At 64.0% G+C, this 53661-nt stretch carries 64 protein-coding genes and 3 pseudogenes (1 of these 67 only partly in view); 28 read left to right on the top strand and 39 right to left on the bottom strand.

From position 1 onward, the window contains the following. The 8 genes from YU9_RS45510 to YU9_RS47495 form a co-directional block, all read right to left on the bottom strand. Nucleotides 1-34, bottom strand: the start of a protein-coding gene (locus YU9_RS45510) for a hypothetical protein (protein ID WP_084298917.1). The gene continues 248 nt to the left of window position 1, outside the view; 34 of the gene's 282 nt are visible here — the first part of the coding sequence; its start codon is at nt 32-34; the stop codon falls past the left edge of the window. A gap of 209 nt (nt 35-243) precedes the next feature. Then, on the bottom strand, nt 244-780 hold the full coding sequence (locus YU9_RS0107350) for a helix-turn-helix domain-containing protein (protein ID WP_027572215.1): 537 nt from the start codon (nt 778-780) through the stop codon (nt 244-246). Nucleotides 781-938: 158 nt separating this feature from the next. Continuing rightward, the gene (locus YU9_RS0107345) at nt 939-1556 is read right to left on the bottom strand and encodes a hypothetical protein (protein ID WP_027572214.1); all 618 of its coding nucleotides are present in this window, start codon (nt 1554-1556) and stop codon (nt 939-941) included. A 47-nt stretch (nt 1557-1603) separates the two neighbouring features. After that, nucleotides 1604-2008: a VOC family protein gene (locus YU9_RS0107340; RefSeq protein WP_027572213.1), complete on the bottom strand. Its 405-nt coding sequence runs from the start codon at nt 2006-2008 to the stop codon at nt 1604-1606. A 100-nt stretch (nt 2009-2108) separates the two neighbouring features. Then, nucleotides 2109-2363: a hypothetical protein gene (locus tag YU9_RS0107335; RefSeq protein WP_027572212.1), complete on the bottom strand. Its 255-nt coding sequence runs from the start codon at nt 2361-2363 to the stop codon at nt 2109-2111. Nucleotides 2364-2533: 170 nt separating this feature from the next. Then, complete coding sequence (locus YU9_RS0107330) at nt 2534-2737, bottom strand: hypothetical protein (RefSeq protein WP_027572211.1); 204 nt, start codon at nt 2735-2737, stop codon at nt 2534-2536. A gap of 171 nt (nt 2738-2908) precedes the next feature. Further along, entirely contained in the window at nt 2909-3073 is a 165-nt protein-coding gene (locus tag YU9_RS0107325; RefSeq protein ID WP_027572210.1) for a Flp family type IVb pilin, read from the bottom strand. A gap of 61 nt (nt 3074-3134) precedes the next feature. Next, complete coding sequence (locus tag YU9_RS47495) at nt 3135-3293, bottom strand: hypothetical protein (protein WP_156951741.1); 159 nt, start codon at nt 3291-3293, stop codon at nt 3135-3137. A 132-nt stretch (nt 3294-3425) separates the two neighbouring features. On the opposite strand from YU9_RS47495, the gene YU9_RS0107315 reads away from it, so the two are divergent. Next, entirely contained in the window at nt 3426-4727 is a 1302-nt protein-coding gene (locus YU9_RS0107315; RefSeq protein WP_027572209.1) for a hypothetical protein, read from the top strand. Nucleotides 4728-4731: 4 nt separating this feature from the next. On the opposite strand, the gene pdxY is transcribed toward YU9_RS0107315, so the two are convergent. Further along, nucleotides 4732-5550 carry a pyridoxal kinase gene (gene pdxY, locus YU9_RS0107310; protein ID WP_027572208.1) on the bottom strand — a complete coding sequence of 273 codons (819 nt, stop codon included), beginning with the start codon at nt 5548-5550 and terminating at the stop codon, nt 4732-4734. A gap of 138 nt (nt 5551-5688) precedes the next feature. Continuing rightward, the gene (locus YU9_RS0107305) at nt 5689-6321 is read right to left on the bottom strand and encodes a TetR family transcriptional regulator (RefSeq protein ID WP_027572207.1); all 633 of its coding nucleotides are present in this window, start codon (nt 6319-6321) and stop codon (nt 5689-5691) included. 97 nt (nt 6322-6418) lie between these two features. Here YU9_RS0107305 and YU9_RS0107300 point away from each other — a divergent pair, with 97 nt between their 5' ends. Beyond that, complete coding sequence (locus YU9_RS0107300; protein ID WP_027572206.1) at nt 6419-7084, top strand: O-methyltransferase; 666 nt, start codon at nt 6419-6421, stop codon at nt 7082-7084. Nucleotides 7085-7273: 189 nt separating this feature from the next. Then, entirely contained in the window at nt 7274-7618 is a 345-nt protein-coding gene (locus YU9_RS0107295) for a multidrug efflux SMR transporter (protein WP_027572205.1), read from the top strand. A 23-nt stretch (nt 7619-7641) separates the two neighbouring features. Here the strand turns inward: YU9_RS0107295 and YU9_RS0107290 are convergent, their stop codons facing one another. From YU9_RS0107290 to YU9_RS0107270, 5 genes and pseudogenes are all read right to left on the bottom strand, one after another. Beyond that, nucleotides 7642-7947 carry a hypothetical protein gene (locus YU9_RS0107290; protein ID WP_036017156.1) on the bottom strand — a complete coding sequence of 102 codons (306 nt, stop codon included), beginning with the start codon at nt 7945-7947 and terminating at the stop codon, nt 7642-7644. Nucleotides 7948-8020: 73 nt separating this feature from the next. After that, nucleotides 8021-8227 (bottom strand): hypothetical protein, encoded by a 207-nt coding sequence (locus YU9_RS0107285; protein ID WP_027572203.1) that lies wholly within the window; start codon nt 8225-8227, stop codon nt 8021-8023. A 266-nt stretch (nt 8228-8493) separates the two neighbouring features. After that, a complete protein-coding gene (locus YU9_RS0107280; RefSeq protein WP_027572202.1) occupies nt 8494-8775 on the bottom strand; it encodes a hypothetical protein in 282 nt (93 codons plus the stop codon). 172 nt (nt 8776-8947) lie between these two features. Next, nucleotides 8948-9964 (bottom strand): annotated as a pseudogene (locus YU9_RS41100) (SH3 domain-containing protein). Nucleotides 9965-10116: 152 nt separating this feature from the next. Further along, complete coding sequence (locus YU9_RS0107270) at nt 10117-12039, bottom strand: FAD-binding monooxygenase (protein ID WP_027572201.1); 1923 nt, start codon at nt 12037-12039, stop codon at nt 10117-10119. A gap of 94 nt (nt 12040-12133) precedes the next feature. Between YU9_RS0107270 and YU9_RS0107265 the strand changes: the two genes are divergently transcribed. Then, the gene (locus YU9_RS0107265) at nt 12134-12598 is read left to right on the top strand and encodes a MarR family winged helix-turn-helix transcriptional regulator (RefSeq protein WP_027572200.1); all 465 of its coding nucleotides are present in this window, start codon (nt 12134-12136) and stop codon (nt 12596-12598) included. 117 nt (nt 12599-12715) lie between these two features. Continuing rightward, complete coding sequence (locus YU9_RS0107260; protein ID WP_027572199.1) at nt 12716-13147, top strand: hypothetical protein; 432 nt, start codon at nt 12716-12718, stop codon at nt 13145-13147. A gap of 45 nt (nt 13148-13192) precedes the next feature. Here YU9_RS0107260 and YU9_RS0107255 read toward each other — a convergent pair whose 3' ends face one another. Continuing rightward, a complete protein-coding gene (locus YU9_RS0107255; protein ID WP_371259123.1) occupies nt 13193-13789 on the bottom strand; it encodes a L,D-transpeptidase in 597 nt (198 codons plus the stop codon). A 357-nt stretch (nt 13790-14146) separates the two neighbouring features. Between YU9_RS0107255 and YU9_RS0107250 the strand changes: the two genes are divergently transcribed. Together YU9_RS0107250 and YU9_RS0107245 are read left to right on the top strand one after the other, a co-directional pair. Further along, nucleotides 14147-15208: a hypothetical protein gene (locus YU9_RS0107250; RefSeq protein WP_027572197.1), complete on the top strand. Its 1062-nt coding sequence runs from the start codon at nt 14147-14149 to the stop codon at nt 15206-15208. 380 nt (nt 15209-15588) lie between these two features. Then, the gene (locus YU9_RS0107245) at nt 15589-15819 is read left to right on the top strand and encodes a hypothetical protein (protein ID WP_025035960.1); all 231 of its coding nucleotides are present in this window, start codon (nt 15589-15591) and stop codon (nt 15817-15819) included. Nucleotides 15820-16032: 213 nt separating this feature from the next. Here the strand turns inward: YU9_RS0107245 and YU9_RS0107240 are convergent, their stop codons facing one another. Next, the gene (locus YU9_RS0107240) at nt 16033-16815 is read right to left on the bottom strand and encodes an SDR family NAD(P)-dependent oxidoreductase (RefSeq protein ID WP_027572196.1); all 783 of its coding nucleotides are present in this window, start codon (nt 16813-16815) and stop codon (nt 16033-16035) included. Between the two features lie 128 nt (nt 16816-16943). Between YU9_RS0107240 and YU9_RS0107235 the strand changes: the two genes are divergently transcribed. Beyond that, nucleotides 16944-17336: a hypothetical protein gene (locus YU9_RS0107235; RefSeq protein WP_027572195.1), complete on the top strand. Its 393-nt coding sequence runs from the start codon at nt 16944-16946 to the stop codon at nt 17334-17336. Between the two features lie 111 nt (nt 17337-17447). After that, the gene (locus YU9_RS0107230) at nt 17448-17696 is read left to right on the top strand and encodes a hypothetical protein (protein ID WP_027572194.1); all 249 of its coding nucleotides are present in this window, start codon (nt 17448-17450) and stop codon (nt 17694-17696) included. 21 nt (nt 17697-17717) lie between these two features. Here YU9_RS0107230 and YU9_RS0107225 read toward each other — a convergent pair whose 3' ends face one another. From YU9_RS0107225 to YU9_RS0107205, 5 genes are all read right to left on the bottom strand, one after another. Beyond that, the gene (locus YU9_RS0107225; RefSeq protein WP_027572193.1) at nt 17718-17903 is read right to left on the bottom strand and encodes a hypothetical protein; all 186 of its coding nucleotides are present in this window, start codon (nt 17901-17903) and stop codon (nt 17718-17720) included. Between the two features lie 190 nt (nt 17904-18093). Next, nucleotides 18094-18375 (bottom strand): cell division topological specificity factor MinE, encoded by a 282-nt coding sequence (minE, locus tag YU9_RS0107220; protein ID WP_027572192.1) that lies wholly within the window; start codon nt 18373-18375, stop codon nt 18094-18096. Continuing rightward, nucleotides 18372-19187 carry a septum site-determining protein MinD gene (minD, locus tag YU9_RS0107215; RefSeq protein ID WP_027572191.1) on the bottom strand — a complete coding sequence of 272 codons (816 nt, stop codon included), beginning with the start codon at nt 19185-19187 and terminating at the stop codon, nt 18372-18374. The genes minE and minD overlap by 4 nt, the downstream gene beginning before the upstream one ends. A 21-nt stretch (nt 19188-19208) precedes the next feature. Continuing rightward, entirely contained in the window at nt 19209-19907 is a 699-nt protein-coding gene (gene minC / locus YU9_RS0107210) for a septum site-determining protein MinC (RefSeq protein ID WP_027572190.1), read from the bottom strand. A 296-nt stretch (nt 19908-20203) separates the two neighbouring features. Further along, nucleotides 20204-21220 carry an ABC transporter substrate-binding protein gene (locus YU9_RS0107205; RefSeq protein ID WP_027572189.1) on the bottom strand — a complete coding sequence of 339 codons (1017 nt, stop codon included), beginning with the start codon at nt 21218-21220 and terminating at the stop codon, nt 20204-20206. Nucleotides 21221-21320: 100 nt separating this feature from the next. On the opposite strand from YU9_RS0107205, the gene YU9_RS0107200 reads away from it, so the two are divergent. From YU9_RS0107200 to YU9_RS0107175, 6 genes are all read left to right on the top strand, one after another. Continuing rightward, on the top strand, nt 21321-21968 hold the full coding sequence (locus YU9_RS0107200; RefSeq protein ID WP_027572188.1) for a TetR/AcrR family transcriptional regulator: 648 nt from the start codon (nt 21321-21323) through the stop codon (nt 21966-21968). An 84-nt stretch (nt 21969-22052) separates the two neighbouring features. After that, nucleotides 22053-22823, top strand: coding sequence for an ABC transporter permease (locus YU9_RS0107195; protein WP_027572187.1), 771 nt, complete (start codon nt 22053-22055; stop codon nt 22821-22823). A 26-nt stretch (nt 22824-22849) separates the two neighbouring features. Continuing rightward, nucleotides 22850-23887 carry an NAD(P)-dependent oxidoreductase gene (locus tag YU9_RS0107190; RefSeq protein ID WP_027572186.1) on the top strand — a complete coding sequence of 346 codons (1038 nt, stop codon included), beginning with the start codon at nt 22850-22852 and terminating at the stop codon, nt 23885-23887. Next, complete coding sequence (locus YU9_RS0107185) at nt 23874-24695, top strand: GNAT family N-acetyltransferase (RefSeq protein WP_027572185.1); 822 nt, start codon at nt 23874-23876, stop codon at nt 24693-24695. The genes YU9_RS0107190 and YU9_RS0107185 overlap by 14 nt, the downstream gene beginning before the upstream one ends. Before the next feature lie 6 nt (nt 24696-24701). Further along, on the top strand, nt 24702-25757 hold the full coding sequence (locus YU9_RS0107180; protein ID WP_027572184.1) for a dihydrodipicolinate synthase family protein: 1056 nt from the start codon (nt 24702-24704) through the stop codon (nt 25755-25757). After that, nucleotides 25745-26527 (top strand): ABC transporter ATP-binding protein, encoded by a 783-nt coding sequence (locus YU9_RS0107175; RefSeq protein WP_027572183.1) that lies wholly within the window; start codon nt 25745-25747, stop codon nt 26525-26527. Before YU9_RS0107180 ends, YU9_RS0107175 begins: the two co-directional genes overlap by 13 nt. A 136-nt stretch (nt 26528-26663) precedes the next feature. Here the strand turns inward: YU9_RS0107175 and YU9_RS0107170 are convergent, their stop codons facing one another. The 4 genes from YU9_RS0107170 to YU9_RS0107155 form a co-directional block, all read right to left on the bottom strand. Continuing rightward, nucleotides 26664-27755 carry a TRAP transporter substrate-binding protein gene (locus YU9_RS0107170; RefSeq protein ID WP_027572182.1) on the bottom strand — a complete coding sequence of 364 codons (1092 nt, stop codon included), beginning with the start codon at nt 27753-27755 and terminating at the stop codon, nt 26664-26666. 162 nt (nt 27756-27917) lie between these two features. After that, the gene (locus tag YU9_RS0107165) at nt 27918-28421 is read right to left on the bottom strand and encodes an SMI1/KNR4 family protein (RefSeq protein ID WP_027572181.1); all 504 of its coding nucleotides are present in this window, start codon (nt 28419-28421) and stop codon (nt 27918-27920) included. Nucleotides 28422-28517: 96 nt separating this feature from the next. Next, on the bottom strand, nt 28518-28775 hold the full coding sequence (locus YU9_RS0107160) for a hypothetical protein (RefSeq protein WP_027572180.1): 258 nt from the start codon (nt 28773-28775) through the stop codon (nt 28518-28520). Nucleotides 28776-28844: 69 nt separating this feature from the next. Then, complete coding sequence (locus YU9_RS0107155) at nt 28845-29801, bottom strand: DUF2778 domain-containing protein (RefSeq protein WP_027572179.1); 957 nt, start codon at nt 29799-29801, stop codon at nt 28845-28847. Nucleotides 29802-29987: 186 nt separating this feature from the next. Here YU9_RS0107155 and YU9_RS0107150 point away from each other — a divergent pair, with 186 nt between their 5' ends. Together YU9_RS0107150 and YU9_RS0107145 are read left to right on the top strand one after the other, a co-directional pair. Continuing rightward, nucleotides 29988-30428 (top strand): DUF1810 domain-containing protein, encoded by a 441-nt coding sequence (locus YU9_RS0107150; RefSeq protein WP_027572178.1) that lies wholly within the window; start codon nt 29988-29990, stop codon nt 30426-30428. Between the two features lie 89 nt (nt 30429-30517). Further along, a complete protein-coding gene (locus YU9_RS0107145; RefSeq protein WP_027572177.1) occupies nt 30518-32599 on the top strand; it encodes a methyl-accepting chemotaxis protein in 2082 nt (693 codons plus the stop codon). Nucleotides 32600-32724: 125 nt separating this feature from the next. Here the strand turns inward: YU9_RS0107145 and YU9_RS0107140 are convergent, their stop codons facing one another. Further along, on the bottom strand, nt 32725-33315 hold the full coding sequence (locus YU9_RS0107140) for an NADPH-dependent FMN reductase (RefSeq protein WP_027572176.1): 591 nt from the start codon (nt 33313-33315) through the stop codon (nt 32725-32727). A gap of 50 nt (nt 33316-33365) precedes the next feature. Next, a complete protein-coding gene (locus YU9_RS0107135) occupies nt 33366-34313 on the bottom strand; it encodes an AraC family transcriptional regulator (protein ID WP_027572175.1) in 948 nt (315 codons plus the stop codon). 285 nt (nt 34314-34598) lie between these two features. Between YU9_RS0107135 and YU9_RS0107130 the strand changes: the two genes are divergently transcribed. From YU9_RS0107130 to YU9_RS0107120, 3 genes are read left to right on the top strand one after another with little or no spacing between them, the layout of a single operon-like run. Then, on the top strand, nt 34599-35708 hold the full coding sequence (locus tag YU9_RS0107130; RefSeq protein ID WP_027572174.1) for a DUF2336 domain-containing protein: 1110 nt from the start codon (nt 34599-34601) through the stop codon (nt 35706-35708). Next, nucleotides 35705-36034, top strand: coding sequence for a PilZ domain-containing protein (locus YU9_RS0107125; protein ID WP_027572173.1), 330 nt, complete (start codon nt 35705-35707; stop codon nt 36032-36034). Before YU9_RS0107130 ends, YU9_RS0107125 begins: the two co-directional genes overlap by 4 nt. Before the next feature lie 35 nt (nt 36035-36069). Further along, complete coding sequence (locus YU9_RS0107120) at nt 36070-37191, top strand: HD-GYP domain-containing protein (protein WP_027572172.1); 1122 nt, start codon at nt 36070-36072, stop codon at nt 37189-37191. Between the two features lie 27 nt (nt 37192-37218). On the opposite strand, the gene YU9_RS0107115 is transcribed toward YU9_RS0107120, so the two are convergent. Both YU9_RS0107115 and YU9_RS45495 read right to left on the bottom strand, forming a co-directional pair. Beyond that, nucleotides 37219-37422 (bottom strand): hypothetical protein, encoded by a 204-nt coding sequence (locus tag YU9_RS0107115; RefSeq protein WP_027572171.1) that lies wholly within the window; start codon nt 37420-37422, stop codon nt 37219-37221. A 132-nt stretch (nt 37423-37554) separates the two neighbouring features. Continuing rightward, entirely contained in the window at nt 37555-37719 is a 165-nt protein-coding gene (locus YU9_RS45495) for a hypothetical protein (RefSeq protein ID WP_245266319.1), read from the bottom strand. A gap of 181 nt (nt 37720-37900) precedes the next feature. Between YU9_RS45495 and YU9_RS0107105 the strand changes: the two genes are divergently transcribed. After that, on the top strand, nt 37901-38863 hold the full coding sequence (locus YU9_RS0107105; RefSeq protein WP_027572170.1) for an alpha/beta hydrolase: 963 nt from the start codon (nt 37901-37903) through the stop codon (nt 38861-38863). Between the two features lie 3 nt (nt 38864-38866). Here YU9_RS0107105 and YU9_RS0107100 read toward each other — a convergent pair whose 3' ends face one another. Then, complete coding sequence (locus YU9_RS0107100; RefSeq protein WP_027572169.1) at nt 38867-39331, bottom strand: cupin domain-containing protein; 465 nt, start codon at nt 39329-39331, stop codon at nt 38867-38869. Continuing rightward, entirely contained in the window at nt 39331-39483 is a 153-nt protein-coding gene (locus tag YU9_RS47490; protein WP_156951735.1) for a hypothetical protein, read from the bottom strand. Before YU9_RS47490 ends, YU9_RS0107100 begins: the two co-directional genes overlap by 1 nt. Before the next feature lie 49 nt (nt 39484-39532). Here YU9_RS47490 and YU9_RS0107090 point away from each other — a divergent pair, with 49 nt between their 5' ends. Continuing rightward, on the top strand, nt 39533-39781 hold the full coding sequence (locus YU9_RS0107090; protein WP_036017136.1) for a hypothetical protein: 249 nt from the start codon (nt 39533-39535) through the stop codon (nt 39779-39781). Nucleotides 39782-39960: 179 nt separating this feature from the next. Here the strand turns inward: YU9_RS0107090 and YU9_RS45490 are convergent. Beyond that, nucleotides 39961-40128: pseudogene (locus YU9_RS45490) on the bottom strand (MBL fold metallo-hydrolase); the annotation flags it as partial. 78 nt (nt 40129-40206) lie between these two features. Between YU9_RS45490 and YU9_RS0107085 the strand changes: the two are divergent. After that, complete coding sequence (locus YU9_RS0107085) at nt 40207-40740, top strand: transposase (RefSeq protein WP_027572167.1); 534 nt, start codon at nt 40207-40209, stop codon at nt 40738-40740. 167 nt (nt 40741-40907) lie between these two features. Here the strand turns inward: YU9_RS0107085 and YU9_RS0107080 are convergent, their stop codons facing one another. After that, the gene (locus YU9_RS0107080) at nt 40908-42530 is read right to left on the bottom strand and encodes an ABC-F family ATP-binding cassette domain-containing protein (protein WP_027572166.1); all 1623 of its coding nucleotides are present in this window, start codon (nt 42528-42530) and stop codon (nt 40908-40910) included. A gap of 105 nt (nt 42531-42635) precedes the next feature. Next, a complete protein-coding gene (locus tag YU9_RS0107075; RefSeq protein WP_027572165.1) occupies nt 42636-44213 on the bottom strand; it encodes a winged helix-turn-helix domain-containing protein in 1578 nt (525 codons plus the stop codon). A 165-nt stretch (nt 44214-44378) separates the two neighbouring features. Here YU9_RS0107075 and YU9_RS0107070 point away from each other — a divergent pair, with 165 nt between their 5' ends. Together YU9_RS0107070 and YU9_RS0107065 are read left to right on the top strand one after the other, a co-directional pair. Beyond that, nucleotides 44379-45350: a tripartite tricarboxylate transporter substrate binding protein gene (locus YU9_RS0107070; RefSeq protein WP_051380360.1), complete on the top strand. Its 972-nt coding sequence runs from the start codon at nt 44379-44381 to the stop codon at nt 45348-45350. 13 nt (nt 45351-45363) lie between these two features. After that, nucleotides 45364-46368, top strand: coding sequence for a methyltransferase (locus YU9_RS0107065; RefSeq protein ID WP_027572163.1), 1005 nt, complete (start codon nt 45364-45366; stop codon nt 46366-46368). Nucleotides 46369-46478: 110 nt separating this feature from the next. On the opposite strand, the gene YU9_RS0107060 is transcribed toward YU9_RS0107065, so the two are convergent. Beyond that, nucleotides 46479-47132, bottom strand: a complete 654-nt coding sequence (locus YU9_RS0107060) for a hydrolase (protein ID WP_027572162.1) — start codon at nt 47130-47132, stop codon at nt 46479-46481. 128 nt (nt 47133-47260) lie between these two features. Between YU9_RS0107060 and YU9_RS41090 the strand changes: the two are divergent. Further along, nucleotides 47261-48132 (top strand): annotated as a pseudogene (locus tag YU9_RS41090) (LysR family transcriptional regulator). A gap of 77 nt (nt 48133-48209) precedes the next feature. On the opposite strand, the gene YU9_RS0107050 reads toward YU9_RS41090, so the two are convergent. Then, entirely contained in the window at nt 48210-49130 is a 921-nt protein-coding gene (locus YU9_RS0107050; protein WP_027572161.1) for a DUF1127 domain-containing protein, read from the bottom strand. 157 nt (nt 49131-49287) lie between these two features. On the opposite strand from YU9_RS0107050, the gene YU9_RS0107045 reads away from it, so the two are divergent. Next, nucleotides 49288-50865, top strand: a complete 1578-nt coding sequence (locus YU9_RS0107045) for a winged helix-turn-helix domain-containing protein (RefSeq protein WP_027572160.1) — start codon at nt 49288-49290, stop codon at nt 50863-50865. A gap of 319 nt (nt 50866-51184) precedes the next feature. Beyond that, nucleotides 51185-51430 carry a hypothetical protein gene (locus YU9_RS51010; RefSeq protein ID WP_156951734.1) on the top strand — a complete coding sequence of 82 codons (246 nt, stop codon included), beginning with the start codon at nt 51185-51187 and terminating at the stop codon, nt 51428-51430. 157 nt (nt 51431-51587) lie between these two features. Here YU9_RS51010 and YU9_RS0107035 read toward each other — a convergent pair whose 3' ends face one another. Further along, nucleotides 51588-51839: a DUF3551 domain-containing protein gene (locus YU9_RS0107035; RefSeq protein ID WP_027572159.1), complete on the bottom strand. Its 252-nt coding sequence runs from the start codon at nt 51837-51839 to the stop codon at nt 51588-51590. 703 nt (nt 51840-52542) lie between these two features. Further along, nucleotides 52543-53574: an IS110 family transposase gene (locus YU9_RS0107030; protein ID WP_036017133.1), complete on the bottom strand. Its 1032-nt coding sequence runs from the start codon at nt 53572-53574 to the stop codon at nt 52543-52545. Nucleotides 53575-53661: the final 87 nt, after the last annotated feature.

The following is a 53661-nucleotide window of genomic DNA, read 5'->3' as shown; positions in this document are numbered from 1 at the left end:
TTCCGAGCGCACACGCGATGGTCTTTTTCTTCATGCGTTGGTCTCCTTCTCGAAGAGAGTGCAAAACGACGCAAAGCAAGGCAAGCGAATTCGCGCGAGGCGTTACTGCAGTTTCGCTGCCTCGCCACCGTCATTGCGAGGAGCTCTTGCGACGAAGCAATCCAGAAACTTTCCGCGGAGAGATTCTGGATTGCTTCGCTTCGCTCGCAATGACGGAGAGTGTGACAGCGAGCGTGAGAGGACTCACACCGCACCGACCTCCTCGGGCGCCGCGCCAGCCACGAGCCCATCGAGACCGACCATCAACAAATCCGCGATGTGCATCAGCTGGTAGAGCGGAATGTCCGCCTGGCCCTGCTCGGCCTGCGCCAGGAAGCCGGGCGCAACGCCGATGTGCTCGGCGAGCTGCGCCTCGGTGTAGCCGCGGGTCTCGCGCGCAGCCTTGACGCGCGCGCCGATGCCGAGGCGGTGCCGGGCCTGCTCCTCCGCGGTCATCATCACCGCCTGCTCGTCGGCGCTCGCATAACCATCCACGAACGCGCTGCCGGTCAGCCGGCCCTTGCGCCAGGCGACCCGGCAATCCTTGCGCAGGCCGCTCGAAAAAATCAGCGTGAACTGCCCGGCGACCCACAGCGACGAGTTGAGCTCGAGGCGCGCGCCGGTGCCGGAGACATCGCGGATCGTGCAGGGCACGCTGACGGTGCTACCGCTGCCATTGTCGAATTCGACGATGCCGGTCCTCAGCGTGTGATGCCTGACTGCGGCGCGATGATCGCTCATGACAGCTCCCAGAAGCTTGCGGCGGCGTCGAACGACGTGTCCGGCGCGGGCATAATCGGGGCGAAGATACCGCAGAATTTTCCTGCAACTCCTAAACGTCGAGCGGCCCGGCCGAGACTGCGCGGCATGGTAAAGAAACCCCTCCCCGCGCGCGAAAGCTACTCGCGCGCGCGGCGCAGGGCCTCTTCCAGCTTCTTCCTCTGCTTGTCCCAGCGGGCCTGCTCGGCCTCGGCGCGCTCGTCGAGGGCAGCCCGTTCGGCTTCGATCTCCTCCGCCCGCGCCTCGTGCTCCCGCCTCGCCTTGTCGAGCGCTGCCTCGGCTGCGGCGACGGCCTTCTCCCGCAGCGCGCGCTCCCTGGCGCGGGCGGCGTCCTCCTTGCGACGCTCGGCCTCGCGCCGCCGCTCCTCCTTCTCGAATGAAGCGGCGGCCTTGCGCGCGGCCTGATCGTCGATCTTGCGGGATGTTTTCTTTGCGGTCTTGGCCGGACGCTTCTTGGGTTTACGTCTGGGCTTGGTCTCGCCCTCGCCGAGATCGGCCGGCAGCTCCGCGCTCTCGGTGAACGGACCGTCCGAGCCGACCGGGCGCCTGAGCACGATGCCCGGCTTCGCCATGGTCGCTGCCACGATATCAGGATCATCGGTCTCCTTCGCGACGCCCTGATGGAAGAGATTGGAGCTGGCGCCCCAAGCGTGAAGCGCCGCCTTCATCGAGGGGGCGGCGATCGCCTGATCGTAGAAGCCGAGCGAGGTCTGGTAGGTCTTCAGTTTCTTTGGCATGTCGCTCCGATTGTAGCTTCGCTGTCCGCCAGCGATCGTAGCCCGGATTACGAGCTTCCAAGCAGCGCATCATATCCCTGCGCGCTGAAGGCCAGCAGACAGAAGCCATGCCCGAACGGATCGGCCAGCATCGCGATCCGCCCATAGGGTGCATCGCGCGCGGGCACCTCCAGGATCGCGCCCGCGCCGAGCGCACGCGCGACGGCCGCATCGACATCGTCGACGACGACATCGATATGCACAGGCGTCCAGTGCCGCTCGTAGCGGCGGCGGTCGCCGCCGGCGCCGATCGTGCCGGCCTGCTTGCTCAAGAGATACACCGGCGCCGGCCAGCCGAGCAGCTCGACGAAGTCGGCGCCGAAGCGGCGGCCGACCGTCAGGCCGAAGGCCTCGGTGTAGAAGCTCGTGGCTTTCCCGACGTCCGGGACATCGATGTTGAGGAGGAAGGTCATCGCGGGCTCGTCGCAAGTTGCGGAGCGAGCGTAGCCCGGATCGAGCGGCAGCGTCATGCGGTCGATGGCCGGGGCTATGCCCGGCCAGGACGCAGCAGGCTTAGCGGGCGGCGCCCGTGGTGACGTCGGCGGTCTTCGCCTTGCCCGCGCTGAGCACCTTTGCCTGGTGGATCGGAGCGACCGGGCTGGGCGCTGCGACCTGCTGCTCGACATGCGCAGCACCGAGCACGCGCACCTGCAGCGGAGAGACCGGGAAGCCGTTGGCCTCATAGGTCGGCAGCTCGGCGGCGACGGCGGCGGTGCCGCCCGCGATCGTCAGGATGGCGGCGGCGATCGACAGAGTCTTCTTGTTCATTGGTGATGCTCCAGAGGTGAGTGTCGGAGCATATTTAGGCGAACCTTGCTGCAATGCGACATGCGTTGTTGCATCGCAACATCGCGCCCGATGCATGACGATATGCTTAATGCGTACAAGGCGTTGGACGAATCAGGCCGGCTGCGACATGGCGCTTCCATGGGCGGTGCTCAGCCACCGAGCACATTGCCCCAGCCGTCGAAGAGATAGGTCTTCCAGGCCACTGTTCCATCCGCGCCGGGCCGGCTGGCACGCCGGTAGTCATCGGCCTGATCGGCGGTCCAGGTGATGATCGTATCCGAAAGACGGTCGTGCAGGATGGCGGGCTCGGTGGGATCGAAGTCGTCCATGGGACGAAGCGAAGAATGTGTCATGGCGCCTCCAACGCTCGAGCCGCCGCAAAGTTGCGGCAGGGCGTCGGGCAAAACATCGCGTCAGGGAAAAGGCGAATTGAGCGATGCAACAGAACGCATTCCTGTCATTGCAAGCGCAGCGACGCAAAGCGACGCTGCGCGTCCGTGACGCGAGGCGGATGATGCAGCAGCCTATTTCAACGCCGTCGCCAGCGATTGCAGCTTTGCGACGAGATTGGTGCCGAGAGCGTAGATGATCTCGATGATGGCGAGCGCGATCCCGGCTGCGATCAGGCCGTATTCGATCGCGGTGGCGCCAGATTCATCGGCAACGAATTCGGCCGCTATGCATTTCAAATTCACAGGCGATGTCCTTCCCACTTCTACCGGAGATTGCCGGCACGGGAGAAATGCAGGGTCACAATCCAAGATTGCGTAAATGCAATCGCTGCAAGTTGACGACAATGCTGCATTTGCCGTCGATTTCGCGCCGATGCGTGCCGGGACCGCGATGGAACCGGCGTTGCACCTCGGCAACACTCGCCTCGAAAAGCCCGCATTCGCCGATTTGCGCCATTGCGCTGCCACACCGTCCCCCGAACAATCGACCGCTGCGTGCCTTTCAGTGCAAGACTGGTTTCGTCAAGACTGTTTGCATCATGACTGTTCGAACAGATGGTCCGAACAGAACCGTTTGGAGGCAGGGATCATGAACGATCGGCGGTCTCTTCTGGTGGCGGTGTCGTGTCCCTCGGCCGTTCTCGCCGGCTGGCTGGCGTTGTCTCTCTCCGCCTATGCGCCTGCCTTGATCGAGAGCAGCGGCGCCAATGCGGCTGCCGTCTCGCCCGCCAAGGATCTTGGCCGCCTCGATCTCGCCGACGTGCCGCGCGCTGCGACCATCGAGGATGGCCTCGCCTTGACCGCCGACATCGCCGCCGCCGTCGCTGCGGCGCCTGCCCCGGCAGCGACAGCGCAGGCAACGCCCGAGGAGCCCGCCTCCGCCGTCAAGCTCGCTTCGGCCGACCCGGCGCTGATCCTGCCGAAGGAGGCCGCGCCTGCGCCGCAGATTTCGCCTGAACCCAAGTCCACCGTCGGCGAGGCTGCTCCCGTCCCTGCGCAAGAGCCCGTCAAGCTCGCATCCGCCGATCCCACCGAGATCGTGACGACGGACGCACTGTCCCCCGCGGCGATCGCGAGTGGTCCCGTCGTGCCTGCGAGCAACGCGTCGCCGCCTGCCGACACCGTCGCCGTGCTCGACGAATGCTTCGTCATCGACGCCTGCATCGACCGCTACCTCTGGGCGCTCTATCAGCGCACCGCGAAAGAGGACACGATCAAGGTTCAGGAGCGGCGCGCCGTCACCATCAAGCGCAAGGGCAAGACCGTCACGGTGATGCGCAGCTTCACGAAGCTGGTCGATCAGGACTTCGGCTGGAAGGATCCGAAGGCGGCCGAGCGCGCCGGCATGTCGATGATGGACTACGTCATCGGCGGCATGGACAAGAGCTTCAAGCGAAAGCTGTTCCGCACGCTGCTCGCGGCCGAAGCCGCCGGCCTGTCGCCGGGCATCACCAGCGCATTCCGCGACGATTACCGCCAGTCGATCGCGAGCGGCCTGAAGGCCGCCTCCGACCGCTCCTATCACGGCGGCAGCAGCCGTGGCGGCTACGGCCACGGCATGGCGGCCGACATTGTCAGCACTCAGGGCAATAACCGCGCGCAGCGCTGGGTCTCGACCGAGATCCTGTGGAAGTGGGTCGATGCCAACGGCAAGGCGTTCGGCATCGGCCGCCCCTATCTCGACCGCGATCCGCCGCATGTCGGCCCGATCGACGGCCAGGAATACATCTCGAAGCGCGGCACCTCCGATCGCAAGGAAGTTGCCAGCGCCAAGCCGAAGAAGCCGCGGGCTGTCGCCAGCGCCAGGCCCAAGGCGCACGCCGCGCGCGAGCAGAAGAGTCCGGCCAAGCCGCAGAAATCGGCGCAGTCGGCCGCCAAGCGCGCGACCTGAGCCGTCAGGCGTTGCGCCCCGCCGTCGGCAACGGCACGAGCCGCATCTCGGCGGAGCCGGCTTCCTGCGTGCGCACCAGCACAGCAAAGATCGTGTCGACCGCAAGCCGTACCGCCGACTCCATCACTTCGCCTTTGGCCAGCTGCGCCGCGATCAGCCCGGTGAGGAGGTCGCCGGTGCCGTAGGCGCGGATCGGCAGGCGCGGTGTCGCAAAGCGCGACAATCGCCCGTCGGCGCACAGGATCGTCTCCACCTGCCCCGCCGCCGTGTCAGCGAGGGTGCAGCCGGTGGCGACGACGTCGGTGCGTCCCGGCCCTGCCAGCACGGCGCACGCCGCGCTCAGGCCCTTCGCATCAGCGATCGTGACTCCCGAGAGCAGCTCGAGCTCGAACTGGTTCGGCGTCGTGAGGTTCGCCGCCGGCAGCAGCCGGTGCCGGACGACGTCCAAAATGCCGTCCGCGACATAGACGCGGCCGTCGTCGCCGATCACGGGATCGCAGAGATAGACGAGCTTCGCATTCCGCGTGCGCGCCCGCTCGACGAAATCAGCGATCACGACGGCATTGCCGGGCGAGCCGAGATAGCCGGTCACGAGCACGGCCGCCTCGTCGACGAGACCGCGCTCCTCCACGCCCTTCAGCAGATCGGCGACCAGCTCGGTTTCCAGCACCCGCCCGCGCAGGCTTGGATAGCGCGGATGGTTGGACAGCAGCGTCGTCGGCACCGCCGCAACGTTCACGCCCTCCGCCTGCATGGCGTAGGCAGCTGCGCTGTTGCCGACATGGCCGTGGACCACCTGGCTCTGGATGGAGATGACGAGCATGAGAGAGGTCCGTAGAGTCAAACACACAACGTGGCAAGAGTAGCCCGGATGGAGCGCACGCGTAATCCGGGACTCTTCGCGACACAGAACCCCGGATTTCGCATTCGCTCCATCCGGGCTACAGGCCGGTTTCGCGCTTCAGCGTCGTGCAAGCTCACCGAGATAGGCGCAGAACATGTCGGCCAGGCCGTCGGCATGACGCGCGATCTCGGCCTCGCTGCGCGGCGTCTCCGAAAATCGCTTGCCGACCTCGCTGAGTGTCGTCGTGATCAGCTCGCCCGCGAGGGCGCGCGTCGCATCGGATGCTCTCGGCAGCGCCTCCCCCATGAAGGCATCGACGATGCCCTTGCTGGCCGCTCGGGCGTCGTGCGCTTCGGGCGCGTCGCGATAGAGCGGCGCGGCGTCACTGAGGGCCGTGCGGATCGCAGCCTCCTCGCACTCGGAGCGGATGAAGGCATGGACCAGCGCGCGCAACCGCGCCGGTGGCGGCTTGGCCTGATCCGCGAGGATACTGCGCAGCAGCTCGCTCGTATGACGCCACTCGTCGCTCTGGAGACGAAACAGGATCGCAGCCTTGTTTGGAAAATATTGATAGAGCGACCCGACGCTCACCCCGGCCCGCTCCGCCACCCGCGCCGTGGTGAAACGCTGCGCGCCCTCCTTCGCCAGAACCTGAACAGCCGCATCGAGAATGGCCGCTACCAGCTCCGTCGAGCGGGCCTGTTGCGGCTGTTTTCGTGAGGAAATTGAACGGCTTCTACGATCGGCCATGGCTCACCGAGGCAACGCGAATAGGAAATGCGACGAATTAGTCGTATTTCAATCGGCGCGCAAGCACACGCTTCGTCGCCAACTTTGGAGACCTAAAATGACCACCCCGACCATCACAGCGCTTGCACCGCTGCTGGAGCGCCTGTTCGACGAGGCCGAGGCCGCAAGCGGCGCAACCGAAACGGCCGTTGCGGATCTGTCCGACTCAGACCGGGCGCGGATGATGCGGAGCAAGACCGATCATCGCGACCTCTATGGACGCCTGAAGGACGCCCCGCTCGCGGTCTCGCGCGAGACGGGAGCGCTGCTCTACATGCTGGCGCGCAGCTCCCGCGCCTGGTCCATCGTAGAGTTCGGCACGTCGTTCGGCATCTCGACGCTGCACCTCGCCGCAGGCCTACGCGACAACGGCGGCGGGCGGCTCATCACCAGCGAGTTCGAGCCGTCCAAGGCGGCGCGGGCGCGCGCAAACCTCTCGGCCGGCGGCTTGATCGATCTCGTCGAAATCCGCGAAGGCGACGCGCTGAAGACGCTCAGCACCGACCTGCCTGATACGATCGATCTCGTGCTGCTCGACGGTGCCAAGGCGCTCTATCCGGATATCCTTGATCTGCTGGAAGGCCATCTCGGGCCGGGCGCGATCATCGTCGCCGACAATGCCGACGACAGCCCCGACTATCTGGCACGCGTTCGCTCGCCCGGAAGCGGCTACATGTCCACAGCCTTCGCCGACGACGTCGAGCTGTCCGTGCGAATCAGCTAGCGCCGCATCGAAGCATCTCGATGCCGCCGCACGATTCATCGCGCGGCGGCATCGTGTTGCCTCGACCCCAGGTCAACGCGGGTCAACGGGTCCCGTCCGCATGATGTCGCAGGTTCGTCACTGACACATGATATCGGCTCGCGGCAAAAAGCCCGTCCCGCGCGGTCTCTTCCTTACGCCGAGAGGCTCATGACCTCCGCCTTCAATGCCTACGCAGCCCTCGCCCTCGCCATCGTGTTCGAGGTCACAGCGTCGGCGTTGCTGCAGCAGTCCGCTCAGTTCACCCGTCCCTGGCCGACGCTGGCGATGGTGCTGTTCTACGTCGCCTCGTTCTACGCGCTGTCGGTGGCGATCCGGGTCATCCCGTTGAGCATCGCCTATGCGATCTGGGGCGGGGTCGGCATCATCCTGACCGCCACCGTCTCGTTTGTGTTGTTCCGCCAGATACTGGACGCCGCAGCCTTCGTCGGCATCGCACTGATCGTATCCGGGGTCGTGATCATCAACCTGTTCTCGGAGACCACGGTGCGTTGATGCCGGATGGCTCCGGCGCGTGGTTATTGGCTCTGCACCGGCTTGGGCGGACGCGGCGCCTTTGCACCGGGCCTGGCAGCAGCCCGAGGCGTCGGACCGTCGACCGACTCCAGATAGGCGGCGAGTGCCTTGGCCGAGTCGGAGCTGGTCGCGTAGTGGTCCTTCAGGAACCAGGACAGCGTCAAGCTGAAGCGGCCCTTGGCAAGACCGCGTGGGCTGCGGTGGCAGGTCGCGCAGCCCTCAGCGAAGAGCTTCGCGGGCGATTTGCCGGCGTCGAGATTTTGCGCGACGGCGGCCGTCGCCGTCAGCACTGCGGCTGCTAGAATCATCAAGGGCGCGGTCAGCTCGCGCCCCGGTCGAAACAGCCAAGTCAAATGTCGTCCCCCTCGCCCCGTCTTACGATCAAGCTGCGGACAGCTGATCGAGTTCGGGCGGCGTGTAGGCCTTGCCGTCCTGGTCGGTGATGACGACCCGCCAGCCCTCGCTCGCCCACACTTTCGCCTTCGCCACGATGAGCAGCCGGCTCTCGCGGGCAACACTGTACTTCTCGTTGTCGCGTTCTGCGACCATCTTGTAGGCCAATTCGCATCCCCTTGCGTCGCCCTGCACCCGGCCTCCTCGTGGCAGCGGGCTTTGGCGGCAATTCGCCGAGAGCGTGGCAATTTGGTGCCATCCGCAGGCGGTATGGCCGGCCCCGTGCCATCGGCAACGGAGCCGATCCTGCTGCGTCGGATCGGCGCCAAAGTATGATCCGGACCCGAAGGGCCGCGTCAGCGCAAAGTGCGGAGCGGTTTTCCTTCGCGACAAACGCGAACGCGCTTGCGCGAGATCATGCGTCAAGAACAACCTAAAGCGCGATGACGATTTATCGCGCTTTAGTGCACGCGGATAATATGGGGGCGGCCGAGATTGATCAGGCCCTGCACCGCCGAGAGGCGATCGTCGAGGGCTGCAATGGTGAGCAGCAGATTATTGCGGCGCTCGTCGAGCAAACCCATCTCGGCGCCGGTGAGCTTTGTGCTGGCCCGTTCCTTGTGGATCGCTTCGAGGGATTTGCGCAGTCCAGCAATCAGGTTGGCCAGCTGCTTGGCCTCCTTGGTCATCGACCGCTTCGCGACATTTTGCTGACGGCGCGTCTCCGCTTGGCTCTGTCTCATCATCATCCTCCGGTGCCCCGCTGCCCCGAGTGGATGCTTACAGCTTTGGGTACACATATTACGATCGATGAAATCTGCCCGCGAAGAACTTTCTTAAATTGTACGTGCACGGAACTTAAGGCCGGCCGAAGCAGAAAGCCCGGCACGAGGGCCGGGCTTTCCTCAGGCAACGCTAGTGCTTCTCGTGACCCCCGCCCGGGCCACCAGCCGGGCCACCGCCGCCACGTGGCGCAGCATTGATGTGCGGAGCGCCGCCGCCACCGCCGTGCGGCATTGCAGGCGCGGCCGCGCGCGGTGCCGGCATCTGCGCGCGCGCATTCATCGGCGCACCGTGACTCACGTTCGGCTGCGCCACATGCGGCGTCGCGGGCCGGGCGGCCGGCGCGGCCGACACGCGCGGCGCTTCGTGCGCACGCGTCATCGGCTGCATGCGGTCGGCGGCGCGGCTTGCAGCTCGTTCGTGCATCATGCGTGCCTGAGCATCGCGCGGGCCACGGCTCTGCACGGCTGTCCGCTCTTGGGCGATGCGCTCGCTTCGTCCGGCACGCGTCCGGTCAGCCGTCACCGCAGCATCGCGCTTGGCGATGCCAGCGTCGCGCTTGGCGATTGCCGCGTCTCGCGGCGCAATCGACGCATCGTGCCGTGAGCTTGTGGCGTCACGTCCCGAGATCGCGGCGGCACCCTTGCCACGCACGCCTTGGCGTTCCAGCGCGATTGCCGCGTCACGCGTCGCTGCACGCCCGATACGGGCTGCGCCTGGGTCGATCGTCATCCGCGTTGCGAAGTGCTGATGCGAGGTCCAGTAATTATTCCAGTAAGCGTGGCGGTGATACCAGGGACGTCCCGCATAATAGCTCGACCAGTACGAGGTCAGCACGAACGGGACGACAGGCACATCGATCACGTCGACATAGTCGGGGAGATAGACGTAGCGATTGCGGTAGAGATATTCGAGATATTGTGAGGACACCCAGCCGCGATCGTCGGAGAAGCTGACGTCGCACTAGGCATTGCCGCGCAAGCAGCCATGGATGTTGACGCGGGCTCCGCCGGGGATGCGATCGACCAGGGGAAAGCCCGTGCCCGGCCCGGCACGCAGGCCGGTCGAGACGGTGACGATGCCCGGTGCGGCCAGCGTGGCCGTCGGGGCGAGCAACAATGCGGCAACCAAAATGCTTCTTAGTCTCATGGCGTGTTCCTCCTCTGCGAGACGGAACGCGCAGGCGGAATGAGCGTTCCGCCTGTCATCACTGCATCCGCCGAAAGATTGAGAACGCGCCGCGCGCGGAGTTCAATATTCATCCGCCGTTCATCGACACGGCGAGCGTAGCAATTCCAGCGTCAGTTCATCGGCAGCATGAAGGCGTCGAAGTACGAGGTGAGCCCGGCAAAGTCGTCGAGCGGCAGCACGCTCGCGACATACTGGTCGGGCCGCACGACCACGATGCAACCGGCCTTGCGATCGATGCCGCGCATGGCGAAGACGTCCTGACCGTTCTTGAAATCCGGACAGAACATCTTTTCGTAGTCATACAAACCGTAGCGGCCTTTGCTCGGGAGCAACAGCGGCGGCATCGCCTCGACGGCGAGTTCGCGATGATCCTGCTGAAACACCCCGCGCAGATCGATCACGTTGTCGATGTCGGCGCTACTGGGCGTATACCGCCGGATTGGAGATTTCCGGGAGTCAGCGAGGAAATTGCACAGCGCGCGAATGGCCGAGCCGGCGGCCGCAGGATCCTCCACGGGCGAGAACGCGTAGATGCGGAAACGGCCGTCGGCCTGCGCAGCGTGGCCGAGATGCACCGGCTTGGCGTCCGCCAGCCGGATCACCGGCGCGGAATGGAAGCGCTTGCCGACGACGAGGCCTTCCGCGAGATGCTGGTGCGTGGCCGTGCCGGTGAGAACCGATGGACGGTAATGCGTCGCGGTCCCTGCCGTGTAGCGTCCGTGCTGGACGAAATAATCCTGCGTCTTCGCCGCATCGGTACCGCCGGCCTTCGCGGCGGAGGCGAGAATTCCCGCCCATTCGCGGTCGAAATCGATCAGCTCCTTCGCGACCGCCTGGCGCTCCGCCGAATAGGAGTGCAAGAGGCTTGGGGCGCACTGCTTGCGCAGGACGGCGGCGAGCTTCCAGCCGAGATTGAAGGCGTCCTGCATCGAGACGTTCATGCCCTGCCCGGCCTTCGGGCTGTGAGTATGGCAGGCATCGCCGGCGATGAAGATGCGCGGCAGGCGCGTATCGATCTCCGCCTCCGGCACATCGTCGAACTTGTCGGTCAGGCGCTGGCCGATCTCGTAGACCGACCACCAGGCGATTTCCTTCACCTCGAGCGTATGCGGCTTCAGGATCCGCTGCGCTTTCGCGATCACGTCGTCGGCAGCGATGTTGCGATTGGCGACGCGCTCGCCGACATCGAGCTTGGCGAGCTCGACATAGATGCGGACCATATAGCCGCCTTCGCGCGGAATGATCAGCAGGCTGCCGTCCTTGGCCGACTGAATCAGGGATTTGAAACGGATGTCGGGAAAATCCGTCACCGCCAGCACGTCCATCACGCCCCAGGCGTGGTTGGCGGAATCGCCATGCAGCCCGCGTCCGATCGATTTGCGCACCGTGCTGCGTGCGCCGTCGCAGCCGACGACGTAGCGCGCCCTGATCATCTCGATCTTGCCCGCGTTCGCGGCATCGACGCGCTCGAGTCGCACGGTCACGGCATGATCGGTGGCATCAGCGGCCGGATCGACATGGAGATCAAGCACACGCCGGCTGTAATACGGCTCGAGCTTCGCCGGCGATTTGCGCATGACGTCGAGAAAGCAGTCATGGATTCGCGCCTGGTTCAGGATGACGTGCGGAAATTCCGACAGCCCGTCCTCGACGTCCTGCACCCGGCCGCTGCGGGTGATCTTCTCCGGCGTCCGCTCATCCGGCTTCCAGAACGTGGTCTCGTTGACCCAATACGCCTCCTTCAGCACACGTTCGCTGAAGCCATAGGCGTAAAACATCTCCATGGTGCGGCAGGCGATACCATCGGCCTGCCCGACCAGCAGGCGGTCCGGCTTCTGCTCGACGATGCAGGTCTTGATCTCAGGGAATTGCGCAAGCTGGGCGGCGAGCGTCAGGCCGGCGGGCCCGCAGCCGACGATGAGAACATCGACCTCCTCAGGCAAGACGCCTGTTGCGCCCGATACCTGAACGCGCGCGGCGGGATCGGCAATGTCAGGGTCGCCCGGCTGAAATCCATTGAGATGGAATTGCATGAGCACCTCTCCCGCGAGCGTTCTGTTTGATATTGATCAGTATGCTGACTATCAGTATACTTGTCAACGAGCGCGGGCCTAGGAGCCGAACTTAGTGAAAGACAACAACGACATGCCCGGGCATCTGGCGCGCCGCTTCCAGCAGATCGCGGTCGCGGTGTTCCTGGCCGAGGTCGAAGACGCCGGCTTCGATCTCACGCCGGTGCAATACGCTGCGCTTGCGACCATCAAGGCCAATCCGGGGCTGGACCAGGTGACGCTCGCGGGATTGATCGCCTACGATCGCACCACCATCACCGGCGTGATCGATCGTCTCGTCCAGAAGGGCCTCATAGAGCGCCGCCCCTCCAGCCGCGACCGCCGCGCGCGGGAGCTCGAGATCACCGACGAAGGCCGGCGCACGCTGCGCAAGATCACGCCCGCCGTCGAATCTGCGCAGCGCATCATGCTGCGTGGGCTCAGCGCGAAGGAGGGCGAGGAGCTGATGCGGCTGCTGCGCAAAGCCATCGCCGCGGGCAATCAGCTCAGCCGCGCCCCGCTGCGCGATGCGCAGGTCTGATCCCGCACCACGTCCGTATTTGTCGCAGCGCACGAAACCAGGAACTAACCTTCGACTGCTAACGTCGGCCGCATTGGGCGTCTAACGCGCGATTAACCTTGCGGGGCGGAGTTTCGGATGTTCAGGTTCCTCGTTATGGCCGCGGCCATCGCGCTCTCGACCGGTCACGCGCTCGCCAACGGCCATGGCGGCGGCGACGCCCCGCCCCCGCCGAAACCCGAGGCGACGACAGCACCGGCGAAGGTAGTCCTCACCAAGCAGGGTCCCAAGCTCGTCGATCTCAAGGGCATGACGCTCTACTATTACGAGCGCGACACCACCGGAAAGACCTCGAACTGCAACGGCAAGTGCACCGAGAGCTGGGTGCCGCTGGCGGCGACCGCCGACGCCAAGGCCGTCGGCGATTTCACCGTGATCAGCCGCAACGACGGCAGCAAGATGTGGGCGTACCGCTATCGTCCGCTCTACACCTCGCCGGCCGACAAGGCGCCGGGCGATGCCAACGGCAATGCCACGACACTGCAATGGCGCATCGCTCGGCCTGAGTAGCAGCGCATAACAACGCACCAAAACTCGAACTGACCGGTCGCTCGCTCACCCGCGCCAGCGCCCGCCCGTTTCGGCCTGCGCGCTCTGCCCTGGCGGCAGTACCACGACGGTCGAGCCCAGCTTCACCCGGTCGTAGAGATCGATGACGTCCTCGTTGCGCATCCGGATGCAGCCGGACGAGATCGCCTGCCCGATATATTCGGGCTGGTTGGTGCCGTGGATGCGGTAGAGCGTGTCCTTGTTGCCGACATAGAGATAGATGCCCCGCGCGCCCAGCGGATTGGCGGGACCGCCGGGAACGCGCGCCGGATACGGACCGAGCCGCGCCTGAATATCCGCTGTCGGAACCCAGTCCGGCCATTCCGCCAAGCGGCCGACCCGCGCGACGCCGGAGAACGCCATGGCTTCCTCACCGACCGCAACGCCGTAGCGGATCGCCTTGCCCTCGGGCAGCACGTAATAGAGATAGCGCGCATCGGTATCGACCAGGATCGTGCCCGGTTGCTCCTTGCGGTGGTAGTCCACGATATGGCGGAGATATTGCTCAGGCACGTTCGCCTGCGCGTAAGGCGTGTGCGCGAGCAACTGACGGTCGCGCGGCGTCATGCTCGCATTCGTCGATGGCGAAAGTGTCGTCTGCATGCAGCCGCCCAACGGCAGCAAGGTCGCGACGAACAAAACGAGTAGAGATCTTGACACCACCGGCCCCCCGATAGCGGATAGCAGCACTCCCAGCGTCGCCACATGCTGCCCAAATCGTGCTGAAAACAAGGCAGGACGGAACAATTGCGCGTGTTCGACAAACCGGGTTCCATCACCACAAACGGCGGAAGACTGTCGCATCATCTCCACCCCCTCGCCTTGCTTTGGTCAAACCCGGCTGGACTCGTGCGCCATGGAGGCCGACTTGGGGTTCGAGATGGGCTCACCTCAACAGATCGGTGCCGCGCCAATGCGGACGACCTAGACGTCAAACAACTGGGCTTCAAAGGAGCTGCGATGCTCGCGACGCTGAACGCCAAGCAAATCGTCGATGAGATCGTGAAGGACACGATCAAGGACAACGATCCGCACGACGCGCTTCAGATCTCTCCGGAGATCGTGCTGGCCTCACGGCCAGCGAGCGTGTCGCCTGCGCTGGCGCCGGAGATCGCGCCGCGTCCGGAGCCCAAATTTACTCCGGAGGCAAAGTTTACTCCGGAGCCGAAGTTCACTCTGGAGCCGCCGCGCGCGCCCGAGCCCACCATCAACGTCGTCTACGGAAAGGCCGCCGCGGCACCGTCGGTCGACACGGCTGTCCGCGTCACGTCTAGCGATGGTCCTGTCAGGCAGAAGCGATCCGCGATCGGCAAGTGGCTGCGCGGCGCGTTCGCCACGTTCCTGTTTGCAGGCGCCGGCGTGGCCGCCACCATCGCCTGGGAGAAGCACGGCGACACAGCAAAGCAAATGCTCGCCGAATGGACGCCGGTGTTGACGTCGCTGATGCCTTCCATGTCGCTGATGTCTTCGACATCGCAGACGACGCCCGTCGCGGCGGTAGAAGCTGCCCCGCCCGCAGCACCGGCGGCAACCGAACAAGCGGCCGATCAAGCTGCGACGCCGCCTGCGACCCAGCTTGCCGCCGCGCCCGCAACGGCGCAGCCCGACACCGCGCAGTCGTTGCAGTCAATGACGAACGATCTCGCCGCGATGGCGCAGCAGATCGAGCAGCTCAAGGCCAACATCGCCGAGTTGAAGGCAGGACAGGAGCAGATGGCGCGTGAGATGGCGAAGCTGCCTGCGCCAAAGCCCGTGGCGGCTGAGACGAGGCCGGCCGATCCGCGCCCGCGCGCTGCTGCGCTCCCGCCGCAGCCTGCCGCGCCGCCGGTTCACAAGCCCAAGCCGCCTGTCAAACCGGCTGTGACGCGGACCTACATGCCGGCCTACTCGCCCGCGCCGCTCGCGCCTCCGCCGCCATCGCAGGCAACCGCAGCCCCGCCGCCAGCACCGCCCGTTGCGACGACGCAAGCCGTTGCCGATGACGACGGGCCTGTCGTGCGTCCGCCAATGCCGCTGCGCTAGCGCAGCGGCAGGCGACACCACCATGCCACAACATCGCGCACGCTGTCCGAGTCGGCGTGACGCGTTGAGTCCGGGCGATTACGGGAAGCGATGCCTTGGGTCGTCTTCCGTTCAAGAGAAAAGGCCGTCGGGATCTATGCCGCCGGCCTTCTCTTGCAGCTGCCGGTTCCCGGAGCCCGGTTCTGCTGCAATTCCATGCCTTATGATCGCGCAGACATATTTAATAAACTCTTAACGAGCCCGCACGCTGCACATCATTTCTGCGCCATAAGCCCAGAGATTGCGCGGCCTGTTCATTCGGTAGATATCGACTCAGTGGTACTATCCGACATGTGTTGAGACTTGCACTGAAGCTCAGATCGTCACACCGGGGAATTCGGATGCCCTACTACTATTTCGATCTCGTGGTTGGTGAAGAGTTCAAGAACCAGGGTGGAATCATCCTCGAAGACATCGAGGTTGCCTCCGATCGCGCCGATCAATTGGCCTGCGAGCTGTCACAGGTGAAGCCGGAGCTGCAGCAGAAGGGCTGCGCCGTGCGCGTCACCGATCGCGATCACAACGAGCTCTATCGCACGCCGCTCGATCCGGTGCCGGCCTGGCAGCGCTAGAGCGCGATGAAATGAAGCTCGATTGCTGCGACTGAGGTGCGCTCCCTCTCCCGCTTGCGGGAGAGGGTTGGGGAGAGGGTGCTTCCGCAATGGGACAATCTCCAAGAGGAGAAAGCCCTCACCCGGCGCTTCGCGCCGACCTCTCCCGCAAGCAAGCGGGAGAGGTGAAGGAACCGCGGCCATCGATTCAACCTAAAGCCATTCCGCTTTAGGCTAATCCAGCGCCGGCGGCTCGAACCAGTTCGTCAGCGACAATCCGCCGTCGACGACGAACGCTGCGCCGGTGACGTAAGCGGAAAGCTCGTTCGACAGCACCGTGAGCGCCATCGGCACGAGGTCCTTGGCCTCGCCGAGACGCCCGAGCGGAATGTGCCGGGCCAGCGCGGGATCCGCGACAAAGCCACCGGCTGCGATCGCGCCGGGCACCAGCGCGTTGACGCGGATATCATGGCGGCCAAACGTCTTGGCGAGCTCCTTCACCAGCATCCCCAGCCCCGCCTTCGCCGTCGAATAATGCGGCAGGTTGCGCGGGGTGTCCGCATGCAGCGAGGTGAGAAACAAGAACGAGCCTGGCCGCTTCGCCGCGATCAGCCGTTTCGCAAGCTCGCGCGCCAGGTGAAAGCCGGCATCGAGATTGACGGCGTGCATCTCCTGCCAGGTCCTGCGATCGACCGCGAGCGCATGATCGGCCTCCCGCCGCGGCGGTGAGGCGCTGTGGACGAAATGCGTGACCTCGCCCAGCGCGGCATGTGCGGCGGCCAGCAGCTCGTCGCAGGCCTCCAGCCTGGCGAGATCGCCGACCCAAGGCACCGCCAGGCCCGGCTTCTCGCTCGCGCTGATCGCGGCACGCACCCGCTCCGCGCTCACATCCGCGAACATGGTGCGGACGCCCTCGCCGACCAAGCCTAGCGCGATGGCGCGGCCGATGCCGTTGCCCGCGCCGGTGACGAGCGCGGTGTCGCGTGCGGGATCGAACGGCGTGCTGAACAGGCTCATGTTGCGCTCCGAGGCTGGGGAGGCGCCAGGTTAGCCCACCGTCCGGACGGACGACAATCGCGCTCCGGCCCCATTGCCGAGCGGCGCGCCGGACGCTAGCCTCTCAAAAAACGGAGGAGGTTCCAAGGATGCGCACCGGTCTTCTGATGACGGGCCTGTTGCTGCTGGCTGCGCCGGCCCTGGCGGGCGACGCGCCGCCGCGGTCGACCTATGTGACGATGGTCTTGCAGGCCTTCGCCGCCAAGGTCGAGTGCCCCAACACGGACCTCGTCTATCAGGACCTCGTGCAGCGGGCGCAGCAGATGCACCTGCCCGACGGCACCACCGAGAAGGTGCGCAAGGCGATCGCCTGGATGCACACCGGCGGCAAGATGGGCGAGAAGCAGGACGACGATCTGATGGCCGAGGTCGCGGTCGCGACCCAGGCGACCGACATGGACCAGCGCCGCCTCGGCATGCCCGGCTGGTGCGAGGCGCAAAAGACCAATCTCGCCGGCCTGATCCGCAGCAAGGGCGGCTAGCACGCCGGCTTCGCCGCGTTAAGCGCGCCAGGACGGAACCTCTGCTGCGGCCCAAAATCGTCACAATCCTCGAAAGCATGCGGCCTCCTCGAATTCGAACAGGAGGTCCTCATGCGGAGTATCCATTTCGCTTTCGCCGGCGCGATTGCAGCCGCCGCGGTGCTGACTGCGCCCGCACTGGCGAGAAATTCCGACGCCCAGAAGGGCGAGGAAAAATCCACCTCGTCGTCCTGCAGCGCCTATCAGCAGGCGCCGGACGGCACGTGGGAACCGCTCCCCTGCAAGGAGTCGGGCGAGCGCGCGCAGCCCCAGACACACAATCGCAATTCGCAGCAAGGTGCTGACCGCGGGGAGCGTTGAGCGCGTCCGGGCCTGTGAATGTCAGCTCTGATGCGGGCCGCGCATGATCTTCATGGCGTCCACGATGTGACGCCACTCCTTGGCCTCTTCGGCCTCGCCGCGGCCCTCGCAGGCCTGGGCCTGCTCGGCGGCCTTCGCGATCGCAGCAAAACCGTGCTGTTCGAGCATCTGCCGGGCAACGGTATGGACCTGGACCTCGGACATCATGGGCGCTCTCCCGTCTGACCAACCGTGGTGCAACGCTCCCGCGGGTTGTTCACAACGATCGAAGCCCGGAGCGCGTTCCGTCCGATCGATGTGAGCCCAAAGACGACGTGAGCCGAAGACAAAGGCGGCCCGCCATGCCCGGCGGACCGCCTTCTCACCCACCCCAAAAGGGAGCCTTCGGCCGCGTCGCCTACGCGACCGCCACCCTCTTGCGCTCGAAGTCGTTGGGCACCTCGATGTCGACCTCCAGGGTCGAGACCTCGTCGCCGCGCTCGAGCCGGACGATGACCTTGGTCGGGTCCAGCATCACGTGCTTGGACACGACGGCGAGAATTTCCTCACGCAGCACACCGAGCAGATCGGGCTGGCCGCGCATTCCGCGTTCATGGGCAAGCAGGATCTGCAGCCGTTCGCGAGCGACGGGTGCCGAGGCCTTCTTGCCGCGGAGAAGTCGAAGCAGACCCATGCTCATGCAGCCCTCCGTCGCAGCAGACGATCCATCAGACCTCTGCGCTCGGCAGGAACATGCATCGTCACGTTCTCGCCGCAGAGGCGCTTGGCCGCATCTATATAGGCCCGCGCCGGCGCGCCGTCCGCGTTCGACAGAGTCACCGGCGTGCCGACGTTGGAGGCCTTCAACACGTCCTGGCTCTCGGGGATGATGCCGAGCAGGGGCGTGGCAAGGATCTCGAGGATGTCGTCGATGGTCAGCATCTCGCCGCGCGCGGCGCGCGAGGGATCGTAGCGGGTGATGAGAATGTGCTTCTCGACGCGCTCGCCCTTCTCGGCCCGCACCGTCTTGGAGTCGAGCATGCCGATGATGCGGTCGGAATCGCGCACCGAGGAGACTTCCGGATTGGTGACGATCACGGCCTCGTCGGCGAAACGCATCGCCATGGAGGCGCCGCGCTCGATGCCGGCCGGGCTGTCGCAGATCACCCAGTCGAAGCGGCTGCGCAACTCGGCGATGACCTTGCCGACGCCCTCTTCGGTCAGCGCGTCCTTGTCGCGGGTTTGCGAAGCCGGCAGCAGCCAGAGATTCTCCAGCCGTTTGTCGCGGATCAGCGCCTGCGGCAGCTTTGCGACGCCCTGCACCACGTTGATGAGGTCGAACACGACGCGGCGTTCGGCACCCATGACGAGGTCGAGGTTGCGCAGGCCGACGTCGAAATCGACGACGACCACCTTGTCGCCGCGCTGCGCGAGCGCCGCTCCGAGCGCGGCAGTCGTCGTGGTCTTGCCGACCCCGCCCTTGCCTGATGTCACGACCAGTACCTTACTCATCTGAAATGTCTCCTTTGCTGGTCAGTTCAGTGCTGTAATTCGCATGGTATTCCCCTGCAGCCAGGCCTGCGCCGGCTTGCCGCGCAGGGCCTCGTCGATGTCGTCGGCGGTCTGATAAAACCCATCGATTGCAAGCAGTTCGGCTTCGATCTTCTGGCAATAGATGCGCGCGCTCGTGTGTCCGTTCACGCCCGCCATGGCGCGGCCGCGCAGCGCGCCGTAGACGTGGATCGAGCCGCCGGCGACGACCTCGGCGCCGGAGCCGACCGAGCCGAGAATGGTGACGTCGCCTTCGGGGAAGATCACGGTCTGGCCCGACCGCACTGGGGTTTCGAGCAGCAGCGACGTCGGCTTGGTCTCAGCCTTCACTTCGGCCTTCTTCGGCGCGCTCGGCTCGACCACGCAGCTGCGCCCGCCCGACAGGAGTGGCGGCATCACCGGGGTCAGCCTTCCCTCCTCCACGCCCTCGATGCCGAGCACGCGAATGTTGCGGTCCTGAAGGCTGGTGAGCAGATGGCCGATACCGGCCTGGCTGAGGTCGACCGAGGACAGATCGATCACCACGGGCCGGCCGGCGAAGAAGCCCGGCGACCGCGCGATGGTGGCGTCGATCTCATGCAGCCAGTCCTGGACCGGAACCGTCGGCGTGAACACGAAAGCCACATAGGAGCGCCCGCGCAGGCGCACCATTTGACGTTGGACTTTTGCTGCAGCCTCCATAGCGGCCGACTCGTTCCCTGTTATTGAATGGTTAACGATGCGGCGGATATGGTTAACGACGAGTTAATGTCTCCGTGGGGTTACGTGGGGAGATGGGGTGCGCTGGCCTCGCGATCGGTTTGGACAAGCGTTGAACGGGCGCACTCGCCCCGCACACGCCTGTCATCGCCCGGCTTGGCCGGGCGATCCAGTACTCCGAGACAGTCGTGATTCGCGGAAAGGCCGCGGCGTACTGGATGCCCCGGTCAAGCCGGGGCATGACACCGGTGTGTGGGGCGGGCGCTGCGGCGTGCGCCCTACTTCTTCACCTTGCTCGCATCCATCTTGATGCTGGGATCGAGCATCCTGGTCGTGAACGCCGTCGTCACGTCGAACGGCTTCTCCATGCCGAGATAGGTCTGGACTAGCTCGTAGTCCTTCTTCATCCGCTCGCCCTCGATCCAGCCGAGACCCTTGGTGGTCGTGAACTCGTCGGTCATCAGGAACTTGATGCGCTCCCACTGGCGCTCCTGGTTCTCCTTGTCGAGGCCGGAGACCTGGTCGAGCAGCGCCTTCAGGCACGGCGTGACGTCGGCAACGCAGGCCGCAAAGGCCTTCTGCGTGACGCGCACGAAGTCTTCGACGACCTTCGGATTCTTCTGCAAGTAAGCGCCATTGACGATCAGCGAATTGCCGTAAGGGTTGAGCCCGATGTCCTTCCAGTTGACGTAGCCGAGATCGGGCCCGAACTCGATCACCTTCAGGTCGTGCTCGTTGTAGAAGTCGCTGATGATATCGACGGTGTGGCTCTTCAGCGCCGCGATCTTCGCGGTCGGTCCGACATTGACGAAGCCGACGGAGTCGGGCGCAAGCCCTGCCGCCTTGGCGAACGCCGGCCACATCACGCGCGAGGCATCGCCCGGCGGATTGCCGATCTTGTGGCCGGCGAAATCCTTCACCCCGTTCACGCCATAGCTCTTCAGCCAGTAGAAGGTCTGGCCGGTATTGGCATAGACGCTCATCACCGCAACCGTGTCGGCGCCCTTGCTCTTGGCCACCAGCATGGTGGCGAGATCGGCGACGCCGAACGGCGAGCCGCCCGAGCCGACCTTGGCCGCGGAGACGCCGGAGCCCTTGCCAGTCTCGATGGTGAGGTCGATGCCCGCCTTCTCGTACCAGCCCTGCGCCTTGGCGTAATAATACGGCGAGTGGTCGGCTGTCGGCGTCCAGTTCAGGATCAGATTGACCGCCTCTCCCGCATGCGCGGGCACCGCCGACACACCGAGCCCCAAGGCCATTACCAGGGCCGAGCCCGCCGCCTGCAAACGCTTCATCGCATCTCTCCTCGTTGCCGCGACCCGGCTTGTCGCTCTCCCCTTGTGAGGATACCAATGCAACAAGCCTGCCCTTCACTTGTCAACTGTTTGGTTGGAAATGCCTGCAAAACGATCTGGCGACACCGTGCCGCAGCGCCGCGACCCCGTCGCCACCCGCAAGAAGCTGCTGACCGCGGCGCGCCAGGAATTCGCCCGGCACGGCCTTGCGGGCGCCCGCGTCGACGAGATCGCCGAGCGTGCCGGCGTCAACAAGCAGCTCGTCTATCACTATTTCGGCGACAAGGACGCGCTGTACCTCGCCGTGCTCGAATGGGTCTACGAGGACATCCGCGAGCAGGAGCGCAGGCTCAATCTCGAGGGCCTGCCGCCGGAGAAGGCGATCCGCAAGCTGATCGAAGCTTCGTTCGATCATCTGGCTGCAAACCCTGATTTCATCGTGCTTTTGAACGACGAGAACCGCGGCGGCGCGCGCCACGTCCGCGGCTCGACCCGGCTGGAAGCGATGCACTCACCGCTCGTCAAAAGCGTGTCCCACATCCTCAACGAGGGGGTGCGCTCGGGCGTATTCCGCAACGGGATCGATCCCGTCCAGCTCTATATCTCGATTGCGGGCCTCAGCTATTTCTTCTTCTCCAACACGCCGACGCTGTCGGCGATCTTCGGCAAGGATCTGTCGAGCCGCGCCCAGCGGCGCGCCCGGCGCCGGCACGTCGCCGACCTCGTGCTGCAGTCGCTCCGGCCATAATCAACCAACTGGTTGAAACTTCCCTCAAGGACGACTAGGCTTGCGACCCGCGGCAGGGTGGTTGCCAGCAACAGGGAGCAGTCGGTGGCAGGAGACAGCGCACGCAGCTCGCGCAGCTTTGCGATCATCCTGATCGTGCATCTCGCCGTGCTCGTTCTGTGGCAGGTTGCGGTCGACGCCTTCCACGTGCCGAAATTCATCCTGCCCTCGCCGCTCGCGACAATTCAAACACTGGGGACCACAGGCTACGCCTGGGGCGCCAACACGCTGGTGACGGCGATCGAGATCCTCGGCGGCTTCGCACTCGGCGCATTCGTCGGCGTCGCGCTCGCGGTGATCTTCAGCTGGGCGCCGCTGCTGAGCCTCGTGCTGCTACCGCTGTTCGTGACGCTGAACATGATTCCGAAAGTCGCGCTCGGCCCGCTCTTCATCGTCTGGTTCTCCTACGGCATCGTGCCGAACATCCTGATCGCCTTCAGCATCTGCTTCTTCCCGATCCTGCTCACCACCGCGCGCGGCTTGCGCGAGGTCGAGCCTGACCTGCTCGATCTCGTCAAATCGCTGCGCGGCTCGCGCTGGACGCTGTTCCGCAAGATCCAGCTGCCGGGATCGCTGCCTTACGTGTTCTCCGGCATGAAGGTCGGCGCCATCCTCGCGGTCGCCGGCGCCATCGTCGGCGAGTTCATCGCCTCCGAGCGCGGGCTTGGCTACCTCATGATCCAGGTGCAGTCCTCGCTCGATACGCCCGCGATGGTGATGGCGGTCGTGCTGCTGACGCTGCTTGGCGTCGCACTCTACGGCCTGGTGCTCGCCCTCGAACGCATGTTCGTGGTCGGCGACGCAAGACAGACCTGACAACGGCAGAACTAAGGACCAAATCCATGCTGCTCACCCGCCAGACGCTGCCAAAGACCATTCCTGACATCGCTGCGCTCGACGAGCTCTTGTGCCGGCCGACGCAGGCGCTGGTCGACGACCTCACGAAGGTCGAAGGCGATATCATGATCCTCGGCGTCGCCGGCAAGATGGGCCCGACACTGGCGGGGCTCGCGAAAGCCGCCGTGCCGGACCGCCGCATCATCGGCGTCGCGCGCTTCAGCGACCCGAGCGTGAAGGATTGGCTGCAGGCCCGCGGCGTCGAGACCATCAATTGCGACCTGATGGACGAGAAGGCGATTGCGGCGCTGCCGAAGGTACCGAACATCATCTTCATGGCCGGCCGCAAGTTCGGCGCCGAGGGCGATCTGTCGCTGACCTGGGCGATGAACGCCCACGTGCCGGCGCTGGTCGCGCAGGCGTTCCCGTCCTCGCGCATCGTGGCGTTCTCGACCGGCTGCGTCTATCCGTTCGTCCCCGTCGACGGCAAAGGCGCGACCGAGGAGATGGCGCCGAATCCGCCCGGCGAATACGCCCAGTCCTGCGTCGGCCGCGAGCGGATGTTCGAATATTTTTCGCGCAAGTTCGGCACGCCGGGCCGGCTGTTCCGCCTCAATTACGCGATCGACATGCGCTACGGCGTGCTGCACGATATCGCCACCAAGGTGCTGACGGGCACGCCGATCGATGTCAGCCTCGGCCATGTCAATTTCATCTGGCAGGGTGATGCGTCGGCACAAGCGCTGCGCTGCCTCGCCCATTGCACGATGCCGACCTCGCCGATCAATGTCAGCGGCAACGAGATTTTGGCGGTGCGCGATCTCGCCCAGAAGTTTGGCGCAAGGTTCGGCCGCGCGCCGGTGCTGACGGGCAAGGAAGAGCCGACGGCATGGCTGACCGACACGACCAAGGCGGTCGAGCTGTTCGGCCTGCCGGTGGTCGACACCGAGCAGCTGATCGCCTGGACCGCGGATTGGGTCTCTCGGGCCATGCCGAGCCTCGGCAAACCCACCAAATACGAGGTGCGCGATGGACGCTACTGACGGGCCGCCCGTCCTTAAGCTCGACGTCCAGGATGCAATCGCCGGGCTGGCGCTGTCGACGGAAGCGCATTGGAACCAAACCGAAGAGGACTGGCGCATCTTCCTGCGCGACGGCATCGTGTTCGGCATTCGCGACGGCGCGCGACTGGTCGCGACGGCGGCCCTCTTGCCCTATTCCGGCAACAACGCCTGGCTCAGCATGGTGCTGGTATCAGGCACGCACCGCCGCCGCGGCCTTGCAACGCGTCTGGTCGATGCCTGCCTGGAAACGGCGCGCAAGAATGGCCTGACGAGCTGGCTCGATGCGACGCCCGATGGCGCCGCCGTCTACGGGCCGCTCGGGTTCACGCCGACCCTGCAATTGCGCCGGCTGAGGCTGGTGAAATCCGCGCAGGCATCCGCGCCGGTGCCAACAGCCGCAACGCTCGGGGCGCTTTGTGCCCGCGACCGGCGCGCAACCGGTTTCGACCGGACTGCTCTGCTGACCGCCTTCGCGCAGCGCTCCGGGTCACGCATCGTTTCAGCAAACGGATGCATCGCGCTGGTCCGCGACGGCAGAACCGCGCGCCATATCGGCCCGTTATTAGCCGACAATGCCGCGGCAGCTCTGGCCCTGGTTGACGCGATCGTGCGCTCCGAGACCAGCCCGCTCCTGCTCGACGCCGTCGCATCGCAAGCCGTGTTTCTGGAAGGATTGAGTGCATCCGGCTGGACCATCGAGCGGCCATTTCAGCGCATGCGGTTCGGCCCTGCCAACATCGCTGCCGAAGAAACGCCATTCGCCGTCGCCGGCCCAGAATTCGGATAGGACATCATGCACCACAGCCAGATCAACAGCGACGTCCACAGGCTGATCGCCGAGGGCACCGTGCTGCCGGCACATCCCCTCGCACTCACTGCCGACCGCCAGCTCGACAAGACGCACCAGTGCGCGCTGACGCGCTATTACATCGACGCCGGCGCGGGCGGCCTCGCCGTCGGCGTGCATACGACGCAGTTCGCGATCCGCGACGTCGGCCTCTATCGTCCCGTGCTCGAGCTCGCCGCCGAGACCGCCGCGAACTGGACCAAGCGGCCGCTGGCGCTGGTCGCGGGCCTTGCCGGGCCAACCAGCCAGGCAACCACTGAAGCCCGTACCGCCCTCGACATCGGCTACCACGCCGGCCTGCTCAGCCTCGCCGCGATGAAGAGCGCCTCCGAGGACGAGATCATCGCGCATTGCACGGCGGTGGCCGCCGAGATTCCGCTGGTCGGCTTCTATCTCCAGCCGGCCGTCGGCGGCGTCATCCTGTCGAGCCGCTTCTGGCAGCGCTTCGCCGCGATCGACAATGTCATCGCGATCAAGATCGCGCCGTTCAACCGCTATCGTACGCTTGACGTGCTCCGCGGCGTCGCAGCCGCCGGCGCGCTCGACCGCGTCGCGCTCTACACCGGCAATGACGATCACATCCTGCTCGATCTGATGCTGCCATTCGATCTCCGCGACAACGGCGTCACCACGCGGACCTATTTCAAAGGTGGCCTGCTCGGCCACTGGTCGGTCTGGACCGCAAGCGCCATCAAGCAGTTCGAGCGCTGCAAGGCAGCGCGGCACAAGGACAGCGTCCCCGCCGACCTGCTCGCGCTCGATGCCCGTGTCACCGATTGCAACAGCGCCTTCTTCGATGTCGCCAACAATTTTCACGGCTGCATTGCCGGCTGCCACGAGGTCTTGCGGCGCCAGGGCCTGATGAGGGGCCTGTGGTGTCTCGATCCGAACGAAGGTCTCAGCCCCGGCCAGAAAGAAGAGATCGACCGCGTCACGCGCGAGCACGCCGACCTCAGCGACGATGCCTTCATCGCCGCGAACTTGAACAAATGGCTGGCATGAGCTCAGACCCGTTCATCAGCCTGCAGGGCGTCCGCAAGGTCTATCGCTCTGGCGGCACCGAGTTCCTGGCGGTGTCCGACGTCACCATGGACGTGGCTGAAGGTGAGCTCGTCTCGTTGGTCGGCCCGTCCGGCTGCGGCAAGACCACGGTGATGAAGATCCTGGCCGGCCTGCATGGCGCCGATGGCGGCACCGTCAGGATAGGCAATGCCAAGAGCCCGTTTGATCCGACCCGCGACATCGGCATGGTGTTCCAGCAGGCGCTGCTGCTGAAATGGCGGACCATCCTGGACAACGTGCTGCTGCCGGCCGAGATCGTCGGTCTGCCGATGAAGGCCGCGCGCGAGCGGGCGCGCGACCTGCTCAACCTCGTCGGGCTCGCCGGCTCCGAGCAGAAATATCCGCAGCAGCTGTCCGGCGGCATGCAGCAGCGCACCGCGATCGCGCGCGCCTTCATTCACGATCCAAAACTGATCCTGATGGATGAGCCGTTCGGCGCGCTGGATGCGCTGACGCGCGAGCAGATGAATCTGGAGATGCTGCGGATCTGGCGCGAGAGCGGCAAGACCATCATCTTCGTCACGCATTCGATCCAGGAAGCCGTCTTCCTGTCCTCGCATTGCGCCGTGCTGACCGCGGGGCCTGCGAAGATGGCCGACTATTTCGCGATCGACCTGCCCTTTCCGCGCGACCTGCCGCTGAAGACGACCGACGCGTTTGGAGCGTATGCACGAAGGATCTATGCGAAGCTAGGACTGGGCGCGGCGTAGACGATAGTCTGTAGCCCGGATGGAGCGCAGCGCATCCGGGAATGCTCATCGTGACACACGAACCCGGATTACGCTTGCGCTCCATCCGGGCTACGAAAGCAGGGCGCGGCGTAAACACCGCGCTCTATTCTTCCGCTCAGGTCTTGGTGCGCATCTTGCTGAGCAGATAGTTGTCGTAATAATTCTCCGCGATCTGCGTATAGAACAGGAGCTCCTTCATATACGCGTCGTGGCTCTCCTTGGTCCGCTTGAACAGGTCGCTCTTGGCGGCGAGCTCGTTCAGATGGTCCTGGGTCGCGTTGTAGCAGGCCTCCAGCACCGGTTGCGGGAACGCCTTCAGCTCCGCGCCGTTCGCGATCAGGCGCTTGAGCGCCGCCGGATTCACGCTGTCGTATTTTTCGAGCATCCAGGCGCCGGCCGCCGAGCCCGCCTGGTTGACGATCGCCTGATATTGCTTCGGCAGCGAAGCCCATTTCTCGTCGTTGACGATCATGTGCAGCATGGCGCCGCCTTCCCACCAGCCGGGGAAATAGTAGTACTTGGCGACCTTCTGGAAACCGAGCTTCTCGTCGTCATAGGGACCGACGAACTCGGCCGCATCGATCGTGCCCTTCTCGAGGGCCGGATAAACGTCACCTCCCGCGATCTGCTGCGGAACGACGCCGAGCCTTGCCAGCACGTGGCCGCCCATGCCTGCAATGCGGAATTTGAGACCTTTGAGGTCGTCGACGGTCTTGATCTCCTTGCGAAACCAGCCGCCCATCTGGGTGCCGGAATTGCCGCAGAGGATGGCATGCGCCTTGAAAGGCTTGAGCGCCTCATTGGTGAGATCAGCGCCGCCGCCGAAATGCCACCAGGATTCCTGATGGCGATGGTTCATGCCGAACGGTGCACCGGTGGCATAGGCCAGCGCCGGCTCCTTGCCGATGTAGAAATAAAGCGGCGTCTGGGCCATCTCCACCGAGGCGGTGCTGACGGCATCGAGCGCCTGAAGACCGGGAACGATCTCGCCGGCCGCAAAGGTCTGGATCTGGAATTTGTTGTCGGTGGCCTCAGCGACGTATTTCGCAAACGTCTGCGCCGTGCCGTAGATGGTGTCGAGCGATTTCGGGAAGCTCGAGGTCAGGCGCCATTTGATCTCGGGCGCGCTCTGCGCGATCGCAGGTGCAGCAACCAGCGCGGCAGCGCCGGCGACTGCGCCGCCCCTAAGGAATGTACGGCGTTTCATGATGGGTCTCTCCCTTGAAGTCGGCATCGAACGGATGGCCTTCGCCACGGTCTTGGCGAACCGTTTGCCCGTTCCTGGACCGGAGTTCAAGCTGCGACGGAAGAGACGGTGCCGGCGAGGCGGCGATGGCTCAGACCTCCTGAGGGAGAACCGACAGCACTCTCATGTCGCCGCCGCTTCCTCGTACAGTCCGGCGATGAAGTCGCTGAACGTCGGTGCAAGCGGCAGGACATAGCCCCATTTGTCGGACATCGCCTGCGCCAGCGTCCAGGGCTTCTCGTACTCGGCCATCTCGTGGTCCATGAACCAGATCCTGCCGAAATGGGCCTTGTCGATCGTCATGCAGATCGGATTGCCGCCGTGGTCGCTCATGATCCACAACAGCTCATCGACAGTCGGCCATTGCGGCGTCTGGCGGGTCTGGACTAGCGAGCACTCGTCGCGCCGCAATCCCAGCACCTCTTGCACCGCACCCGCCCAGTCTCCTTGCGGCCAGTTGAACTCGGCCGCCCCCTGCTGATAGCCGCCGGCGCAGGCCAGCAGGAAGCGGCGATAGTCGTCCGGCAATCGGCAGCCGATGGAGGTCTCGAAGGCCGCGAGCGCCGCCTCTGTCGGCTGCTCCGCGCCGGCGCAATCGATGCCTGCGATGAATTTTGCCAATTCCATTAGACCCTCTCCCTGGCGCGGAAGCGCGCATGGCTTCGTCGCACCCGCCTTGCAGCGGGTTCGAACGCGAGGATCAGGACGACAGAAGCGTTGCTCTCAGAGCAATTTCGCGCTGACGAACAGCGCGCGCACAGCGTTGGTCGCCTGCACCGCCAGCATGGCGTTACCGGCGGCGCCTTCCAGGGCCGCGATGGCGTCCTCGTGCAGGGAGCGGAATTCCATCCACTCGACCGACTTGAAGTTGGTGAGGAATTGATAGGCCTGACCGACGGTCGCGATCGCCAACGTGTCACCGTTCAGCTTGATCTTGAATGTCGTGCGCAGCGGAGTTTCGGAACTTGATGGATCACTCATGGGCTGCTTCTGGAGGAGGACGACTTAACGAAGGGGAAACGGCAGCACCCCCGCCGTCATAGGCGGATATCAGGAATCGGTGCTCGCGCGCTGCGAAGCGGTCGCCGATCCGCGCAGGCTCGGCACCACGACCAGACGGTTGAACTCGCCGTTGTCGTAGGCCTTGAGGAAGCGATCATAGTCCTTGATCGAGACACAGCCGTTGGAGTCGCCACGCGGCCCGAGCATGTAGTTGTGGGTGAGCAGACCGACGCGGCCGAGCGCGCTGGTTCCCTCGGTCGGCGTCATGCGCAGTGCCCGGACGCCGTGGAATAGCTTTTCGCGCGGCTTGAGGTCGTAGGTCGCCGGCGGCGTCGCGCCGACCATGCGCTGGTCGACATGGTCGGGGTCGTCCATCAGCGCGCCCATGCCGGAATGGGCTTCCAGCGCCACGCCGCTCGGCAAGTACACCGCCTTGGCCGAGATGTCATAAACCGCCGTCCGCGAATCGTAGCCGAGGGCGGCAAGATCCGGCGCCTTGCCGAACAGCCCGTCGCTCGGAGTCAACGAGGCCAGCTTGATCTTGTCGGTGAATTTTTCGAAGAAGTTGCGGTTATCGACCCTGGGGTTGGTCTCCGCATAGGCTTGGCTGGAGGCGATCTGGGCGGAGAAGTCCGCCTGGACCGGACGCGAGCGCGGCATCGGAACGACATCGGCGTGCTGTTGCGAGGGCCTCGCCTCCTCGACCGCGGAGGAGTGGTCGTCCTCGGTCAGGATCGAGCGCCAGTCGTCGCCCTGGAGCCTCTGGGCGAGCATCGCCTTGGCGTCCCGCAGCTTGAGCTGGACCGCATTCACGGCGGAGCGCTCCAGCGCCCGGAGCCCGAGCTCGCGGGGCGACGGGCTGCCGGAGGCCGACGCGAAACGGTCCTCGAACGAAGGGGCATTCGCCGGCGGCAAGGCGGCGGAGACCAGCGGAGTCGAGTCGCCCATATCCGCGACCCACGCGGCGGTGCCAAGCGCCAGCGCGATCGCTGCCAGAGACAGCATGATCGTCTCGGTGCGCCCGACACGGCGGCGCGACAACAGCCTCTCGGCATGTGCTGCGTCGGAAACCATCAGATCCCCAAATCGACCCCCGGGGGTACCACCCCCACCCGGAGACTCTATACCAGCTACCACATTGGGAGCCAAAAGTTAGGCATAATCGCGGCCGGCAAGCCCCCTAGGTATCCAATGACCGATCCTTTCGATCTCTACCGCTTTGTCCGGGCCCAGGACCCGGTCTATCGCGACGTCCAGGGCGAGCTGGCCCGGGGCCGGAAGCAGACTCACTGGATGTGGTTCATCTTCCCGCAGGTCGCAGGCCTCGGCTTCAGCGCCATGTCGCAGCGCTACGCGATCGGCTCCCGCGCGGAGGCCGAGGCCTACCTCGCCCACCCCGTCCTCGGGGTGCGCCTGATCGAATGCACGCGACTCGTGCTCGCGATCGAGGGCCGGACCATCAATGCAATCCTCGGCGCGCCGGATGACGCGAAATTCCGCTCGTCGATGATGCTGTTCGGCGCGGTGTCCGGCGAGCCCGTCTTCGATCAGGCGATCGCCCGATATTTCGCAGGCGAGCGCGACGGCGCCACGCTGGAGATCCTGGCGAAGCTCGACCGCACATCCGGCTGAGGTGACGGGATCGGCAGCGTAAACCCGCGATTAACAAGGACAACCTATCGTCCGGGCAAAATAATTCTCCGCCATTTGCCGGGCAGATCATGAAAATCGGTACGCTCCTGACCAGCGCCATCGTCTCGCTCTCGACGGTGGGCGGCGGCCTCGCCGTTTACGTCGCGGTGACGAAGTACCAGACGATGGAGCGCATCTCCGAGGCGCAAGGCCGGCTCGCGATCGTCCGCGCCGTCAGCGACATCCCGCGCTATCTCAATCCCGAACGCGGCTTTTCCACCAACATCCTCTACGGGCCTGCGACCATCGATCCCGCGCTGCTTGCCGAGCAGGAGAAGCTGCGCAAGCAGACCGACGGCGCCCGCGACAAGATGAACGCGCTGCGCAAGGAGCTGCCCGGCCCGTTCGACGACGGCACCACCATCGGCAGCAACATCGACGGCATCGATGCGAAGTTCACGGCGCTGCGCGAGGCGATCGACAAGGCGCTCGCCGGTCCGGCGGAGGCGCGCAAGGACGCCGCCAAGAAGATCGTCGCCGACAACGCCGTGCTCAACGGCGGCGTGACCGCGCTGCTCAACGAGCAGGTCCGCCGCATGGCGATCCTGAACGGTGACGCCTACCGGCAGGCCAGCTACGCCAACACCGCCATGACTCTGCGCGACGTCGGCGGCTTCAACTCCAGCCTGCACAAGAATCTCGTCGGCGGCAAGAAGCCGGCGACCGACACCGAGAAGGCCGACATCGGCCGCTCGCAGGGCCGCAACGATCAGCTCGTCATGGCGCTGCTGGAATTGCGTGGCAATCCGGCGACGCCGGCCAATGTCGCCGCAGCGCTGGAGAAGTTCAATTCGGTCTATGTCGAGGAGTTCGGCCGCGAGCTCAAGCTGGTGAAGGACGGCGCTGTCAGCGGCAAGTACGAGCACGACATGGACACTTATTACGCCGCCACGCAACGCGGCCTCGGCACCATCATCGAGGTCCGCGACGCCTTCTACGACAACGCCGAGCAGATCCTCGCCGGGGCTTCCTCGGCCGCACGCACCAGCTTCACGATCGCACTCGCCGGCCTTCTCGCCGTGCTGATCGCGAGCGTCGGCCTCATCGTGATGGTTCGCCGCCGCGTCTGCGCGCCGATCGTGACCCTGACGACGCGGATGTCACGGCTCGCCGATGGCGAGGTCGCGGAAAGCATTCCCGGCGCCGAGCGTTCCGACGAGATCGGGGCGATGGCCGCTGCGGTTCAGGTGTTCAAGGACAACATGATCCGGGCCGACCGGCTCGCCGCCGAGAAGCAGACCGAGAACGACGGCAAGATGCGCCGCGCACAAGCGCTCGACGATCTGACCCGCGCCTTCGAGGCCAAGGTCACCGAGCTGGTCGGCGGCCTGTCCCGGGCCTCCGCGACCATGGAAAGCACAGCGCAGTCGATGACCTCGACGGCGGCGCAGACCAACAGCCAGGCCGCCGTGGTCGCCGCCGCCTCCGAGCAGACCTCGACCAACGTGCAGACCGTCGCCAGCGCCACCGAAGAGCTGACCTCCTCGATCGCGGAGATCGGCCGTCAGGTCGCCCAAAGCACCGAGATCGCGGCCCGCGCCGTCGATAACGCCCGCCGCACCGGCGATACCGCTCGTGCCCTCGCCGAGGGCGCGCAGAAGATCGGCGACGTCGTGACGCTGATCCAGAGCATCGCCGAGCAGACCAACCTGCTCGCGCTGAACGCGACCATCGAGGCCGCCCGTGCCGGCGATGCCGGCCGCGGCTTTGCCGTGGTCGCCTCCGAAGTGAAGTCGCTGGCCGGCCAGACCGCCAATGCCACCACCGAGATCTCCGAGCAGATCACGGCGATCCAGACCGCAAGCGACGAGACCGTGGCCGCGATCCGCAACGTCGCCGACGTCATCGCCGAGATCGACCAGATCGGCACCGCGATCGCCGCGGCGATCGAGGAGCAGGGCTCGGCCACCAAGGAGATCGCGCGCAGCGTCCAGGAGGCCGCCCGCGGCACCCAGGAGGTCAACAGCAACATCTCCGGCGTGCAGCGCGCCGCCGACGACACGGGAGCCGCCGCGACAGAGGTGCTGGGCGCCGCCGAGCAGCTCTCGACGCAGTCGCGCGATCTCGCCGGACAGTTCGACCGCTTCCTCGGCGAGGTCAGGGCGGCGTAAGAGCACGGATTCGTAGCCCGGATGGAGCGCAAGCGTAATCCGGGACGGTGCCGTTGACGCACGAGATCCCGGATTGCGCTGTGCGCTCCATCCGGGCTACGGCAGCGTCTTCGCGGCGAAGGACATCAATACGGCGGCGCCTTGCGCGCCCGCTGTGCTTTCGCCGCCTCGATCCACCACAGCAAATCGTCGGCAAAGCGCGGGAACGCGCGCTCCAGCGCCTTGCCTCCGTCGCCGATCGGCTCGCCGTCGGCCGACAATGTCTGCGCGATCGGGCCGACACCGACGGTGCTCGACACCACCACCATGCCCATCTCCGACAGCGTGCCGTGCCAAGCGGTCGCGGCACGCGCGCCGGACAGACGGCCGGCCGAATAGCTCGCGATCGCGGCCGGCCGCCAGAACCACTCTTCGAGGAAATGGTCCGTGAGGTTCTTCAGGCCGGGCTGGATGCCCCAATTGTACTCGCCGGTGACGAAGACGAATCCGTCGGCGTCGCGGATCTGCCCGGCCAGCTTCTCCAGCTCAGCGGGCGCCGAGCCCTTGGGATATTCCTTGTACATGCGGTCGAGCATCGGCAGCCCGATCGCCTTGGCGTCGATGAATTCGGCCTCCTCGCCGCGGCCGCGCAGCCGATTGATGACGAAATTCGCAAGGCGAATGCCCATGCGGTCGGAACGGTAGGAACCGTAGAGGACGAGAATGCGATTGCTCATGGCAGGACGGTAACACGAAACCGGCGTCAGGCCCTACTCGATTTGTCGCACTATCGTCCGCGACCGCGGGCCAGCGTTTGCGACGGCATCTCGCCGAACTGGTCGCGGTAGCTCCTGGAGAAATCGCTGAGATGCCAGAAGCCAAACGCCAGCGCGACCGCCTTGACGCTATCGGCCCCGGCAAGAAGCCGCCGGCGCACCAGCCACAGCCGGCGCAGACGCAAATAGCGGTGCAGGCTCATGCCGCGATAGCGGCGGACGACGTCGTGCATGGTGCGCACGGACAGGCCAAGCTTGCGCGCAATCTCATCGCTGTAAATCGGCTGCGACAAGTCGTCGGAGAGCAGCGCGCGAATATCCTGGAATATCCTGAAATTCCGTCCGTCGTTGGGGCCCAGGGTCCAGCGGGCCGAAACGACGCTTTCGAAGGCTTCGTCGACGGCTCCGAGCAGGGACTCCTTCATCGCCGCGCCCTTCAATAGGAGCTCCGGTGCCTCGACAGCGCCGGACGCCTCGGCCAGCACCTGGCGAACCACGCTGCGCAGCCGGTGCAAGCCGGCCGCGGAGATTTCAAAAATCTTGAAGCTCGAGAGCGTGTGCGGCCAGCCACGCCCCCTCACCTCCGGCCTGAAAACCACTGAGGCGATTTGCCTCTGCACCTCCTCAATGGTGGTGTAGGCCGCGCCGCCGCTGCCAATGACCACGACCGGTCGCGCACGTTGCGAGCCGTTGAAGCGAATGGGTGCGTTGAGGTCGTCCATCGTGAAGCCGATCGCCGTGCAATTCTCCACGAGCTGTGCGTCAACCACCCGCGGAAACGCGCGCGTCAAATTCACGTCGCAGCCGGGCAACGACAGGATTGTCTGCTCAGCCGAAATCTTCCGTACAAGAGGCGTGAATTCGAAATTCAGCCCGCGTATGGCGTTTCGAAATTCGTCGGCATCCGAAAAGCGAAATGTCTTGAGTGCCACCCTCGACACATCATCAATGCTGTTCATGGCAATAAGAAACGCAGCGTCGTGTTTGACGTGCATCCGGCTGCGTGCCGCTTCCCCCCTTCGGTTTTGCATTGCACCGCACAATCAAACTGTCCTGGTCAATTGAAGTTACCTCCAATTGAAAAAACAGGCCGGGAGGCATGTCTTGCCAAATTTCGATAGCATTTCCCGAAATTCGGCGGTGCATAATACCCCGGCATTTAATTCTCAAAATTAAAAATTAACGGATTTAAGGCGCAATAACGAACGTTGTACAGTCAAATTTTTTCAATTCAGGCTCCTGCCATGATGGCAAATTCGCCTGCTGATATTCTGGTTGAGTTGGAAGACGCAGTCGCAACGTGTCCGCTGAACCGCTGCACTCGCATCCTCTCCGGCATCTTGCAGTTGCTCACCGATAGCCGCGACCGGCCTCAGGAATTGCTCGCCAATGTGGCCGACGGCGTTCTGCTGCGATTGACGGAGCGGGTTGAGGCCAGTGCGCTGATCGATCTCAGCGCGGCGCTCGCGGAGCTCAAAGCGGCTCCGCCGAAGACCGTACGACGTCTCGCCTCGCACCACGATCCGGAGGTCGCGTGCCCGGTCTTGCTCAGATCGCAGTCGCTGTCCGCGGCCGATCTCAAGTCGATCGTGGCCGCGAGCGGCGAACGGCAGCAATGTGCGATCGCCGGCCGCGCGCCTATCGATCCCCTGGTGATCGAGACGCTGATCAACGGCGGCACCCGCAGCGCTTGCATTGCGCTGATCGGCAATACCAAGGCACGATTCTCTGATGCCGCTTACGTTGCGCTCGTTGAGAGGTGCCTGACGGATGATGAACTCACGAAGGCGCTGGCGCTCAGGCCGGACACGCCCGACGCAGTCATGCGGGAATTGCTGCCGGCTTCAGCAGCTGCGAAAGCCTGCATAGCGCCGAAAGCCGCCGTTTCGCTTCAAGCCGCAACAGCCGTGCCAACCGCCCCCAAGCTGCCCTGCACGGCTGCCTATGCAAGCGCGCGGCCGGAGATCGTCGCGCTCAACCGCATCGGCAAGCTCAACGATTCCACGGTGAACCGCTTCGCCATCCGCGGCGAGACCGCCAACCTCGTTACGGCGCTATCGGTGCTTTCGGGGGCTCCCATCGAGATCATCGAGCATGTCATGACCGACGACGATTGCGAGGGTCTGGTCATGGCCTGCCGTGCCTCGCGGCTGAACTGGCAGACCACGTTTGCCATCCTGAGCAACCGCTGCGGCACAAGGCTTTCCTTCGCCGAGCGCGAACGCGCGCAGCACATTTTCGAGACGCTGCTTCTGTCGACCAGCCAGTGGACGGTGCGTTGGGGGGAAATTGCCGCAAACGCCAAGGAGAGCAGTCGGGGAAATCGCGGCGTAAAGAGGGGGATTAGCCGATGAAAATCAACGGTCGCAAAGCCGTTCGCGTGAAAATGGACCACAGGCGGCCGATCAATCTCATGGGTTCGGACGGCACCTGGCGACGCAGCTGCTTACTGCTGGACGTGTCGCAAAGCGGCGCCAAGATCGAGGTCGAGGGCACGCTCGACGTGCTCCGGGCCAAGGAGTTCTTCATGCTGCTGTCGTCGACCGGTCTCGCCTACCGGCGCTGCGAACTGATCTGGATCGACGGCACCACGGCTGGCATCCATTTCATTACCATTGGCGGCAAGAAGAAGCCGGCAGGCGCACCAGCGCCTGCGCAGAACCCGGTTCAGAGCAAGTAGATTCGAACAATCCACCCACTGTTTTGAGTCAGACCGTGCAGCACGTGCGAACCAGATCCGGCCTCCTCAATGGTGACGGCGGCATCCGAGAGACAGGGACCGTTCGTCCCTTCCTGCACGTGCTGGCCGACACGTCCGACAAGCTCTCAGGCGTCTGCTCGATCCTCGAGGAGAAATTCACTGTTGCAGGCGAGCGACTAGATGCCGATTCCAGGCTGTCGCAGACGCCGGCCATCATCGTCATCCGCGCGGAGCTGCGCGACCTCGACAATATCGCCGCCATCAAGAAGCGGGCCGGCAAGCTGGCGAAGGCCAGGAAGCGCATCTTCCTGCTCGAGCACACCTCCCACGTCTGCATTTCGCAAGCCTACGCGCTCGGGGCGACGCTGGTCCTTCCCAGCACGGTCGGCCGGACCAGACTGCTGGCGGCACTGACCGATCCGGCCGACGAATCGTCCGCTGCGTCAGGCGACGCACCGCAACCGGACAACGCCGTCGAGGCGGCGGCGACCGCTGTCGCATCGATGTTCACGGCTGTGACGCTGGGCCAACCGCTTGACGTAAACGGCACCAAGGAAGCCGGTCGCCAGATCGCCGATCGCATCGGCCAGCATGGCCTGACGGAGTGGCTCATGACGGTACGGCGCCATCACGAAGGAACCTATCAGCATTGCCTGCTCGTGACCGGCATTACCATCGACTTCGGACTGAGCCTCGGCGTCGGCAGGGCCGACCTGGAACGTCTCTACTCGGCTGCCATGTTCCATGATATCGGCAAGGCGCGGATTCCGCTCCCCATCCTCGACAAGCCGGGCCGTCTTGATGCCGCGGAACGCACGCTGATCGAAACGCATCCCGCCGCCGGCTACGAGTTTCTCAAGGACCATGACGGGATCTCGCCGGAGATACTGGACGCCGTTCGCCATCATCACGAGTACCTCGACGGGAGCGGCTATCCCGATGCGCTCTGCGGCGATAGCATTGGCGACATCGTACGGATTCTAACGATCTCGGACATTTTCGCGGCGCTGATCGAGCACCGGCACTACAAGCCGACCATGCCGCGCGCGGAGGCCTACAACGTTCTGTGCGGGATGACCGGAAAGCTGGAAAAGGCGCTGGTCCACTCGTTCAAGCAGGTCGCGCTCACGCGGTGAGCGCGGCAGACCGGTCTCGAACGCGGCCTAATGCGTCGCACGATAGCTGGCGCGGCGCGGGATCGACCGGCAGGCCAGCCCCTCGGCCAGCAGCTTCATGTCCTCGTGCCGGCCGCTGCGAATCAGCCGGCCGAACTCGTCAGAGGTGAAAGGAAGACTTGGATCATCATCGATCTTGTGCCGCAGTCGCGGACCGAAGAACCGCCGAACCAGGCTAGCCAGCCGCCGCATGTTAATTCCCTCGCGCCAGCAACAAACCTCTCAGTCCGCATATTGTTCCTCCCGCATCTTCGAGATTGCAAGAGGCCGCTCGCGACACCGCACCAAAAATTTCCGCCAGAGAATAATCTCCTCTTCCACGTGCTAATCGGCAAAACCCACGTAACGCACGAACTCGTCGTTGTGCTCGCGGTCCGAGCGAATCGCGTTCGCGGCAAAGCTGTCGTCGGGATAGCCCATCGCGACGCAGGTCATGATGACCTCGTCCTCCGGAATCTTGGCGACCTCGCGCACGATGTCGGAGCGCACGATGCCCTACCCGTTGCTGACAGAGCCGAGACCGCGGTCCCACGCCGCGAGCACGATGCCACCTCTTGAACCTCCCCGCCCGTTCATCCGCCTGCATCGCGATGCGACGCCGGTTGCCGATGCGGCGCGCAAAACCTATGCTAACGGCCAAGCAAGACCAAGAACCCTGTGAGGAAACCCCATGGCCGCACCGCTCGATCCCGTCATCGCCCAGATCATTCCGCTCATGCCGATGCGCGATCCCGCGGTCATGACGCCACAGAGCGCCCGCGATTCCTTGCGCGCACTGGCTGCCTCGCGCGCCGCCATCCCGCCCCCGCCTGTCGACAGCGTGCAGGATATCAAGGTGCAAGGCGGCGCCGGCCCGCTCGACGCACGCGTCTACCGCGCCGGTCCCACGCCGGCACCGACGGTGGTGTTCTTCCATGGCGGCGGCTGGGTTGCGGGCGATCTCGAAACCCACGACCGGCAGGCGCGCAACCTCGCGATCGAGACCGGCGCGGTCGTCGTCTCCGTCGACTATCGTCGCCCGCCCGAGACGCGCTTTCCCGGCGCCTTCGAGGACGCCTTCGGCGCGGTGCGCGACATCCTCGACCGCGTCGCGGAATTTGGCGGCGATGCAAAGCGCGTGGGTGTCGCCGGCGACAGCGCCGGCGGCAATCTCGCAGCGACCGCCGCGATCGCCTGCCGCGATGCCGGCATCAAGCTCGCGGCGCAATTGCTGGTCTATCCCGTCACCGACGTGCTCGGCGCTTACGCCGACGCGCGCGAAAACGCGCGCTATCCCTCGCGCGCGGAGAATGCCGAGGGCTACTTCCTCACGCGCGCGACGATGGAATGGTTCTGCGGCCACTATCTCGCCGATCCCGGCCATGCTTCGGACTGGCGCGTCTCGCCGCTGCGGGCCGCCTCACTAACAGGCGTTGCGCCGGCGATCGTGACCACCGCCTGGTTCGATCCCTTGCGCGACGAGGGCGCCGCCTATGCGCGGGCGCTGGAGGCGGCCGGCGTCCGGGTCAAGCACCATGAGGGCCCCGGCCTGATCCATGGCTATTTCGGCATGGGCGACGCCTCGGACGTCGCGCGCGCCGAAGCGCAGCGCGCGCGGGCCGACTTCAAGGCGTTGCTCGGGCGGGGTGTATAGCCCCTAGCTGCTCCGCGCCCGGTGCGCGTCGGTGTGCCCCCAGGTTTCGTCCCAATCCTGACCCGAGGCGTCGACCACGCGGCCATCGGCTTCGAAGAACTTGTTCGGCACCTGGAAGATCGCCAGGATCAAGGCTCCGTCCGGACACCAGGCGGCATGCCGGCTGCCCGCCTCGCGCCAGATGAATTCGCCGGCCTTGCAGGCAATGCCCTTGGCCGGGCCCTCCTTGTCGACGAGCGCGCCTTCAATGACGTAGCTCTGCTCGATGCCGACATGCTCGTGATCGGGCAGCACCGAGCCCGGCGCAAAGCGCATCAGGGCGGTCATTAGACCGCTGCCCCGATCGAACAGCAGCGTCTTGGCCTCGCACCCTGGAAAGCGTGTCTTCTGCCAGTCCATGTTTTGCGGCTGAACCAGGTGAGAATGCCGCCCGGCGGATTGTTCGCCCTTCGGGATCGTGGCGTCCATCACGATACTCCCTTCATCTCGATCGAGCCGAAGCTACCAGGATTGTCCGGCCGGGTCAGCGAGCGGTGCAACAGACGGGGACATTTGCCGATCGCGCTCGAAAAATTGGCAAGCGGACGGACGACGGCGCCGATCTTGCTTGATTGCGCCACGATTCCCGGCTCCAATCCGCCCCGCCATTTCTGGTTTAGGGAGACACCCATGATGAAGCGGATTTTCCTCGCAGCGATCGTTGCCGCTTTTGCAGCGGGCTCGGCCTTCGCGCAAGAGACCTGCGAGAGCAAGGCCGTCGGCAAGGACGGCAAGCCGCTGGCCGGCGCCGCCAAGACCTCGTTCCTGAAGAAGTGCAAGGCGGATGCCTGCGCACCCAAGGCCGTCGGCTCCGACGGCAAGCCGCTCGTCGGCGCCGCCAAGAACAGCTTCATGAAGAAGTGCGAGACCAGCGCGTAAGGCGCGCATTGCAAGAAACCTCTCGTGCCCCGAACGCAGCGCAGCGCTCTTCAGCGATGCGCTGCAGAGCCGGGGCCCATGTTTCCACACGCAGTCCGAGAGGTGGGTCCCGGCTCAGCGGCGCGTCACTGCGTGCCGCACCGCGTCCGGGACATGAGCCCGGCGACTGGTTCGCCGCCTCATTCCCGCTTGAACTTATAATCAAACGCTCCCTCCAGCGGCTTGATCCATCCCACTGTCGGCGCCGGAAAATGGATCGGCAGGATCAGCGTGTCGGTATCCGCAACTGACGCAAAGAACTTTCGCCGCGAGATCGCCGATTGTTTCGGATCCCAGTCCGGGCTCGCGCAAGCGAATTGATTGCAAATCTCTCGATCTGGTTGTAGCCCGGATGAAGCGTAGCGCAATCCGGGAAAGTCCCTCGCATGGTTCGCTATCGGCGAAATTTCGTACCCGGCGGGACGTACTTCTTCACCGTCACGCTGGACGATCGAAGGTCATCCGCGCTGGTGGATCACGTCGATAAGCTCCGCAGCGCATTCCGCGTAACGCGCGCCGAGCGACCGTTCACGATCAATGCAATCGTCATCTTGCCTGATCACCTCCACCTCATCATGACGCTGCCGGATGATGACGCTGATTTCTCCGGGAGATGGCGACGGATCAAGAGCCTGTTCACTCACCGGCTGGCCGCTTCCGGTGTCCCGATCTCCCGCAATGACCGTGGCGAATTCGCTTTGTGGCAACGGCGTTTTTGGGAGCACACTATTCGCGACGACACGGATTTCGAGCGCTGCGCCGACTACATCCACTACAATCCGGTAAAGCACGGGCTCGTTGCGTCGCCGATTGAATGGCCCTACACCTCGCTCCATCGCTGCGTTCGCGCTGGTGTACTGCCTCCCGATTGGGGAGGACCCGGCGAGATAAACGGCAACTTCGGTGAACGCGGAGACTGATCCCCGGATTACGCTTACGCTCCATCCGGGCTACGGGTCCATCAACTAACCCTCGTAGCCCGGATGGAGCGCAGCGTAATCCGGGGCCGGACCGACCGCACGGCACGACCGCCGACGTCACACGACCTCCAGATTACGCTTCGCTCCATCCGGGCTACCGCCCACCACTACGACCGCAATCCCGGCGCCTCCTGCCCGGTGCGCGCGACATATTCCGTGTAGCCGCCGCCATATTGGTGGATGCCCTCGGGCGTCAGCTCCAGCACGCGGTTCGACAGCGTCGCCAGAAAATGCCGGTCGTGCGAGACGAACAGCATGGTGCCCTCGAAATCCGACAGCGCGGTGATCAGCATCTCCTTGGTGGCGAGGTCGAGATGGTTGGTCGGCTCGTCCAGCACCAGGAAGTTCGGCGGGTCGAACAGCATCTTGGCCATCACGAGGCGCGCCTTCTCGCCGCCCGACAGCACCCGGCAGCGCTTCTCGACGTCGTCGCCGGAGAAGCCGAAGCAGCCGGCGAGCGCGCGCAATGAGCCTTGCCCCGCCGTCGGAAACGCGTCCTCCAGCGACTGGAACACGCTGCGCTCGCCGTCGAGCAGATCCATCGCGTGCTGGGCGAAATAGCCCATCTTGACGCTGCCCCCGAGCGCCACCGTGCCCTCGTCGGGCTCGCTCGCACCGGCGACGAGCTTGAGCAGCGTCGACTTGCCGGCGCCGTTGACGCCCATCACGCACCAGCGCTCCCGACGACGGATCATGAAATCGAGCCCGTCATAGATGCGCTTGCTGCCATAGCCCTTGTGGACGTTCTTCAAGGCCACGACGTCCTCGCCCGAGCGCGGCGCCGGCGGGAAGTCGAACACAACGCTCTGGCGGCGGCGCGGCGGCTCGACCCGCTCGATCTTGTCGAGCTTCTTGACCCGGCTTTGCACCTGCGCCGCATGCGAGGCGCGCGCCTTGAAGCGCTCGATGAACTTGATCTCCTTCGCAAGCATGGCCTGCTGGCGTTCGAACTGCGCCTGCTGCTGCTTCTCGTTCTGCGCCCGCTGCTGCTCGTAGAACTCGTAATCGCCGGTATAGGTGGTGAGCGAGCCGGAATCGATCTCGATCACCTTGGAGATCACGCGGTTGATGAACTCGCGGTCGTGCGAGGTCATCAGCAGCGTGCCTTCGTAATCGTGCAGGAACTTTTCCAGCCAGATCAGGCTTTCGAGGTCGAGATGGTTGCTCGGCTCGTCCAGCAGCATGACGTCGGGACGCATCAAGAGAATGCGCGCCAGCGCCACGCGCATCTTCCAGCCGCCGGAGAGTTTGCCGACATCCCCGTCCATCATCTCCTGGCTGAAGCCGAGGCCCGCCAAGGCCTCGCGCGCGCGGCCGTCGAGCGCATAGCCGTCGAGCTCCTCGAACCGGTGCTGCACCTCGCCATAGCGCGCGATGATCTCGTCCATCTGGTCGGCCTTGTCAGGATCGGCCATATCAGCCTCGAGCTCGCGCAGCTCGGCCGCAACCTCGCTGACGGGACCCGCGCCATTCATCACCTCGGCCACGGCACTGCGGCCAGACATCTCGCCGACGTCCTGGTTGAAATAGCCAATGGTGATGCCGCGATCGGTCGAGACCTGCCCCTCGTCGGGCAGTTCCTCGCCGGCGATCATCCGGAACAATGTGGTCTTGCCGGCGCCGTTCGGGCCGACGAGGCCGATCTTCTCGCCCTTGTTGAGGGCCGCGGAAGCTTCAATGAACAGGATCTGGTGGCCAGCCTGCTTGCTGACGTTGTCGAGACGGATCATGAGTTCTTTTTTGGGGGGAGTTTTTGCGTTGCAGCGTCATAGGGCATGCGGGGCGCGAGGGGAAGCCCGGCGAGGTACGGATCCATGTCATCTGAGCCTCGATTCTCACTCCGGCAGTCCAGCTTGGCGCAACCCCTCCTCGTATCGGCGAATATCCTCCGTCTTCTGATAGGGCCCCAACCGGTCCTTCAAATTGGACAGGACCAGCGTGGGATTGAGCGCTCGCAGCTCAGCCAATGAATGCCTGGCCTGGTCCATCTGTCCGGCCATCGCATGGCTTGCGGCAGCGATGCGCAGCGCTGGTTGGAAGCTTGGATGGTCCTGCAATGCCATTGCAGCCCAGCCGGCCGCGTCTTCGTAGCGGCCGGCAAAGAAATATGCATGCGCAACGCCGCTTCGCATTCCGCCCATCCGTGGGTCCAGAGGATCCAGGCGCATAGCACGCGCGAAGCGTTCGATCGCAGCTTCGGGCTCCCCGAGCCAACATTTCACCCATCCGCCGAAACGCCACGCCTCCGCCAGATTGGAATTCAGCACAAGCGCCCTCTCCATCAAGTCGGCGGCTGCGCCGAGATCGTGAACGACAAACGCCAAGGCCCATCCGCTCGCGGCGAGCGCAATCGCATCGTCTCGGCCCAGCTCGGTCGCTTTCCGAGTGAGCCGCGCAACCTCGGCTATTTCGTTCGGAGTAACCGCAATCCAACCATCAGCCTTGAGGCGGGCGAAGCAGGATGCGGCGCGCCCGTAGGCACATGCGAGGTCTGGATCAAGCTCGATTGCACGATAGAACAGGCGTAGCGCTTCTTCATTCGCTTGCTGGCTGGCAAACTGGTACAGCTTGGCCATGCCGCGCAAATAGAAGGCATAAGCGTCCAGATTCTCGGTCGGCTTACGCTTGGCGTGCTCGATCTCGGCTTTTTCCACGGCCGGTGCAATGGCGGCGACGACGCTCTCGGTCACCCGATCCTGCAGGTCAAATACGTCCCCTATCCCGCCATCGATTCGGTTGGCCCAAAGATGGCTCCCGGTTGCGGTATCGAGAAGTTGTGCGGTGATCCGTATGCGGTTCGATGCTTTGCGGACGCTTCCTTCCAGAACGTAGCGTACCCCGAGCTCACGCCCGACCTGCTTCACATCCACCGCGCGCCCCTTGTAGGTGAAGCTGGAATTCCGGGCAGTGACCAGCAACGCCTTGAAGTGGGATAGCGCCGTTATGATGTCGTCGACCATCCCGTCGGCAAAATAATCCTGTTCCGGATCGGCGCTCAGGTTGGTGAAGGGGAGAACCGCGATTGAAGGCTTGTCCGGCAAGCTGAGAACCGGTCGAGGCGGTTCTTTCGGTCGATCGGCGATGATTGGGTCTGCGCTGCCCTGTTCCTCCCGCACGCGTCCGACGAAGCGGTAGCCCTTGCGCGGCAGTGTCTTGATGAGGCGCTGCACATCGCCGGAATCGCCGATGGCATTCCGAGCCGCATTCAGCCGAGTGGTCAGCGCTGCGTCGGATACGACACGTCCGTTCCAGACCGCCTTGATAATCTCCTCCTTGCTGAGGACGCGCTCCCTGTTGCGGATCAAATAGTCGAGCAGATCGAATACCCGTGGCGCAACGGGTATCATGTCCGTCCCACGACGCAGTTCGCGCCGTTCAGAGTCAAATACAAATTCATCGAAGAAATAGCGCAAGCTGCAACGACCTGAGTGATGTGCGACGGTGCTGATGCCAAAGATAAGCCATCAGTGAGGAAATGGTAAGACGAAGGTTAAGCGAGTACGGGAACGCCCTGATACGGTCTGCGCGCGAGGATTCAGATCGCAGAACACAGGTCTCCGAAGGAGGGTGCTATCCGCATGTCCGGTCGCTCTGCCGCTGTCATCGGCGTCCTTCTGGCCGTCGCCTTATCCTGGAGCTCTGCTGTCGTTGCCGCTGACTGGCCGCATCGGACCGTCCGCTTGATTCTGCCCGTGCCGGCCGGGAGTGCCGCCGATTTCAGCGCGCGGCTTTTTGCGGAGCGACTTTCCCAACGCTGGAGACAGCCCGTCATCGTGGAAAATCGGCCGGGAGCCGATGGCGTGATCGGGGTCTCTGCCTTTCTCAACGCCGACGACGATCATGCCCTGCTTTATGGAATCTCGGCCGTATACACTGTCCATCCGATTACGCTCGAGAAATTGCCCTATGATCCGGTGCGTGAACTGGTCCCGATATCTCCAACTTCAGACGTCGTCCTGGCAATTGCGGCCAGCGAGAAGAGCTCGATCCGCTCGCTCGCCGATTTGGTCGAAACGGCTCGGGCTCAACCAGGCAAGCTGAACTGGGCGGGCGCGCCCGGTCTTCCGCCCTTCGTTGTCGGAGGGTTCTTCAAGAATTTGAAACTGGATCTCGCTGTTGTTTCCTATCGCGACCTTGCCCCCGCTCTCCACGATCTTGGAGAGGGCCGCATAGATGTGTTCGCGCACGCACTGGGCGTGATCATGCCGCAGGTGCAGTCAGGCAAAGCGCGGCTCCTTGCAGTTGCGAGCGACGTCCGGGCGCCGCTTGTTCCTGATGTGCCGACCGTAGCAGAAGCCGGATTTCCCGAACTTCGAATGGAGGGCGTGGTGGGATTCTACGGCAAACGCGGAATGCCCGAGACCTTGCGTGACCGGATTGCATCCGATGTCCGCGCCGTCGCAAGCGATCCCGGCATTCGTGAAAGACTGGCCGCCGTTGGGCAGGCTGCTCGTCCAGGTACCGCGTCCGAGTTCTCTGCCTTGCTGGACCAATACCGCCGACGCCTTGCCGATCTTGCGAAGGCAATCCAGTTCAAAGCGACCCAGTGACGGAGTCCGTCAAGTGGCATCCGACCCTTCGCGCGATCTGCTGGCCCTCATCAATGGCTTTCAGATCACACAGGCCATCCGTGTCGCCGCAACGCTGCGAGTCGCCGACCATCTGCATGACGGCGCTCGTTCGGTCGGCGAGCTCGCGGCACTGACAAAAACTCATCCTGATTCGCTGTACCGGTTGTTACGGGCGCTCGCTGCAGTGGATATTTTCCGAGAAGAGGAAGACCGAACATTTGGGCTCACCCCAATGGGCGATTGTTTGCGCACGGATTCCGCGACGCCGCTCGGAGCGTGGGCGGAAGTGGTCGGAAGCCCGTATTTCTGGCAGGCTTGGGGCCATCTGCTGCACAGCGTGCAAACCGGCGAGAACGCGTTTCAAGATCTGAACGGCAAGGACGTGTGGCAATTCCGCGCCGAGCACCCCGAACACGGCGCAACGTTCGATCGTGCGATGACGCAATTATCTCGCGCCAGCGCCGAAGCGGTGGTTCGCGCCTATGATTTTTCGCCGTTCCGCCACATCGTGGACGTCGGTGGCGGGCAAGGCTTGATGTTGGCGGAGATCTTGCGCGCTCACCCTCACATTCGCGGCACGCTGTTCGATCAGCAGGGCGTCATAGCGAGAGCAAGGGCCGTATTGGCGGAACGCGGCGTCATCGATCGGTGCGATATCGTGGGCGGAAGCTTCTTCGAAACGCTGCCTGAAGGCGCCGATGCTTATCTGATGCGAGCCGTCATTCACGATTGGAGCGACGATGAAGCCATCGCCATCCTGAAAGTGTGCCGGCGCGCGACGCAGGATACTGCAAGATTGCTTCTCATCGAACGTCTTGTCGGCCGCCCCAACGAAGCGCCGGCCATCAAGTTCAGCGATCTGAATATGCTTGTTTCGCCGGGCGGACGAGAGCGCACGCGCGAGGAATTTTCAGACCTCCTTGCTAGGTCCGGCTTCGAGTTGGCGCGCGTTTTTGCCGCGGGCATCCATAATGTGATTGAAGCTCGGCCGCGCTGAGTAACGAGGATTACCGCTCTCCCCTATGGGCCTCATAGGGGGAATGACGAGGCAACAAGCGGGCGGGTTTGCCGGCGCATCGCTCGTGGTTCTCGTCACTCCCCGTTGGATCAGCCTGCGGCGCTCGGCACGGGCGTGTTGAGCAGCTGCTGCTCCCACAGGAAGGCGATGCCGCTGCCGGCGGCATGCTGCACAAGCAGCTCCGAAAGCTCGGCGGCATGCTCTGTCCGGGCCCAGTCGCGCTGCCACTCCGACGCCACTGCCAGCCAGGTCATCATGTTCGCGCCGGCCGCGATCATGCGCTGGATGGCGACCTCGTGGGCCTCGACCGAAGTGCCGCCGGACGCATCGGTGACAACCGTCACGTCCCAACCTTCGCCGAGCGCCTGGATCGTCGGCATCGCAACGCAAATCTCGGTCCATAGGCCGGCGATGATGAGCTGCTTGCGGCCGGTCGCCTTGACCGCGTCGACCACCTTTTTATCTTGCCAGGTATTGATGAACGTCCGGTCGATCACCTCCTGACCGGGGAAGACATCCGTGATCTGCGGGAAGATGAGACCGCCGCGATCGGCGATCACGGTCGTCAGGATGGTCGGAACGCCGAAGGCCTTCGCGGCCTTCGCCAACGCCGTCGAATTGTTGACGACCATGTGCGGATCGTGGCTGTTCAGATTCGCAAGCTGGTAAGGCTGGTGGTCGATCAGAACGAGCACCGAATCTTCAGGGCGAAGAAGCGAAGCAAGCCCATTGCGAAAGCTCATGAATATATCCTCTCTTGTGCTGAGACATGCGCCGACTGCGGCGCCGCGCCCAGACACTTGTCATTGCCATTTGTGATACGATAGCGCCCTATTCTGCCAAGCTGTGTCGCAAAGTGGGGAACGCCGAGTTGGACATTGAAGACTTGAATACATTCGTCGAAGTAGCCGATGCTGGGGGCGTTTCGGCCGCCGCGCGCCGGCTCGGCGTCTCGAAGTCGATCGTCAGCCGGCGGCTAGTCCGCCTTGAAGCGGAGCTGGGTGTCCAGCTTCTTGCAAGAACCACCCGTGGCGCCGCTCTCACGGAAGCCGGGATCACGTTTCGAAACCATGCAGCCATAGCCCGCGCCGAGATCGACGCGGCCAAGGACCCGCGGGCGATCTTCGCGGCCGCCTGCGGATTGCTGTGCCGCTTTCGTTCGGCCCGACCCACTTCGCGCCCATACTCGCGGAAATGGCGCGACGTCACTCGCAGCTTCGCATCCACACTGCCTATAGCGATCGCTTCGTCGATATCATTGCAGAGGGATTCGATTGCGCCATTCGGGTTGGCTATCTTCAAGACTCTAACCTGATTGCGAGACGCGTCGGGCCGATCTACGGGAAGCTTGTCGCGAGCCCGGACTATATCAAGGCGCACGGTGCCCCGGAGACGCTGGACGAGCTCATCGCCCATGAAGCGCTGATGCAAGGTACCGAAACCTGGCAGTTCGTGGATGGAGACGAAATCGTCACGGTTCATCCGCGGGGTCGCTTTAAGGCCGACAACGGCACAGCTCTCGCCGTCGCCGCGGCAGCAGGGCTCGGGGTCGCTTGGCTCCCCGATTGCGTGGTCCATGAATACCTGGCATCGGGCGCGCTTGTTTCGGTCATGACCCGCCATCCACCACCATCGGCAGGTGCATACGTCGTTCGCCCGCCGGGCCAACATCCCTCACGGAAGGTGCAGGCCCTTACTGAACTGTTGATCGAGCGTCTCGAAGAAAATCCGCCCCTTGCGTGAACCGCTCCCGTCCATGCTCCTATCCGAAGGGCGAAACATCTGTCGCCGTCAGATAGCCGCAAGTCCGGTCTGGAAAGTCAGTCATGGACGAGTGCTGCCTCGGCAGGTGCGGCTTTCTCACGCCGCACGAACACGAAGCGGGACGTTACCGATACGTCCGCATCGTCGTGTGCATCCTGGCCAATGAGGATGAGCCCTGCTCCGCCATTGGCTACCGTTAAGATGATCGGCTCACCGGCCCAAGTCCTGATCGGCTCCATCGCAATGATGAGAAACTCACCGATTGGCTGGTCCAGATACTGAAGCCTGAGCTGGGGAGCGACTTCGGCGGGGGCAAGTCCAAGACCAAGTCGTTGTGCATGCGCATAGATTTTTTGTAGCGATGCCGTCTCGCCCTGGAGACCGAGTTCGGCCGCCGAAACCGAAAGAAGCTCTACTTCAGTTTTCTGGCCGCTGAGGGTGAAGGCCGGCCGAGCAAGGACCTCCGCAGCCGAGTCGCCGACGCCACAACCCATTGCACTCATTGCGTTGCGAAGGGCGATTGGATCCCTGAACGTTCCTATCGCAATCGTCTTCCATACCGGAAGATCAGCGGCAGAGCCGACTGGAATCCGGGGACCGGCAGCCGGCGGAGCTGCCTTTTGGGTCAGGTGGGTCCGCAGGACGTCCTGCGCGGTGCATTGAGCTTTGGCCTCATATACGGGGGCGAGGATGAATACGTTACAGAGTAACAGAAAGACAAATGTACCGCCGCTGTGCCAGGCCGTCGAACGATTTGGCCTCGCGATACCTCGCTGTGAGGTCACGTAATCGATCTCGCCCCGCGTCGTGCCGATATCCTCGAGCTCCCTGTCGCTGAGTTCGTGCAGGGCTGCTTGGGCCATCTGGCGTCCACGCCGTTCTTGAACTGCACTCCACAACCTCTTGATAAGAATGGCGACTTGCCACGTTGATTCGGCAGTCCGTCTCACCCACCTGGCGCCGTAGGTCATGCTCATCGGTGGCTCCCACTGGGCATTGTTTCTGCCGGGTGAGGCTGCCAGGGTCCTATCGGACACGCTTGACTCGCAGCTTACATTTTCCTTATCGGCTGCTTATTGTTTGCATTCGGAACCGCCCTCCGCGTGGCGGAGATTCTTTTAGCGGAGTGGCAGCTTGCGCTACCTCTTCGAGGAATACGTATTGGATGCCGATCGGCGCGAGTTGCGTCGCGGTGCGGAGGTCATTCCGGTTGCGCCACAGGCGTTTGACCTCTTGCATTATCTGATCTGCAATCGAGATCAGGTTGTCAGTAAGGACGACTTGATAAAGGCGATTTGGAACGGCCGTGCCGTATCCGATGCGGCATTGACGACTCGCATCAACGCGGTTCGAAGCGCAGTCGGTGATACCGGCGACATACAGCGCCTCATCAAGACGTTGCCCCGCAAAGGCCTCCATTTCATCGGAACGGTTCAAGAAACGGAGGAGCCCGCATCTCGCTCCGGCATCTTGAGTAGACTTGGCACCAAGGGGGCCACCTCGGCTTCGCCGCCTCGTCTTTCCATAGTCGTGCTGCCTTTCGCCAACCTCAGTGGCGATCCCGAGCAAGACTACTTCGTTGACGGCGTAGCCGAGAGTCTAACCACCGACTTGTCGCGTATCAGCGGCTCGTTCGTTATAGGTCGACACACAGCATTCACGTACAAGGACAAGAAAATCGACCTAAAGCGGATCGGCCGAGAGTTGAACGTCCGGTATTTGCTGGAAGGCTCGCTGCAACGCAGCGGCGATCGACTGCGCGTAAATGTTCAGCTCCTCGATACGGAAACCTGTGCGCATCTTTGGGCCGACCGTTTTGATAAGCTCGTTGCCGATCTGTTCGATATGCAGGACGAGATCATATCGCGGCTCGCCAACGCACTCGAAGCGCAGCTCACTGAACAGGAGGCCAGACGGTCTGCACGGTCTCCGAACCCCAATTCAATGGACCTTCGTTTTCAAGCTACAGCCCTGCTGCACAAGGGGAGAACTCCCGAGTACCTGGGGAAAGCGCGCGATCTTTTTCAGCGAGCGTTGGCACTTGATCCTGAAAACACAGCGGCGATGGTGGGAACGGCGATTGTCGACCTGTCGCTCGGATCGGGCCTTTATTCGTCAGACAGGACCGCGCGCCTCACAATGGCGGAGGGGGCCTTGGTGAAAGCGTTGTCTCAGGCGCCGAACTATGCTTTGGCCCATCTAGTATTGGGCGACCTGCTAATTCTCACGTATCGAGCGCCACAAGGCATCGCCGAGTGTGAGCGTGCATTGGACTTGGACCCCAATTTGGCAGGTGCACATGCGCAGATTGGTGCAGCGAAGTTTCTTACCGGTCGCGCGTTGGAGACTGAGGCTCACATGAACGAGGCCTTTCGCCTCTCGCCTCGCGACATACTTGCCTATCGTTGGCTGTTGTACGCCGGTGCAGCCAAATTTCAGCTTTCGGCGGATAAGGAGGCGGTTGACCGCTGGCAACGCAGCCTTGAAGCCAATCGCAACTATCCCATCACGCACTTCTTGCTCGCGGCTTCGCTCGCGCTGCTCGGCTCAACGGATCAGGCGAAGGCAGCCGTCAAGGCAGGACTCACGCTCGATCCCAACTTTTCAATTCTTCGATTCCGAAACGGCGCGTTGAGCGATCATCCGACCTATCTTGCAATGCGCGAACGGATGTATCGGGGCTTGCGCCTGGCCGGCGTGCCGGAGGGATGATGTCCGCTCACGGTCCGTGCAGACCTTCGGGCAAACGAGCGCGGAAGTCTCCTGCGGGCCTTGCTGATATTGGTGAGGACGACGCGTGAAGCCTGCTTCAGCCCGTAGCCTGTAGCATGGGTAGAGCGCAGCGAAACCCATCGACAGCATCGGACCACCAAGCATCATGGGTTTCGCAAGTGCTCTACCCATCCTACGGGCTGCCGCGGCTCCTACCGCCGCCGCGCCTAGACCATAGGCCGCGCCCCTATACGCCCCGCGATAAGCCGCATTGCGGTACACTCCACGAGCCACTGCCATACCGCGCCACAGGACGGCCTTGTACCGGCCGATATCCGTAACCACGCCCAGCGACGCCATACCGGCCTCCTGCAACGCGGTATCCGCCGCCTCGTACATGCGCAACCCGCGCGCCGCCATGGACCGCTCCAGCGCGCATGCCGCCACCATGAAACCCACCGCCGCCACGGCGGGCGTATGCATCGTCAGGAATAAGGCTGATCGTGACGAAAACCAGAGCGGCCAGAGCAAAGAGAAGGAATCGAAGCATGACATTCCTCCATGACTGCATGGGGTGCCGTGCACTGACGAGGCGATGCCGCTCGCGGATCGGCACCCGACGAGAGCCTTTGCTTCCACTCAGTTGGGCATTTGATTCAGATCAAATGTCAGCAACTTTGACTTCAGCTTTTTTTGAAGTCTTCGGGTCTGTCGTTCGAGGATCACCATTTTCGCCGGACGTGCGCGCGTTCGTCACGCGGCCAATAGGGATTCTCCAGGCACATCGCAGCAAGTCCGGTCGCCGCGGCTCGGCACTGATCCCACGATGTATAGGCGCACTCGAAATACGTGCTGCCACCCCACTCCCATTTCTGAAGGCAGACGGGGCGCCTGGGATCGAAAGTTTGAGCTGTAGCCGCGCCAACCATCAGGATCGCCGCACTGCCCAGCATCAGCCAACGGAGCATCCGCATCGCCACCTCCCTTAAATGTCAGCAAAGCTTCAGGTCGACCGCCGCTCTGCTGTCGATATATGTCACCCGGCCAGAATACCCTCAAGGCAGCCGCTGGAACGAAAGCGCCACCCTGTCCGATTTGTTGCGGGCCGGCGGGATATTCCCAATAGCGATGTGCGATCACAGTCGCCGTCAAGACGAAGAGAAAAACTAGAACTGCGCTACGAAGATCCACGCAAGCAGGATGCGACCGATACGAATCAGAAGGTCGGCACTCCCCGTTGCGAAACCGTCGATCCGGGACGAAGGGCCGGGGCGAGCGGAATGGCATAGGTACTGCCTCACTTTGCCTGAGGAAGGCCCACGCGCCCGCCAACTGCTGGCGGTCAAGGTAGCGTCCGGTTTACACCTCACGGCTGACATCGGGGGGCGTCAGCCGGAATTTGTCGCGATGGGCCATGTGTGGACGGCTCCGGGTTGGCAAGGAGAATCTTCACTTTGCGGCGTTGGTCGGAGCAGCCATGTGTTCGGCCTGTTTGTGCGGTTCACTTGACCGCTGGCCATAATGCCCTCCGCGGATCAGGTCCCGATCAAAAGCACGCATTCGAAGATGCCGTGGCCCGTATGGGTTGTCCTGATCGCCGGATCGACCGGCGCTGCATTACGTGCTGTTCGCCCTCCCAACCGTTACGTCACGCCGGCGATGTCGGCGCGATCTCGTTTAGGCCGCCAGCGCGGCCGGCTCCTGGTAGCGTTCGTTCCTCGCCATCATCGCCCAGGCCATCCTGGCGAGCTTGTTGGCAAGCGCGATGGCCGCGACCTTGGTGGGCCGGCGGGCCAACAATCGCGTGAGCCATGGCCGATGATCGGTGCCATGGATCTTGGCGTAGCGGATTACGGCGAGCGCGCCAGCCGTAAACAGGCTACGCAAATAGCGATCGCCCTGCTTGCTGATGCTGCCAAGCTTGTCTTTGCCCCCGCTCGAGCTCTGCTTCGGTACAAGCCCAACCCAGGCCGAGAAGTCTCGTCCCGATCGAAAAGCTCTAGGATCAGCAATGCTCGCGACCAGAGCTGTTGCCAAAGCCGGCCCAACGCCGGGGATCGCGTCCAGCCGTTTGCTCGTCGCGCTTGATCGATGCCAGGCGATGATGCGTCGGTCGAACTCCAGGATCTGGGCCTTCAGCGCGCGCAATTGACCACCGAGAGCAGCAAGACACATCCGGGCGCCCTCCGGGACTCGGTCTTCGGCTGTATCGGCGACGACTTCCAGCAGTTGCTCGACACCCCTGCGCCCGACAGGGGCGACAATCCCGAACTCGGCGAGATAGGCGCGGATTGAATTGATCACGGCAGTCTGCTGGCGGATGAAGAGGTGGCGCGCTCGGTGAAGCATCAGACAGCTCTGTTGTTCAACCGTCTTGGTCGGCACGAACCGCATGTTGGGCCTCGTCACCGCCTCGCAAATCGCCTCCGCATCAGCGCTGTCGTTCTTCTGCCGCTTGACGTAGGGCTTCACATAGGCCGGAGGCATCAATCGCACCGCATGCCCCAATGCCTGCAACTCGCGGGACCAATGGTGTGATGATGCGCAAGCCTCGATCCCTACCAGGCAGGGCGGCAGCTTCTGGAAAAACGTCAGGACTTGCCGGCGCTTCAACTGACGGCGGATGATCACCTGGCCAGCTGCATCAACGCCGTGCACTTGGAAGACTGACTTCGCGATATCCAGACCGATGGTCGAAATTGGCTGCATAGGGCTGCTCCTCCGAATCGTGGGAGCCTCAAACGGCGCCCACACCTTGGCACTCTCGTGCCGGTGGAGGAGCCGTCCACAGCATCA

The organism is Bradyrhizobium sp. WSM1743, from assembly GCF_000473065.1.
Lineage (GTDB): Bacteria > Pseudomonadota > Alphaproteobacteria > Rhizobiales > Xanthobacteraceae > Bradyrhizobium.
The sequence above is the reverse complement of the archived record's forward strand: the minus strand, read 5'-3'. Positions and strand labels throughout refer to the sequence as shown.

Coding starts and splice junctions, on each gene's coding strand:
- YU9_RS0107350 (WP_027572215.1), bottom strand. CDS start 780: ATGAGCGATCATCGCGCCGCAGTCAGGCATCACACGCTGAGGACCGGC.
- YU9_RS0107345 (WP_027572214.1), bottom strand. CDS start 1,556: ATGCCAAAGAAACTGAAGACCTACCAGACCTCGCTCGGCTTCTACGAT.
- YU9_RS0107340 (WP_027572213.1), bottom strand. CDS start 2,008: ATGACCTTCCTCCTCAACATCGATGTCCCGGACGTCGGGAAAGCCACG.
- YU9_RS0107335 (WP_027572212.1), bottom strand. CDS start 2,363: ATGAACAAGAAGACTCTGTCGATCGCCGCCGCCATCCTGACGATCGCG.
- YU9_RS0107330 (WP_027572211.1), bottom strand. CDS start 2,737: ATGACACATTCTTCGCTTCGTCCCATGGACGACTTCGATCCCACCGAG.
- YU9_RS47495 (WP_156951741.1), bottom strand. CDS start 3,293: ATGGCGCAAATCGGCGAATGCGGGCTTTTCGAGGCGAGTGTTGCCGAG.
- YU9_RS0107315 (WP_027572209.1), top strand. CDS start 3,426: ATGAACGATCGGCGGTCTCTTCTGGTGGCGGTGTCGTGTCCCTCGGCC.
- pdxY (WP_027572208.1), bottom strand. CDS start 5,550: ATGCTCGTCATCTCCATCCAGAGCCAGGTGGTCCACGGCCATGTCGGC.
- YU9_RS0107305 (WP_027572207.1), bottom strand. CDS start 6,321: ATGGCCGATCGTAGAAGCCGTTCAATTTCCTCACGAAAACAGCCGCAA.
- YU9_RS0107300 (WP_027572206.1), top strand. CDS start 6,419: ATGACCACCCCGACCATCACAGCGCTTGCACCGCTGCTGGAGCGCCTG.
- YU9_RS0107295 (WP_027572205.1), top strand. CDS start 7,274: ATGACCTCCGCCTTCAATGCCTACGCAGCCCTCGCCCTCGCCATCGTG.
- YU9_RS0107290 (WP_036017156.1), bottom strand. CDS start 7,947: ATGATTCTAGCAGCCGCAGTGCTGACGGCGACGGCCGCCGTCGCGCAA.
- YU9_RS0107280 (WP_027572202.1), bottom strand. CDS start 8,775: ATGAGACAGAGCCAAGCGGAGACGCGCCGTCAGCAAAATGTCGCGAAG.
- YU9_RS0107270 (WP_027572201.1), bottom strand. CDS start 12,039: ATGCAATTCCATCTCAATGGATTTCAGCCGGGCGACCCTGACATTGCC.
- YU9_RS0107260 (WP_027572199.1), top strand. CDS start 12,716: ATGTTCAGGTTCCTCGTTATGGCCGCGGCCATCGCGCTCTCGACCGGT.
- YU9_RS0107255 (WP_371259123.1), bottom strand. CDS start 13,789: ATGCAGACGACACTTTCGCCATCGACGAATGCGAGCATGACGCCGCGC.
- YU9_RS0107250 (WP_027572197.1), top strand. CDS start 14,147: ATGCTCGCGACGCTGAACGCCAAGCAAATCGTCGATGAGATCGTGAAG.
- YU9_RS0107245 (WP_025035960.1), top strand. CDS start 15,589: ATGCCCTACTACTATTTCGATCTCGTGGTTGGTGAAGAGTTCAAGAAC.
- YU9_RS0107240 (WP_027572196.1), bottom strand. CDS start 16,815: ATGAGCCTGTTCAGCACGCCGTTCGATCCCGCACGCGACACCGCGCTC.
- YU9_RS0107235 (WP_027572195.1), top strand. CDS start 16,944: ATGCGCACCGGTCTTCTGATGACGGGCCTGTTGCTGCTGGCTGCGCCG.
- YU9_RS0107230 (WP_027572194.1), top strand. CDS start 17,448: ATGCGGAGTATCCATTTCGCTTTCGCCGGCGCGATTGCAGCCGCCGCG.
- YU9_RS0107225 (WP_027572193.1), bottom strand. CDS start 17,903: ATGATGTCCGAGGTCCAGGTCCATACCGTTGCCCGGCAGATGCTCGAA.
- minE (WP_027572192.1), bottom strand. CDS start 18,375: ATGAGCATGGGTCTGCTTCGACTTCTCCGCGGCAAGAAGGCCTCGGCA.
- minD (WP_027572191.1), bottom strand. CDS start 19,187: ATGAGTAAGGTACTGGTCGTGACATCAGGCAAGGGCGGGGTCGGCAAG.
- minC (WP_027572190.1), bottom strand. CDS start 19,907: ATGGAGGCTGCAGCAAAAGTCCAACGTCAAATGGTGCGCCTGCGCGGG.
- YU9_RS0107205 (WP_027572189.1), bottom strand. CDS start 21,220: ATGAAGCGTTTGCAGGCGGCGGGCTCGGCCCTGGTAATGGCCTTGGGG.
- YU9_RS0107200 (WP_027572188.1), top strand. CDS start 21,321: ATGCCTGCAAAACGATCTGGCGACACCGTGCCGCAGCGCCGCGACCCC.
- YU9_RS0107190 (WP_027572186.1), top strand. CDS start 22,850: ATGCTGCTCACCCGCCAGACGCTGCCAAAGACCATTCCTGACATCGCT.
- YU9_RS0107185 (WP_027572185.1), top strand. CDS start 23,874: ATGGACGCTACTGACGGGCCGCCCGTCCTTAAGCTCGACGTCCAGGAT.
- YU9_RS0107180 (WP_027572184.1), top strand. CDS start 24,702: ATGCACCACAGCCAGATCAACAGCGACGTCCACAGGCTGATCGCCGAG.
- YU9_RS0107175 (WP_027572183.1), top strand. CDS start 25,745: ATGGCTGGCATGAGCTCAGACCCGTTCATCAGCCTGCAGGGCGTCCGC.
- YU9_RS0107170 (WP_027572182.1), bottom strand. CDS start 27,755: ATGAAACGCCGTACATTCCTTAGGGGCGGCGCAGTCGCCGGCGCTGCC.
- YU9_RS0107165 (WP_027572181.1), bottom strand. CDS start 28,421: ATGGAATTGGCAAAATTCATCGCAGGCATCGATTGCGCCGGCGCGGAG.
- YU9_RS0107160 (WP_027572180.1), bottom strand. CDS start 28,775: ATGAGTGATCCATCAAGTTCCGAAACTCCGCTGCGCACGACATTCAAG.
- YU9_RS0107155 (WP_027572179.1), bottom strand. CDS start 29,801: ATGCTGTCTCTGGCAGCGATCGCGCTGGCGCTTGGCACCGCCGCGTGG.
- YU9_RS0107150 (WP_027572178.1), top strand. CDS start 29,988: ATGACCGATCCTTTCGATCTCTACCGCTTTGTCCGGGCCCAGGACCCG.
- YU9_RS0107145 (WP_027572177.1), top strand. CDS start 30,518: ATGAAAATCGGTACGCTCCTGACCAGCGCCATCGTCTCGCTCTCGACG.
- YU9_RS0107140 (WP_027572176.1), bottom strand. CDS start 33,315: ATGAGCAATCGCATTCTCGTCCTCTACGGTTCCTACCGTTCCGACCGC.
- YU9_RS0107135 (WP_027572175.1), bottom strand. CDS start 34,313: ATGAACAGCATTGATGATGTGTCGAGGGTGGCACTCAAGACATTTCGC.
- YU9_RS0107130 (WP_027572174.1), top strand. CDS start 34,599: ATGATGGCAAATTCGCCTGCTGATATTCTGGTTGAGTTGGAAGACGCA.
- YU9_RS0107125 (WP_027572173.1), top strand. CDS start 35,705: ATGAAAATCAACGGTCGCAAAGCCGTTCGCGTGAAAATGGACCACAGG.
- YU9_RS0107115 (WP_027572171.1), bottom strand. CDS start 37,422: ATGCGGCGGCTGGCTAGCCTGGTTCGGCGGTTCTTCGGTCCGCGACTG.
- YU9_RS0107105 (WP_027572170.1), top strand. CDS start 37,901: ATGGCCGCACCGCTCGATCCCGTCATCGCCCAGATCATTCCGCTCATG.
- YU9_RS0107100 (WP_027572169.1), bottom strand. CDS start 39,331: ATGGACGCCACGATCCCGAAGGGCGAACAATCCGCCGGGCGGCATTCT.
- YU9_RS0107090 (WP_036017136.1), top strand. CDS start 39,533: ATGATGAAGCGGATTTTCCTCGCAGCGATCGTTGCCGCTTTTGCAGCG.
- YU9_RS0107085 (WP_027572167.1), top strand. CDS start 40,207: ATGGTTCGCTATCGGCGAAATTTCGTACCCGGCGGGACGTACTTCTTC.
- YU9_RS0107080 (WP_027572166.1), bottom strand. CDS start 42,530: ATGATCCGTCTCGACAACGTCAGCAAGCAGGCTGGCCACCAGATCCTG.
- YU9_RS0107070 (WP_051380360.1), top strand. CDS start 44,379: ATGTCCGGTCGCTCTGCCGCTGTCATCGGCGTCCTTCTGGCCGTCGCC.
- YU9_RS0107060 (WP_027572162.1), bottom strand. CDS start 47,132: ATGAGCTTTCGCAATGGGCTTGCTTCGCTTCTTCGCCCTGAAGATTCG.
- YU9_RS0107050 (WP_027572161.1), bottom strand. CDS start 49,130: ATGAGCATGACCTACGGCGCCAGGTGGGTGAGACGGACTGCCGAATCA.
- YU9_RS0107035 (WP_027572159.1), bottom strand. CDS start 51,839: ATGCGGATGCTCCGTTGGCTGATGCTGGGCAGTGCGGCGATCCTGATG.
- YU9_RS0107030 (WP_036017133.1), bottom strand. CDS start 53,574: ATGCAGCCAATTTCGACCATCGGTCTGGATATCGCGAAGTCAGTCTTC.